The organism is Oceanobacillus sp. E9 (assembly GCF_001741975.1).
Taxonomy (GTDB): domain Bacteria; phylum Bacillota; class Bacilli; order Bacillales; family Amphibacillaceae; genus Oceanobacillus; species Oceanobacillus kimchii.
Window position 1 is genome coordinate 461,372 of sequence record NZ_LSNA01000001.1, and the last position, 57,671, is coordinate 519,042.

The 57,671-nt window shown below is 37.2% G+C and carries 58 protein-coding genes, 3 pseudogenes and 2 riboswitches (1 of these 63 cut by a window edge); of the genes and pseudogenes, 17 read left to right on the plus strand and 44 right to left on the minus strand.

Annotated elements, in window-relative coordinates:
- Positions 1-106 precede the first annotated feature (106 nt).
- From AQ616_RS02105 to AQ616_RS02120, 4 genes are all read right to left on the minus strand, one after another.
- Positions 107-553 (minus strand): SgcJ/EcaC family oxidoreductase, encoded by a 447-nt coding sequence (locus AQ616_RS02105; RefSeq protein WP_069684923.1) that lies wholly within the window; start codon positions 551-553, stop codon positions 107-109.
- A 55-nt stretch (positions 554-608) separates the two neighbouring features.
- A complete protein-coding gene (locus AQ616_RS02110; RefSeq protein WP_069684924.1) occupies positions 609-1,292 on the minus strand; it encodes a YjjG family noncanonical pyrimidine nucleotidase in 684 nt (227 codons plus the stop codon).
- A gap of 257 nt (positions 1,293-1,549) precedes the next feature.
- Positions 1,550-4,171: a DEAD/DEAH box helicase family protein gene (locus tag AQ616_RS02115; RefSeq protein WP_069684925.1), complete on the minus strand. Its 2,622-nt coding sequence runs from the start codon at positions 4,169-4,171 to the stop codon at positions 1,550-1,552.
- 136 nt (positions 4,172-4,307) lie between these two features.
- Positions 4,308-5,099, minus strand: a complete 792-nt coding sequence (locus AQ616_RS02120; protein ID WP_069684926.1) for a cytochrome c oxidase assembly protein — start codon at positions 5,097-5,099, stop codon at positions 4,308-4,310.
- Positions 5,100-5,292: 193 nt separating this feature from the next.
- On the opposite strand from AQ616_RS02120, the gene AQ616_RS02125 reads away from it, so the two are divergent.
- Positions 5,293-5,577 carry a 2TM domain-containing protein gene (locus AQ616_RS02125; protein WP_481855779.1) on the plus strand — a complete coding sequence of 95 codons (285 nt, stop codon included), beginning with the start codon at positions 5,293-5,295 and terminating at the stop codon, positions 5,575-5,577.
- 150 nt (positions 5,578-5,727) lie between these two features.
- Here the strand turns inward: AQ616_RS02125 and AQ616_RS02130 are convergent, their stop codons facing one another.
- Positions 5,728-6,465, minus strand: a complete 738-nt coding sequence (locus AQ616_RS02130) for an SDR family NAD(P)-dependent oxidoreductase (protein ID WP_069684927.1) — start codon at positions 6,463-6,465, stop codon at positions 5,728-5,730.
- A gap of 184 nt (positions 6,466-6,649) precedes the next feature.
- On the opposite strand from AQ616_RS02130, the gene AQ616_RS02135 reads away from it, so the two are divergent.
- Complete coding sequence (locus AQ616_RS02135) at positions 6,650-7,249, plus strand: TetR/AcrR family transcriptional regulator (protein WP_069684928.1); 600 nt, start codon at positions 6,650-6,652, stop codon at positions 7,247-7,249.
- 53 nt (positions 7,250-7,302) lie between these two features.
- On the opposite strand, the gene AQ616_RS02140 is transcribed toward AQ616_RS02135, so the two are convergent.
- On the minus strand, positions 7,303-8,670 hold the full coding sequence (locus tag AQ616_RS02140) for an FAD-dependent oxidoreductase (protein ID WP_069684929.1): 1,368 nt from the start codon (positions 8,668-8,670) through the stop codon (positions 7,303-7,305).
- A 258-nt stretch (positions 8,671-8,928) separates the two neighbouring features.
- Here AQ616_RS02140 and AQ616_RS02145 point away from each other — a divergent pair, with 258 nt between their 5' ends.
- On the plus strand, positions 8,929-10,116 hold the full coding sequence (locus tag AQ616_RS02145) for a DUF4317 domain-containing protein (RefSeq protein ID WP_069684930.1): 1,188 nt from the start codon (positions 8,929-8,931) through the stop codon (positions 10,114-10,116).
- 546 nt (positions 10,117-10,662) lie between these two features.
- Here AQ616_RS02145 and AQ616_RS02150 read toward each other — a convergent pair.
- The gene (locus tag AQ616_RS02150) at positions 10,663-11,409 is read right to left on the minus strand and encodes an SDR family NAD(P)-dependent oxidoreductase (RefSeq protein ID WP_069684931.1); all 747 of its coding nucleotides are present in this window, start codon (positions 11,407-11,409) and stop codon (positions 10,663-10,665) included.
- A 170-nt stretch (positions 11,410-11,579) separates the two neighbouring features.
- Between AQ616_RS02150 and AQ616_RS02155 the strand changes: the two genes are divergently transcribed.
- Positions 11,580-12,701, plus strand: coding sequence for an NADH-dependent flavin oxidoreductase (locus AQ616_RS02155; protein WP_069684932.1), 1,122 nt, complete (start codon positions 11,580-11,582; stop codon positions 12,699-12,701).
- A gap of 103 nt (positions 12,702-12,804) precedes the next feature.
- Here the strand turns inward: AQ616_RS02155 and AQ616_RS02160 are convergent, their stop codons facing one another.
- Together AQ616_RS02160 and codB are read right to left on the minus strand one after the other, a co-directional pair.
- On the minus strand, positions 12,805-14,079 hold the full coding sequence (locus tag AQ616_RS02160; RefSeq protein ID WP_069684933.1) for a cytosine deaminase: 1,275 nt from the start codon (positions 14,077-14,079) through the stop codon (positions 12,805-12,807).
- Entirely contained in the window at positions 14,070-15,329 is a 1,260-nt protein-coding gene (gene codB / locus AQ616_RS02165; RefSeq protein WP_069684934.1) for a cytosine permease, read from the minus strand. Before codB ends, AQ616_RS02160 begins: the two co-directional genes overlap by 10 nt.
- A gap of 411 nt (positions 15,330-15,740) precedes the next feature.
- Here codB and AQ616_RS02170 point away from each other — a divergent pair, with 411 nt between their 5' ends.
- From AQ616_RS02170 to AQ616_RS02180, 3 genes are read left to right on the plus strand one after another with little or no spacing between them, the layout of a single operon-like run.
- Positions 15,741-16,067 (plus strand): PadR family transcriptional regulator, encoded by a 327-nt coding sequence (locus tag AQ616_RS02170; protein ID WP_017798582.1) that lies wholly within the window; start codon positions 15,741-15,743, stop codon positions 16,065-16,067.
- Positions 16,064-16,411 carry a DUF1048 domain-containing protein gene (locus AQ616_RS02175; protein ID WP_017798583.1) on the plus strand — a complete coding sequence of 116 codons (348 nt, stop codon included), beginning with the start codon at positions 16,064-16,066 and terminating at the stop codon, positions 16,409-16,411. Before AQ616_RS02170 ends, AQ616_RS02175 begins: the two co-directional genes overlap by 4 nt.
- Before the next feature lie 14 nt (positions 16,412-16,425).
- Positions 16,426-16,761: a DUF1048 domain-containing protein gene (locus tag AQ616_RS02180; protein ID WP_069684935.1), complete on the plus strand. Its 336-nt coding sequence runs from the start codon at positions 16,426-16,428 to the stop codon at positions 16,759-16,761.
- A 144-nt stretch (positions 16,762-16,905) separates the two neighbouring features.
- Here AQ616_RS02180 and AQ616_RS02185 read toward each other — a convergent pair whose 3' ends face one another.
- Positions 16,906-17,610, minus strand: a complete 705-nt coding sequence (locus AQ616_RS02185) for a CPBP family intramembrane glutamic endopeptidase (protein WP_069684936.1) — start codon at positions 17,608-17,610, stop codon at positions 16,906-16,908.
- A gap of 85 nt (positions 17,611-17,695) precedes the next feature.
- Here AQ616_RS02185 and AQ616_RS02190 point away from each other — a divergent pair, with 85 nt between their 5' ends.
- Positions 17,696-18,451, plus strand: coding sequence for a MerR family transcriptional regulator (locus AQ616_RS02190; RefSeq protein WP_069684937.1), 756 nt, complete (start codon positions 17,696-17,698; stop codon positions 18,449-18,451).
- A gap of 187 nt (positions 18,452-18,638) precedes the next feature.
- On the plus strand, positions 18,639-19,091 hold the full coding sequence (locus AQ616_RS02195) for a DinB family protein (RefSeq protein WP_017798587.1): 453 nt from the start codon (positions 18,639-18,641) through the stop codon (positions 19,089-19,091).
- A gap of 511 nt (positions 19,092-19,602) precedes the next feature.
- On the opposite strand, the gene AQ616_RS02200 is transcribed toward AQ616_RS02195, so the two are convergent.
- The 7 genes from AQ616_RS02200 to AQ616_RS02230 all read right to left on the minus strand — a co-directional run bounded on the left by AQ616_RS02200 (position 19,603) and on the right by AQ616_RS02230 (position 25,216).
- Positions 19,603-19,965: a YybH family protein gene (locus tag AQ616_RS02200; RefSeq protein WP_017798588.1), complete on the minus strand. Its 363-nt coding sequence runs from the start codon at positions 19,963-19,965 to the stop codon at positions 19,603-19,605.
- A gap of 174 nt (positions 19,966-20,139) precedes the next feature.
- A complete protein-coding gene (locus AQ616_RS02205; protein WP_017798589.1) occupies positions 20,140-20,451 on the minus strand; it encodes a hypothetical protein in 312 nt (103 codons plus the stop codon).
- Positions 20,452-20,673: 222 nt separating this feature from the next.
- Positions 20,674-21,345: a methionine ABC transporter permease gene (locus AQ616_RS02210; protein ID WP_069684938.1), complete on the minus strand. Its 672-nt coding sequence runs from the start codon at positions 21,343-21,345 to the stop codon at positions 20,674-20,676.
- A complete protein-coding gene (locus AQ616_RS02215; protein ID WP_069684939.1) occupies positions 21,320-22,357 on the minus strand; it encodes a methionine ABC transporter ATP-binding protein in 1,038 nt (345 codons plus the stop codon). The genes AQ616_RS02210 and AQ616_RS02215 overlap by 26 nt, the downstream gene beginning before the upstream one ends.
- Before the next feature lie 40 nt (positions 22,358-22,397).
- Complete coding sequence (locus tag AQ616_RS02220) at positions 22,398-23,219, minus strand: MetQ/NlpA family ABC transporter substrate-binding protein (RefSeq protein ID WP_069684940.1); 822 nt, start codon at positions 23,217-23,219, stop codon at positions 22,398-22,400.
- Positions 23,216-24,349: an iron-containing alcohol dehydrogenase family protein gene (locus AQ616_RS02225; RefSeq protein WP_069684941.1), complete on the minus strand. Its 1,134-nt coding sequence runs from the start codon at positions 24,347-24,349 to the stop codon at positions 23,216-23,218. Before AQ616_RS02225 ends, AQ616_RS02220 begins: the two co-directional genes overlap by 4 nt.
- A gap of 108 nt (positions 24,350-24,457) precedes the next feature.
- A riboswitch (SAM riboswitch) is annotated at positions 24,458-24,577 on the minus strand.
- A 207-nt stretch (positions 24,578-24,784) separates the two neighbouring features.
- Positions 24,785-25,216, minus strand: coding sequence for an SRPBCC family protein (locus tag AQ616_RS02230; protein ID WP_069684942.1), 432 nt, complete (start codon positions 25,214-25,216; stop codon positions 24,785-24,787).
- Between the two features lie 694 nt (positions 25,217-25,910).
- Here AQ616_RS02230 and AQ616_RS02235 point away from each other — a divergent pair.
- The 3 genes from AQ616_RS02235 to AQ616_RS02245 all read left to right on the plus strand — a co-directional run bounded on the left by AQ616_RS02235 (position 25,911) and on the right by AQ616_RS02245 (position 27,057).
- Positions 25,911-26,189, plus strand: coding sequence for a helix-turn-helix domain-containing protein (locus AQ616_RS02235; RefSeq protein WP_084822418.1), 279 nt, complete (start codon positions 25,911-25,913; stop codon positions 26,187-26,189).
- A 29-nt stretch (positions 26,190-26,218) separates the two neighbouring features.
- On the plus strand, positions 26,219-26,647 hold the full coding sequence (locus AQ616_RS02240; protein WP_069684943.1) for a competence protein ComK: 429 nt from the start codon (positions 26,219-26,221) through the stop codon (positions 26,645-26,647).
- A gap of 80 nt (positions 26,648-26,727) precedes the next feature.
- The gene (locus AQ616_RS02245) at positions 26,728-27,057 is read left to right on the plus strand and encodes a hypothetical protein (protein WP_017798600.1); all 330 of its coding nucleotides are present in this window, start codon (positions 26,728-26,730) and stop codon (positions 27,055-27,057) included.
- A 129-nt stretch (positions 27,058-27,186) separates the two neighbouring features.
- Here the strand turns inward: AQ616_RS02245 and AQ616_RS02250 are convergent, their stop codons facing one another.
- Complete coding sequence (locus tag AQ616_RS02250; protein WP_069684944.1) at positions 27,187-28,095, minus strand: restriction endonuclease; 909 nt, start codon at positions 28,093-28,095, stop codon at positions 27,187-27,189.
- Positions 28,096-28,383: 288 nt separating this feature from the next.
- A riboswitch (purine riboswitch) is annotated at positions 28,384-28,483 on the plus strand.
- 70 nt (positions 28,484-28,553) lie between these two features.
- On the opposite strand from AQ616_RS02250, the gene AQ616_RS02255 reads away from it, so the two are divergent.
- Positions 28,554-29,753 carry an MFS transporter gene (locus AQ616_RS02255; RefSeq protein WP_069684945.1) on the plus strand — a complete coding sequence of 400 codons (1,200 nt, stop codon included), beginning with the start codon at positions 28,554-28,556 and terminating at the stop codon, positions 29,751-29,753.
- Positions 29,754-29,820: 67 nt separating this feature from the next.
- Here the strand turns inward: AQ616_RS02255 and AQ616_RS02260 are convergent, their stop codons facing one another.
- Entirely contained in the window at positions 29,821-30,786 is a 966-nt protein-coding gene (locus AQ616_RS02260; RefSeq protein ID WP_069684946.1) for an alpha/beta fold hydrolase, read from the minus strand.
- 343 nt (positions 30,787-31,129) lie between these two features.
- Between AQ616_RS02260 and AQ616_RS02265 the strand changes: the two genes are divergently transcribed.
- Complete coding sequence (locus AQ616_RS02265; protein ID WP_069684947.1) at positions 31,130-32,668, plus strand: MFS transporter; 1,539 nt, start codon at positions 31,130-31,132, stop codon at positions 32,666-32,668.
- Between the two features lie 87 nt (positions 32,669-32,755).
- On the opposite strand, the gene AQ616_RS02270 is transcribed toward AQ616_RS02265, so the two are convergent.
- The 7 genes from AQ616_RS02270 to AQ616_RS02300 all read right to left on the minus strand — a co-directional run bounded on the left by AQ616_RS02270 (position 32,756) and on the right by AQ616_RS02300 (position 38,771).
- The gene (locus AQ616_RS02270; protein ID WP_069684948.1) at positions 32,756-33,445 is read right to left on the minus strand and encodes a poly-gamma-glutamate hydrolase family protein; all 690 of its coding nucleotides are present in this window, start codon (positions 33,443-33,445) and stop codon (positions 32,756-32,758) included.
- A 192-nt stretch (positions 33,446-33,637) separates the two neighbouring features.
- Entirely contained in the window at positions 33,638-34,402 is a 765-nt protein-coding gene (locus tag AQ616_RS02275) for a MerR family transcriptional regulator (protein ID WP_069684949.1), read from the minus strand.
- Between the two features lie 13 nt (positions 34,403-34,415).
- The gene (locus tag AQ616_RS02280) at positions 34,416-35,351 is read right to left on the minus strand and encodes an alpha/beta fold hydrolase (protein WP_205634380.1); all 936 of its coding nucleotides are present in this window, start codon (positions 35,349-35,351) and stop codon (positions 34,416-34,418) included.
- Between the two features lie 357 nt (positions 35,352-35,708).
- Positions 35,709-36,482 (minus strand): ABC transporter permease, encoded by a 774-nt coding sequence (locus AQ616_RS02285; protein ID WP_069684951.1) that lies wholly within the window; start codon positions 36,480-36,482, stop codon positions 35,709-35,711.
- Positions 36,479-37,417 (minus strand): ATP-binding cassette domain-containing protein, encoded by a 939-nt coding sequence (locus AQ616_RS02290; protein WP_069684952.1) that lies wholly within the window; start codon positions 37,415-37,417, stop codon positions 36,479-36,481. The genes AQ616_RS02285 and AQ616_RS02290 overlap by 4 nt, the downstream gene beginning before the upstream one ends.
- Before the next feature lie 268 nt (positions 37,418-37,685).
- Positions 37,686-38,288 carry a TetR/AcrR family transcriptional regulator gene (locus AQ616_RS02295; RefSeq protein ID WP_069684953.1) on the minus strand — a complete coding sequence of 201 codons (603 nt, stop codon included), beginning with the start codon at positions 38,286-38,288 and terminating at the stop codon, positions 37,686-37,688.
- 129 nt (positions 38,289-38,417) lie between these two features.
- Positions 38,418-38,771 carry a MerR family transcriptional regulator gene (locus AQ616_RS02300; RefSeq protein ID WP_069684954.1) on the minus strand — a complete coding sequence of 118 codons (354 nt, stop codon included), beginning with the start codon at positions 38,769-38,771 and terminating at the stop codon, positions 38,418-38,420.
- Between the two features lie 71 nt (positions 38,772-38,842).
- Between AQ616_RS02300 and AQ616_RS02305 the strand changes: the two genes are divergently transcribed.
- Entirely contained in the window at positions 38,843-39,529 is a 687-nt protein-coding gene (locus tag AQ616_RS02305; protein WP_069684955.1) for a type 1 glutamine amidotransferase domain-containing protein, read from the plus strand.
- A gap of 59 nt (positions 39,530-39,588) precedes the next feature.
- Here AQ616_RS02305 and AQ616_RS02310 read toward each other — a convergent pair.
- From AQ616_RS02310 to AQ616_RS02315, 3 genes and pseudogenes are all read right to left on the minus strand, one after another.
- Positions 39,589-40,712: pseudogene (locus AQ616_RS02310) on the minus strand (5-methyltetrahydropteroyltriglutamate--homocysteine S-methyltransferase).
- Between the two features lie 110 nt (positions 40,713-40,822).
- Positions 40,823-40,990: pseudogene (locus AQ616_RS19830) on the minus strand (LysR family transcriptional regulator); the annotation flags it as partial.
- A 121-nt stretch (positions 40,991-41,111) separates the two neighbouring features.
- Entirely contained in the window at positions 41,112-41,471 is a 360-nt protein-coding gene (locus tag AQ616_RS02315; protein WP_069684956.1) for a MerR family transcriptional regulator, read from the minus strand.
- A 117-nt stretch (positions 41,472-41,588) separates the two neighbouring features.
- Here AQ616_RS02315 and AQ616_RS02320 point away from each other — a divergent pair, with 117 nt between their 5' ends.
- Positions 41,589-42,227, plus strand: a complete 639-nt coding sequence (locus tag AQ616_RS02320; RefSeq protein WP_069684957.1) for a nitroreductase family protein — start codon at positions 41,589-41,591, stop codon at positions 42,225-42,227.
- A gap of 270 nt (positions 42,228-42,497) precedes the next feature.
- Here AQ616_RS02320 and AQ616_RS02325 read toward each other — a convergent pair whose 3' ends face one another.
- The 9 genes and pseudogenes from AQ616_RS02325 to AQ616_RS02370 form a co-directional block, all read right to left on the minus strand.
- Complete coding sequence (locus AQ616_RS02325) at positions 42,498-43,859, minus strand: serine hydrolase domain-containing protein (protein ID WP_069684958.1); 1,362 nt, start codon at positions 43,857-43,859, stop codon at positions 42,498-42,500.
- Positions 43,860-45,071: 1,212 nt separating this feature from the next.
- Positions 45,072-45,534: pseudogene (locus AQ616_RS02340) on the minus strand (DUF600 domain-containing protein).
- 248 nt (positions 45,535-45,782) lie between these two features.
- Positions 45,783-46,391 carry a hypothetical protein gene (locus AQ616_RS02345; RefSeq protein ID WP_017798620.1) on the minus strand — a complete coding sequence of 203 codons (609 nt, stop codon included), beginning with the start codon at positions 46,389-46,391 and terminating at the stop codon, positions 45,783-45,785.
- A gap of 121 nt (positions 46,392-46,512) precedes the next feature.
- Positions 46,513-47,043 (minus strand): SMI1/KNR4 family protein, encoded by a 531-nt coding sequence (locus tag AQ616_RS02350; RefSeq protein ID WP_017798621.1) that lies wholly within the window; start codon positions 47,041-47,043, stop codon positions 46,513-46,515.
- A gap of 29 nt (positions 47,044-47,072) precedes the next feature.
- Positions 47,073-47,174, minus strand: coding sequence for an HNH endonuclease (locus AQ616_RS19110; RefSeq protein WP_083900540.1), 102 nt, complete (start codon positions 47,172-47,174; stop codon positions 47,073-47,075).
- A gap of 6 nt (positions 47,175-47,180) precedes the next feature.
- Positions 47,181-47,843, minus strand: a complete 663-nt coding sequence (locus AQ616_RS02355; protein ID WP_139136307.1) for a hypothetical protein — start codon at positions 47,841-47,843, stop codon at positions 47,181-47,183.
- A gap of 106 nt (positions 47,844-47,949) precedes the next feature.
- A complete protein-coding gene (locus AQ616_RS02360) occupies positions 47,950-48,390 on the minus strand; it encodes an SMI1/KNR4 family protein (protein ID WP_069684962.1) in 441 nt (146 codons plus the stop codon).
- Complete coding sequence (locus tag AQ616_RS20175) at positions 48,390-50,282, minus strand: ribonuclease YeeF family protein (RefSeq protein WP_069684963.1); 1,893 nt, start codon at positions 50,280-50,282, stop codon at positions 48,390-48,392. Before AQ616_RS20175 ends, AQ616_RS02360 begins: the two co-directional genes overlap by 1 nt.
- A gap of 30 nt (positions 50,283-50,312) precedes the next feature.
- The gene (locus AQ616_RS02370) at positions 50,313-50,594 is read right to left on the minus strand and encodes a YwqI/YxiC family protein (RefSeq protein WP_069684964.1); all 282 of its coding nucleotides are present in this window, start codon (positions 50,592-50,594) and stop codon (positions 50,313-50,315) included.
- A gap of 450 nt (positions 50,595-51,044) precedes the next feature.
- Here AQ616_RS02370 and AQ616_RS02375 point away from each other — a divergent pair, with 450 nt between their 5' ends.
- The gene (locus AQ616_RS02375; protein WP_069684965.1) at positions 51,045-52,214 is read left to right on the plus strand and encodes a DUF418 domain-containing protein; all 1,170 of its coding nucleotides are present in this window, start codon (positions 51,045-51,047) and stop codon (positions 52,212-52,214) included.
- Between the two features lie 126 nt (positions 52,215-52,340).
- Here AQ616_RS02375 and AQ616_RS02380 read toward each other — a convergent pair whose 3' ends face one another.
- From AQ616_RS02380 to AQ616_RS02405, 6 genes are all read right to left on the minus strand, one after another.
- A complete protein-coding gene (locus AQ616_RS02380) occupies positions 52,341-53,357 on the minus strand; it encodes an oxidoreductase (protein ID WP_017798632.1) in 1,017 nt (338 codons plus the stop codon).
- Positions 53,358-53,496: 139 nt separating this feature from the next.
- Complete coding sequence (locus AQ616_RS02385; protein ID WP_017798633.1) at positions 53,497-54,408, minus strand: PTS system mannose/fructose/sorbose family transporter subunit IID; 912 nt, start codon at positions 54,406-54,408, stop codon at positions 53,497-53,499.
- Between the two features lie 16 nt (positions 54,409-54,424).
- Positions 54,425-55,231 carry a PTS mannose/fructose/sorbose transporter subunit IIC gene (locus AQ616_RS02390; RefSeq protein WP_017798634.1) on the minus strand — a complete coding sequence of 269 codons (807 nt, stop codon included), beginning with the start codon at positions 55,229-55,231 and terminating at the stop codon, positions 54,425-54,427.
- Between the two features lie 36 nt (positions 55,232-55,267).
- Positions 55,268-56,236 (minus strand): mannose/fructose/sorbose PTS transporter subunit IIA, encoded by a 969-nt coding sequence (locus AQ616_RS02395; RefSeq protein ID WP_069684966.1) that lies wholly within the window; start codon positions 56,234-56,236, stop codon positions 55,268-55,270.
- A 479-nt stretch (positions 56,237-56,715) separates the two neighbouring features.
- Positions 56,716-57,084: a DUF956 family protein gene (locus tag AQ616_RS02400; RefSeq protein ID WP_017798636.1), complete on the minus strand. Its 369-nt coding sequence runs from the start codon at positions 57,082-57,084 to the stop codon at positions 56,716-56,718.
- 152 nt (positions 57,085-57,236) lie between these two features.
- Positions 57,237-57,671: the 3' portion of an alpha/beta hydrolase gene (locus AQ616_RS02405; protein ID WP_069684967.1), read on the minus strand. It continues 402 nt past the right edge of the window; only the last 435 of its 837 coding nucleotides appear in the window; the start codon falls outside the window, past its right edge; the stop codon is at positions 57,237-57,239.

Sequence of the window (57,671 nt, forward strand, 5' to 3'; positions counted from 1 at the left end):
TGATAATAAAAGAATCCGTCATACAAATTAGCCGTGTGTGGGGAATTCTTTTTTATCTATGTTCGGTATTCCAGTCTTGGTTACCTGTGTCTTTTAAATTAAATTACTAAACTATTTCCATTAACTCTTTGGTCATTTCCTCTACTAGCTCTGGTCTACCATGAAACTGAGCTGGCGTATTTTGAAAGAGCTCAATCTGCCATTCATCATCCTTCTTCACTGCAACTAGCGTTTGGTGCGCATTTACCGATGGATCAATCTCTTTTTTTCCAGGAGGAATCATCCCTGCAATAGCGTGTAAAATTGCAGTATCGTTCCCTAGAATCCGTATATTTTTTACTTTAGTAACAAAAGGAGGGGTAGGATGGTTTTCAAAAATTGGTACAAGGTGCGATAATATCTCTTTCTTCCCTACTAGCTTACTTCCATCAAATCCAATTTGGACTCCTTGTTCTGCAAAGCGACTAGCCATTCCTTCAGCATCGCGTTTGTTCCACGCGTCTATTAGTGTTTGATAAAGTTTTTGGACTTCTTGATTGAATGAAGCATTCATATTCATTCCTCCTCTATCAGGATCCTTGAAACACTATCTTAAATACGTAACCTATCTATTTCAAAATACCATAAAGTTCCTCGAGTGTTTGAATTTCATAGGTTGGAACGATGTCTGTGTTATTGGGTTTCTTATCCGGATTTAACCAACATGTATCGAGTCCGGCTAGTTGTCCACCTTTAATATCCGCAGTTAAAGCTCCGATAATCAATGCTTGGTTCACATCAAAATTAGGAATTTGCGTAAATACGTAATCAAAATACTCTTTCATTGGCTTTTGAAAGCCCGTGTCCTCTGAAACAAAAATATCTCTAAATAATGGATGCAGTCCCGAAGCGCTCAAGCGTTTATATTGCGTCTTTGAAACACCGTTCGTCACGATATATAACTCATATTGAGGCTGTAAGTCTGTTATCAGTTCAAGGGCTCCATCAACAAGCTGTTTTCCTTCCTCTAAGTAGCTGCGATAGCTCTTTTCCAGTAACACCCCATCCACTTCTCGATCATACTCTTTAAACAAAAGTGAAAAACGCGTATTTACAACTTCATCACGATCTAATTCCCCTTCTTCAAAAGAGCTCCAGAGGCCTTGATTTATTTCTTTATATTGTGTTTTGATTTCAGCGGTTAAAGGTATATTTTGCTCTTCGAAAAGCAAGCGTAACGCTTCCCTTTCTGCTGCTCCAAAATCCAATAATGTATCATCTACGTCGAATAATAATGTCTTGTACTTTTGCAAAATTACCTCTCCATTTCTTGACTATACATTATAATAACCATAGAAATAATCCCTCATGCACTATAGTGGTATGTGAGTAATTAATTTCCTAGGATTCCTAACCGTCTTGCCAGAATATAGTTTGATGCGACTTTTCCAATAACCACATGTGTGCTCTTTATTATTTCACTTTATAGCACGGATGATATGTACCTATAATCAAATCTGCTTCTAAGTACTTTCATATCCTATAATTTAGCAATAATATCTAGTCATGACTACTCCCACACGGATAATTGTTGTGACTTCGAAACAAATTCGGATGACATCGCATCTGTTCTTGCTTCTAGGAGTACTCTTCTGCCTTCTGGTGTTCTCATATATATCAACTCTGCTTTTCCTAAACGTTTTACCCAATGCTTTAAGAATATCTCGGCAGTTTCTTTATTCTTTGCTAATTCATAAGGAACAGCGTGATAATCTACCTTTGTACGAAATAGCGCTTTTGCTTCTCTTCGAATGATGTATCGCGGATTCTGAATAGGATCACACACTTCTAACAATGAATGTAGATATATATTCTGGTCATATATTGTACAATCCTCTACCCAACAAAATACGTTTGCACTAAATTCATCTGTCTTTATCGTAACACCTTTTGGATTAGTATCAGCCAAACCAGCTTCATATAAGGAGTGATAGATGACTTCTCCTATCTGTCCCAAGCTTTTCTCTACACTTATATTTTTATAAGTAATCTTTAATAATTTCCAAATATTACGTGATGCAAGCATAATGCCAATAATAATAAAAATGGTCACAAATATGAATATTGTTTTCGTACTACCGGTGACTACTTCATTACCATCTGATAATATCAGCATGAATAATACAAAAAATGAAATTGTAGCTGCAATAGAGGCAATTAAAGCTTTCACGGTATTTCCAAATATAAACATACTCGGTACGTTTACTTGGCTCTTATCTGTACGTAGCTTTTCTTTCAACTTGCCGTCTACTTCTACCGCTTCCTTCCACCTCTTAAATAATCTACTTCGTTCACTTGAACGACTTAACATTTTCTTATTTTCCGTATCGATATCCAGCTTCCTGAAAGGTGGTTCTGCTATGTCTAATCGATTTATTCCTGATTGGATAACACCTTTAGTATGACCTAAACCAATCAGTGCCTCGAATCTTCTTGTTAATGATAAGTAATCTTCGCCACCATCGAAACGTGTAGGGTCGAGGCAAACGAGATGCCAAATATTTGCAGTCTTTGTTGGGTTTCCTTTTTCAACACGAATTGCCCTTCCTCGCATTTGATTGGATAGCATAAATGACCCTACATATGACGCCAGTATCAACGAATTGATACTGGGAGCATCCCACCCCTCACCTAATAATGCCGTTGTACCAATCAGCACTTTTATATGCCCTTGCTCAAACAATATAGTCATCAATTGAACCATTCGATGGTTCGCTGTAGAATTCAGGCTGATTTCCACAAACCGTGGATCATGAGGAAGTTCCTTTTTAGTTACATCTATATTCCACTTATTTGCTAGCTTATTTACCTCAATAAGTGCTTTTTTTGGAATAATCGAAAGTGAACCAGTTACTACTCCGACGGGAAACTCTAAACCTTCCCTGCGCAGTTTCTCAAAAATAGGAACGGCTCCTAACCTGCGCAACTCCTTCTCATCACCGACCTGTGTGGGTAAATCTTCTTTTCTAATATAATCGGTTAAAATAACCATCCGTAATTGTTCCTTCAACGCACTAGCTTCCAACCGAGCAATTTCTTCAATACTATTTAATTTAGACGGACTTTGAACGAGTATTCGATTTAATCGTTTATTGGAAGTAAGAAAAACTTTTTGTCGCTCAATAGCCCCTAACCGTTTCAAATGCTTACGTTGTTCATCTAATACAGGTTGTTTCATGTCAACCAGTGTTTCTTTATATAACAGTCGACTAAGCAGTATCTCTAGCCACTCTAGATTTAATTCCGGTAATTTATTTGTCTTTACTCCCGTTATCTTAACTGGCTCTAGCCACGCACCACTTCCTGCTTCCTTTAAAAAAATGAGCATACTTACAAAATAGGTCGGGTCAGATAAAATCTCTTCCGTATGTAGGGAGGATTCATTGATATATGGATGTGACTCGATGATTTCAATAAATGAACTATTCAACCGTATTTGTTCCTGATATTCATTAACATGTCGGCGAAATCGATTGATTTTTTCCTTTTCTGTATTCATCGGATTAGACATCCACACATAATCTTGAAAAGGAGCTAACTCTGATTCTCGAACAAGTTCTGCAATACTAATCTCGGCATCAATTTCACCGCAAAGCTCTATATACCGATCCCATTCTTGCACCGTTACATCGTAAGGCGGTGTAGCGGTAAGTGCTACAATGGCCGGATCGGACAATTGATTTTCAAAACGCATGGCAGATTTCCACCAGGCGGTGCGAAGGTGATGGGCTTCGTCGAGTACAAGCGTCTTTATTTGTTTAGCCAATAATACCTTGGATACATCCTTTTCCTTTGTCATCCATTGATGAAATCCTTGATATGTGGATACCGTCACGAGCCCTGGATTCTCTAGATCTGTCGTAATCCAATCCGGCTTTTCCTTTTTTTGATAAAATAATTCTATAAATCTATGTATCCACTGATTACGTATAGCAATCGTTGGCGCTAGTATAAGCGTTGCTTGATTAAAACGCAGCATCATCTCAAGACCAATTACTGTTTTACCCGAACCGGGTGGTGCTACTAGATGCAAATGTCGTTTTTCCAGAAAGGTCTCCATATCATCGATCACCTTCTGTTGATACGATCTCCATGGATATTTAAATTGAATATCTGATGGAAACTTTTCCATACAACTGTCTCCTTACATACCTTAAAAAGTACAATTCTTTAATCATTAAAATAGTTGATATATGATTATTTTAATTATATATGAAACAGTAGTAACTTTGATATCAATCGACCCGTTCTATGTCAAAGAGCTCAAACTATTGCCTCATTAAAACCATTAACACTAACTTATGAATCCCCAACATAAAAACACCTGCCATCCCTTGATCATATCTTGTATGAAACGGTGGAGGAAGTATGTCTACGGATAGCGATTGAGAAGGTATACAGAGATGAGCAGTTAATTGTGTTAGGAAGGGGTTATTTATTCCATCTATGATCGCGCTGAATATAAATAATAGACAAGCAGGCATTAAGAGGATTCCGCTTAAAGATGCATATTTCCTCTTTTGTTCCCCATAAAGCAGATGTCTCGAATCGGGTGAAACCAATGGCCACCACATTAGAAAAGCCAATAGTAAAAGTAAATATATCATTGCTTGATGAGCAACGGGATTGTTTGAAAGAAACGTTAACACAGCCGGCAAGTGATACATAAAAAATAACACAGAAAACAGAATTAATGAGGCCTTGGGAGTGGACAACCATCTGCTTCCTTTAACTACCTTTGACAACTTCCATACCCTTTGCCATAAAGCCGTTGGAATCCCTGATATAAGTAATGGAGGAACTATAAAATATAAAATGCTCATTTGAATCATATGTAAGCTAAAGGAAAGGTGACTAATCGTTGTAAACGGACTACCCACAGTTACGTAGAACAAGCTTAAACTAAGCAAGAAAAAAATAGGTTGTCGATGATACACCTTTATGTCGGTTAGATAAGTGATGGATAAGGCATAGAGGAAAGCAATCAGAATAATGATAATCAATAATGGAACATTCCACGATAGTAGCTCTCCAACGAATATATCATAAAATATAAACATCCCTCTCTTCTGTTTTTCATCAGATAAGTTTACCTTTTTTATAATTATGATGTAACATGTGATTTATAACAACGAATTCTATGTTTATAACGGAGAAAAAGGTAGATTGGCAAGAATAGTTATCCAAAAAATTTATACTTAAAAATTCTTTGGTGCCAATCAAATGCATATGTTAAAGAAGACTGGAGGTGAAATAGTGGAAGATAATAAGTATTTAAGAGCGAAAAAGAAAGTGGAAGAGCTTAAAGCATTTTATATTCATTTAATCGTTTTTATCCTGGTAAATATCATGTTTGTTATCATTAATGTATTGACTTTTGAAGAATCCGGTCATTGGTGGTTTGTATATCCACTAATGGGCTGGGGAATCGGTTTAGCAGCCCACGGCCTTTCCGTATCCTCGTTCGGGATATTTGGATCAAACTGGGAAGATAGAAAAATTAAAGAATATATGGATAAGGACACCAGCGATGATTAGTATAATATTTTAGAGCGTCTGTGATGCTCTCTTTTTTATGCCTAGAAAGTATGAAATCAAACCTACTTTTGTATTCATTTACTAATAGCAGTAAAAAACCCATTCTGAGCATGCGTTAAAATGGGTTCCTTACTATATATACATATACTATTACTGCGCTGTATATCCACCATCGATTACTAAGCTGTTTCCAGTCATAAAGGAAGAATCATCGCTAGCCATGAATAATACGGCTTTTGCCATTTCTTCTGGTTTACCTAGACGATTCATCGGAGTAGAAGTTGTTAAAGCTTCTCTATCCGAATCTCCGAGTATTGCTGTATCAATAAATCCTGGGCACAGTGCGTTTACACGGATATTACGTGCTGCATATTCCAAACCAAGAGAACGTGTTAAGTTAACCACGCCTGCTTTTGCAGCGTTATATGCCGCACTTCCTGGTGATCCAACCCAACCATACATAGAAGCTGTATTTACAATAACCCCACTTCCTGCTTTCAAGAATTCTTTGATAGCAGCTTGTGCAACTAAGAATACTCCATCTAAGTCCACTTCTACTGTTTTTCTCCATTCCGCGTATGTTAGCTCTTCTGTTGGTTTTACCGCACCAATTCCAGCGTTATTGAACAAGATATCTACTTTTCCAAAAGTATCTAATGCTGTTGTAAAAATGTTTTTTACTTCTTCTTCACTTGTCACATCTGCTTTAACGAAAATAGCTTCTGATCCTTGTGAATTTAATTCTGCTTCAATACTAGCACCTTTTTCTTCATTCATATCAACAAGTACTAGTTTCGCACCTTCTGAAGCAAATAGTTTAGCTGTTGCAGCACCGATTCCAGATACTCCACCAGTAATAACGGCTACTTTATCTTGTAATTTACTCATGTTACTTCCCCCTATTATAATAAATGTGTCAATCCACTAGATTGAAAGTGTTTACAAATTTATTATAATACGATGAAAAGCAGGTTCAACCATCAATAAAATTGTAATTGTGTATTTATTAGACATATTAGGTATAATTGTCTAGTAACCCGTAAAATTTTTGTTATATAAGGAGATGGAGTGAATGCAACACAATAGTTCAACCCCAAGAAAAGACCGGACAAAAATGCACTTTCAACAGGCTCTAATTGCTTTAACGAAAGAAAAGGGGTTTCACTCTGTTTCTGTAAAAGATATTGTGGAATATGCAAAATATAATCGCAGTACGTTCTATATTCATTATCAAGATAAATTTGAATTAGCTGATGATCTCTTGTACACCAATTTCAATTTATTAGAGGAATCTTTTGAGAAACCCTATAGATTTAAGCGAGAGGTAAGTACAGATTTATTGGATCATAGCTTTTTTCATATCATTTCATCGATTTATAATAATCGGGAATTTTATGATCTAATCAACTATGTAGACACTATTCCAAAACTGCATACCAGATTCCCGCAAATAATACTAAAAATGTATCAGGAGAAATTTGAATTTAAAACGATTAACGACCTTCCAGTTAACATGGATTATTTTAAACGGTACACAGCGTATGGATTTTATGGGCTATTAGCCAAATGGATTAATACCGGTTTCCAGACACCACAAGAAGAATTGATCAAAGAAATAATCATGTTAACTAAGACACATATGGCTTCAGTAAAATATATAGGAAAGCATTAGAAGCGTGCAAAAAGAATCTCTCTCTATTGCACGCTTGTTCTGGCTGGAACTCATTACGTAAGTGCTGCTGCTTGTTTTGTTTTACGTGTTTCCTTCGCCATTGCTTTTAGTGCAACTTCATTCAGGTAGTTTACTGGATTATTGTAATGTGGCTGGAAAAAGAAATCGGTCAATGCCAATTGCTCAATCGTCATATTATTAGCTATACCAACACTGATTGTGTTAATTGCCTGCGTGAAGTCAGCATCTGAAATCACTTGAGCTCCAACAATCCGATGTGTATTTAGTTCATAGACGAGTTTTAATTGAATCTCTGCGTTTTCCGGCATAAATTCTGGTCGATAATTCTCTTTTAAAACAACACTTTCCACCGCCACACCTGCAAGACTTGCAACACTTTCCGTCAAACCAGTTGAAGCAATATTATGATGATAGAGTTTCAATCCGGATGTGCCTTGTGTGCCAGGATGAGCCATTACAGGACATACCAGATTATGCGCAGCTATTGTCCCCATTCTGACTGCGTTGGTTGATAAAGGAATATAGGCAGATTGTTTGGTCGCATTATTATAAATAGCACAGCAATCCCCAGCCGCATAGACATCCTTCACACTCGTTTGCATATATTCATCCACCACAATCGCACCATTACTTAACATGTCTAATTGGTTGTTAAACAGGCTTGTATTTGGTCTAAATCCAATACACATCACCACTAAGTCCGCTTGATACTCCTCTTTATCGGTAATCACTTTTTCTACTGTCCCTTCTCCTTCAAATTCGGAGACTGTCTGACCGAGAGCCAATTGTACACCGCGCTGTTCAAAGCTTATTTCCACAGGAGATGTGAATATATCATCTAAATAACGATTTAAAATTCGTTCTTCACTATCAATTAATCTTACGTTTTTACCGTTTTCTTCAAAAGCTTCCACCAATTCCACACCAATGTAACCTGCGCCAACAACGACAACATTTCGGGACGTTGCGGAACGTTTAATAATCTCTTTTGCATGATCATAGTTCTTACATAACAACACATTTTCTAAATCAGCGCCTGGAATTGGCGGCATTATTGGCCAAGAACCTGATGCGATAATCAATTTATCAAAGTGATAGTTTTTGAGTTTATCTGTTTTCAAATCTTTCACCTGAAGTTGCTTATTAGTTACGTCACAAGCAATCACGTCATGATTCATATGCATGCGTACGCCTAGACTTTCAAATTGTTGGACAGAAGCATAAAAGAGTTCCTCTGGATTGTCTACCACACCGCCTACAGAAAGCGCGATTCCACAAGATAGAAAGGAAACATTATCATTTCTCTCAAATACATCAATCTCTGCGTCAGGGTATAGGTCTACTATATTTTTAATCGCTGTTGTTCCAGCGTGTGTACATCCAATCACCGCTACTTTCATTACAAAACACCCTCCAATTTTATTTTGTTCAATATTTCACAAAGTTAAGTGAACCCCTTATCTAAAGAATTCATAAACGTAGTATAACATATTGTTCAGTTTTTCACAATCTAATGCTTTTCATCTCATATTAGATTAAAGACAATTAGTTCCACAAAGATGAATTATCCATTAACCTCTCTTATTATGTTAAAATAAAAGGATGTGAGTTAACTAATTAATCCGTGCTTTGGATAATGATCTAAGGGAGAATCCATTTTGAATAAAAAAGATATTGCAGACATCAAGAAACAATTTAAGATCAATAATGATCTATTAAAGATTAAAGATATTTTTAATGTTTATATAATGAAAGAAACTAGTGAAATTTATCACCATCAAAGCACTCCGTTTGAAATGCTTGAACAGGAACAAAAGGAACTTTTCTTAACAAACTTCAAAAAAGTACTGACGGGTCAGTTGGATCAGAAGTTATTTGAACTGAAATTTCAGCGGGATGTAGAGAATAGTAGCCAGCTTATCCTTCATCAAGGAATGCTAACGAATGATACGGATGAATGGAAAGCCCATATGCTCCAGCTCGTAGAAAAAATGCTGAAAGATAAACAATACGAAATGGATATTGTCGTTACATTTATACATGGTGAATATTTAAAGCCCTCCAAGCGAAGCAATGCGGAAACCGAAGAAAGTAGCCGGGATATGGTCTATTCCAACCCATTTATTTTATGCAGCATCAACAAGACGGTCGATCCTAAAAAAGAGCTTCTGTTTGACTATGTGGAGAAGGAATTCAAATATCACTTTGTCGTAGACCCGGTCATAAATTTAAAATCACCAGTCGGCGGATTTCTATTTCCAAGCTTTACGGATAGTGCCGCAAACGTAAATCGTGTCCTATACTCTGCAAGCAAGCCATACGAGCTCGATTATCATTTCATCGAAGAAGTATTGAATGCCGAAGAAGCCATGACAGCCGAAGACGACAAGATTGTATTTGAGGAAATTGTGAAGGATGTTGCCGGCGACCAGATAAATACATCCACACTTGCGAATGTATACGATGAAATCCACCGAGTTGTGGAAGAGAATGAAGAGCCCGATGCACCGAAACTGGACTATCGAGATGTGGAAAAAGTTCTAACAAGTAGCGGTGTCCAGGATGTGGATCCGGAAAAGGTGGAATCTGCGTTCAAAAAGGTGATTGACGATGAAAAGTATGAGCTGAAAGCAACAAGCATTGTTCCAAAGTATACTTCTAAGTCGATTAAAATCAAAACAAAAGTAGCGGATATTTCTGTGTGTCCTCAGGATTTGCGCTATGTTCGTCAGATGCATCTGGACGGCAAACTTTGTTTGATGATCGAAGTAGAAGAAAACACCATGATCGAAGGCTTTGAAATGATTCCGGAAATCATATTTAACAAAGCAGAAGATGAAGAATAGTTGACAGGTTTTATATCGAAATTCCGCTTGGTTTTGGTTTAGAGACGGGCTCTATTTACTAAAATTTTTGCGTTTCGCTTGTATTTTGGTTTAGAGAGGTACTCTATTTACTATAAATCTTGCATTTCGCTTGTATTTTGGTTTAGAGAGGCAGTCTATTTACTAAAAATCTTGCATTTCGCTAGTGTTTTGGTTTAGAGAGGCAGTCTATTTACTAAAAATCTTGCATTTCGCTAGTGTTTTGGTTTAGAGAGGTACTCTATTTACTAAAAATCTTGCGTTTCGCTAGTGTTTTGGTTTAGAGTCACACTCTGTACACTAATAATAATGTTGGTCGCATTCATTATGTCTGATAAAAGGCCATAAACTAACCCCTCGCATGCGTTGTTATATCTTCGAGGGGTCATTTTTCTTCAGCTACTTAACCCTCTTGATGGGTTTTAATCTATTGACCGTTCCATGTTTTATGGGCGGTCTTTATTAATTTACAGAAGCCCAAACTATATGTAACCTACACTACACTTTTCTTCTACTAGATAATTTTATTCACTCATCCGCAGTCCCAAGTGTCATTCCACCATCAACAACAATCTCTGTACCCGTACAATAAGAGCTTTCATCAGACGCCAGAAATGCTATAACCTTAGCAATTTCGACTGGTTGTCCAATACGCTTGAGCGGTACTGAATCATAATAAGCGGGAACAGTTTCACTTTCGGTGACCATATCGGTTTTGACTCCACCTGGATGGACCATATTCACTCGAATCCCTGCTGGCCCTAATTCAATTGCTGCAGCTTTTGACATTGCCACCACAGAGGATTTTGTCGCAGCATAAGCAGAGGATTTACTGATTGGAGCAAATGCAGAAATAGATACGTTGTTGATAATAGAGCCTTTTTGCTGTTTCTCCATTTGCGGAATAACGGCTTGCATACCCATAAAAACGCCGAGCTGATTGACATTAATCAACTGTTGATAATCATCCAGTGTTGTTTCTTTAAATGGTTTACGTTTAAGAGCCCCAGCATTATTGACTAACACATCAAGCTTACCGAATTTATTTAATATCTTATCTACTGCAGATTTCCACTCTACCTCTTTTGTAACATCTAACTGAATTGGAAAAGCATGTTCTTCTCCAATCTTACCAGCCACTTCTTGAGCATCCTCATAGTTTCGAGCAAAAACTCCTACTATCGCTCCCAAGGAAGCAAGGTGCTGAGCAATTGCCTTCCCCTGTCCTCGATTAGCCCCAGTTACAAGAATGACATGGTTGTTTAAATTTGGCATATGCACACTCCTTCTTTTATCGTTACAAACATTTCTAATTTAAACTTTAATACCATAAAACATTTTCATTGTACTTTCTTTAGATTTAGCACCTATTCTTTATGTTCAAGCAAAATCCTATACAAATCCCCCTCCATTTACTACTATATCTTAACAAGGAGGAGTACAGCATGAACACAAATAATCACGATATGTTTTCCCCATTAACATTTAAAAATGGCGTTGAATTAAAGAACCGTTTGGTAATGGCGCCGATGACACATTACTCATCTAACCCAGATGGAACGGTAAGTGATGAAGAGATAAGCTATTATGCTCGCCGTTCTAAAGACGTAGGCATGGTCATTACTGCAACAACTTATGTAACACCTAATGGAAAGGGATTTCCCAATCAATTTTCGGCAGTTGAAGATAACATGGTCCCGAGTTTAAGTAAACTGGCAAAAGGAATTCAAGACGAGGGCGCCAAGGCCATATTACAAATTTTCCATGGAGGAAAAATGTGTCCACCCTCTCTTGTTCCAGATGGAGACGTTGTAAGTGCTAGTGACATCCCAGCAAATAGCGAAGCTGTAAAACCGCGTCCCTTAAAAGAAGCAGAAATAGAAGAAATTATTGAAGCTTTCGGTGAAACGACACGTAGAGCCATTGAAGCAGGCTATGATGGCGTTGAAATTCACGGAGCTAATGGCTACTTAATTCAGCAATTCTTTTCTCCGTATTCTAACCGACGTGAAGACCGGTTTGGAGGAAGTTTGGAAAAGCGGATGACTTTCCCACTCGCTGTTATTGATAAAGTACAAAGCGTTGTGGCAGAACATGCGGATGAATCATTTATTGTAGGTTACCGTTTTTCACCGGAAGAGCCAGAAACACCAGGAATTACGATGGGTGAAACACTAAAATTCGTCGATGTTTTAGCAGAGAAAAAATTAGATTATCTACATGTTTCCTTAATGAGCTTTTTCTCCAATGCCAGAAGAGGTGTAGAAGATTTAAATAAAATGCGAATTAGCTATCTTCTAGAAACGATCGATAATCGTGTACCATTAATTGGTGTTGGTTCTATCTATACAGCAGAAGATGCCAAGAAAGCATTTGAGACTGGTATCCCGCTTCTCGCATTAGGAAGAGAGCTTATCATCGATCCTGATTGGGTAGAAAAAGTCGCTGAAGGAAGAGATGATGAAATTATTACCGAAATTCATAAAGAGAAACAGGAAGAATTAGTAGTTCCAGATCCACTTTGGAAAGTTATTATCCATACACCTGGATGGTTTCCTGGAGTATAGAAGAGCGAAGTCCTTTCTCTACATTGTTGTAGGGAATGGCTTTTTTAATTTGGTCCAATAGTACAAGAAAAAGACACATCTCTACCAAGATGTGCCTTCCTCTCTAATTCCGATCAAATGTGACTCTCTCTGTAGCATTTCCCAGAGTAATTGCTGTTTCGCTTGGCTTCGTCTGGGAAATTAATTTTCCATTTCTGAAGGAATATCTTACTGTCGCCTGCTTGCGTATGACTTCATACTCATTCTCGGCTGTCATGACGATAAAGTTCGCTGGCTTGCCTTCTTCAATTCCGTATTTGTCTTCAATGTGTAATGTCTTCGCACTATTTTTGGTAATCATATCAACCGAGTTTACAATTTGTTCATACCCCATTAATTGCGATGCGTGAATCCCCATTTGCAAGACCTGAAGCATGTTCCCTGTCCCTAGCGGATACCATGGATCAAAGATATCATCATGGCCAAAGCAAATGTTTAAGCCAGCTTCCTGTAATTCTTTTACGCGCGTTAGACCTCGGCGCTTTGGATAAGAATCAAATCTTCCCTGCAAATGAATGTTTACAAGTGGATTGGACACAAAGTTAATATTTGAGAGCTTCAACAAACGGAATAACTTTGCTGTATAGGCATCATTGTAAGAGCCCATTGCTGTCGTATGACTTGCTGTCGTCCGTGCACCCATGCCACGTTCATATGCCTCTTTGGCTACCACTTCTACAAACCGAGACTGCTCGTCATCAATTTCATCACAGTGAATATCGACTAAACGATCATATTTCTCTGCCAAGTCAAACGCCATCTTCATCGACTCAACGCCATATTCTCTCGTGAATTCAAAATGAGGAATACCCCCGACCACATCTGCTCCCATTTTCAATGCTTCTTCTAGCAATTTCGCTCCATTAGGATAAGAAGGAATTCCTTCTTGCGGAAAGGCAACAAGCTGAATATCAATAAAATCTGCCATCTCTTTTTTCACTTCCAGCATGGCTTTAAGCGCGGTTAGGCTAGGGTCCGTCACATCAACATGCGTCCGCACATGTTGAATTCCTTGGGCAATTTGCCATTTTAAAGCTGTTTTCGCCCTTGTTTTTACATCCTCTTGTGTTAGCGACTCTTTGCGCTGTGACCAACGCTGAATCCCCTCAAACAACGTACCGCTCTGATTCCATTCCGGCTCCCCAGCAGTTAAAGTTGTATCTAAATGTATATGCGGTTCAATAAAAGGAGGTAAAACGAGCGCCCCTTTTGCATCAATTACTTCTTTTGTTTCCGGCACTTCCTCTTGTTTTTGGGTAATTGCAGCAAACTTGCCATCTTGAATGGTTATATGCCATTTTCCTTCTTTTCCACGTAATGTTGCATTTTTTATAAGCATTTCAGATCTCCCTTATCTTCTTCATTTTTATTAGTAGGTATCAGATACATAAATCCGATATACACGACAGCTGTTCCAATCAACGCATTAAGTGGCGTAATCCCTGGGGCTATCTGAGCAATTACTACTCCAATCGCCCATGCAGCAATTGAAATCCAATTTACTTTTTTAAATACCATTTTTTCAAACGTACCATACTTTCTGCGTCTGACAAAGAAATAATCAGCGATAATAATTGCCCCGATGGATGGAACCGCAGCACCTAGGACGTTTAAAAATCCGACAAAGTTGTTGTACATCCACATCGCAAGCACTGTACCGACAAGACCATTTATCACTACAAACGTTTTGCGAGAAAATCTTGTAATATTGGCAAACCCTAACCCTGAAGCATAAAGCGCATTATCATTGGTCGTCCAAATGTTCAATCCCAACACGATGATCGCCGGGATCATTAATCCTTGTAAAAACATCACTTCTGAAATATCCGGTAATCCATAAGACATCGCGCCAACTGCACCAAACAAGAACATCAGGGAGTTCCCTAAGAAGAATGCAATTACTGTCGCCACAACAGCAAAGCGTGATGACTTCGCAAACCGTGCAAAATCAGGTGTTAGTGTCCCTCCACTAATAAAGGATCCGACACAAATCGTTAAAGCTGCTGCTACTGTCAATGTCTCCGTTGGTTCATAGTTCCATAATGCCTCCATACCACCTAGTGCTTGTGTGGCTTCAAATGCAGAATAACTTCCTAGAATGGCAATAGCTGGGACGGCAATAAACCCTAAAACAACTAATGCTTTCATTCCGTATATTGCCGATATGGTTATAGCAATCCCAAAGATAAAAATTAAGGCATAGACATTCCACCCCATCGCATTTGCAACAGGAACCGCAAACATTGCAACCCCTACACCAAACCAACCAACCTGGGTAAAACCTAATAGAAAGGATGGTAGGTACGACCCTTTATCGCCAAACGCATACTTGGCCAACAAATGTGTGGACAAACCTGTCTTTGCTGCGATATAAGCAAGCGCTCCTGTATACATACCAAGCGCTATATTTCCTGCTAACACGATAATAATAAACTGTGAAAATGATAAACCAACACCTAACTCCCCTCCAGCTAGCATACTCGCAGAGAAAAAGGTGAATCCAAGCATGACGGATAATGTCTTCCAAAAATTATTTCGCTCTGTTTTTGGTACTGCCTGTGATGAATACTCTAAATCTATTTTTTCCATCTTAATTCCCCCAACTATGATTTCCTGGTACCCAAAACCACAGCACATAAAAAAGAGGCTAATCATCAGTTCAACCTGACAATTAGCCTCTTTTTCGTTACAATACACTACACCATCATAGGATAAAACACACCTACTCCGCTGTATATTGTAAAAAAATCCGCTGTCCTTGTCAGCCTCTCTGGACTGAATTAAAGGTACCTTATGCAATTAGAATAGATTATGACAGGAAAATTGAGTTGTGTCAATGGGTGCATTATGGGAATATGTTCCAATTAGCAGAATTTGAGCAAGAGACAGTTTTATGTTTTTCTAGTTTTGTCTTGCCAAACACCACTACTATGTTATACTATATACCAGTAGTAAGTAACACTTATTACAAGTCATACAAATTAGAGAGGAGTGGCTATATTGGAAAATCTAACAGCAATGCTAAAAGGCGTGCTTGAAGGCTGCGTTCTTGAAATTATCAGCCACAAACAAACCTATGGTTACGAAATTACCCGGCAATTGAATGCACTTGGCTTTACAGATGTTGTAGACGGAACGGTGTACACGATTCTGGTTCGGCTTGAGAAAAATAAACTTGTCGACATCGAAAAAAAACCATCCGACATGGGACCACCGCGAAAATTTTTTATGCTTAACGACGAGGGTCGCGAGGAACTACGGAAGTTCTGGGATAAATGGGAGTTTGTATCAACAAAAATGAATGCATTAAAGGAGGGAAAACAATGAACTTTTGGGAAAAAATTACGGGTAGCGACATGACGAAAGAAATGAAAAACTTTGAATCACGAGCTAAAAATCTGCCATCTGATTATCAAGCTGCATGGGAAGAAATTAAAACCAATCTTTGGCCGCACACAGATTTCACCGGGCGTAACCTCATGCCAATACTTGACGGTGTGCTCGGCCTGCTCGAAGAAACAGCTTCGGAAGGGCAGAGTGTACAGGAGGCTCTGGGTGAGGATATCAATGCCTTCTGTTCAGCGCTAATCGGTGAAGAAGGGGCAAAGTCTTATCGCGACAAGTGGCGCAATCAACTCAACAATAATATCGCCAAAAAATTAGGCAAATAGGAGGGTGAATGAAGATGAGAATACAAGATATCATCGAAGGCAAAAAAGAGTGGCGAGCACACATGGCGCGTGTAAAAGCACTCCCGAAAGATTATCAAATTGTCTATAAAGAGATTCAAAAGTATCTCTATAAAGTCGGCCCTGTTGAGCTAACCAATGGAATTGGTTTACTCTCGGGAATTATCGATCTTTTTGAAGAAGGCGCTAGCTTAGGAAGAAATGTGCTTGAAGTAACAGGAGAGGATGTAGCAGCTTTCTGCGACGATCTAATCAAAGATTCAAAAACTTATGCTGATATCTATCAGGAATCTGTTAACCAAAAAGTTAACGAAGCCATGAAAGAAGATTAGTATATAAATCATCCTGATATTCCACAAAAAAGCACATTACTGGAATTAAGTAATGCGCTTTTATGCATGAAGCGGACGTACTGTGCAAATTAGGCGCAACCCCAAATTATGGTGTGCGCCTCTCCTATTTTTCTAAAATTATTACTATGCAGTCGCTGTCAAAAGAATTGCCAATCCGTTAAATAATGCATGAATTATCATTGCAGGATAAATAGACTGTGTTTTTTCATATGTCCAGGCAAAAATCAGACCAGACAAAAAAGTGTATGGCAAGGAATTAAATGTTGGAATATGAACGAGCATGAAAATGAATGAGCTAATCAACATCCCCGCTAACAGTCCATACTTCGTTCTAATCCAGCGATATAGAAAACCACGATAAAAAATTTCCTCATAAATGGGCGAAATAATTGCAGCTGACACAAAAGCAATCACGATATTCATCGTTGTTAATCGAGTTTGTAAACTATCTGTCTTGCTATTGTCCGTTCCGGTATCGAATACCCATTCGATAATATAAGATAGCAAAATGCTACCGATAATTAGAACAATTGTCCATCCGATTATCGGACCCCAATAAGATTTTGAAAATCGCTGGAAACCTACTTCCTTCCAAGAAAGGTTTTTTGGTCTAATTGCAATAAAATAAACACCAAGGGTAAAGATAATCGACATAATCAAGCCGATTAACGTTCCCGAATATAACTCATTTTGAAAAATTTCGGTTAAATATTGCATTAACAAATATTCAATAAAAAATGGGATGAGTACCAAAACCAGCGTCAATAGCAATATTAATTCCTTCCACGACCATGCACTTTGATTAAAATAAGATTTTTCAATTTTCATGAATTACCACTTCCTTTTTTATGCTATATTAAGTGTAATTGGTGACGTTGCGTAACCTGCAACAGTTATTTTTGGAGGGATTAAGGTGAATTTTTATTCAACAGGAGAAGTTGCGAAAATGTTGGGTGTTTCGGTCCGGTCATTACGGTATTACGACCAAATCGGATTAATGAGTCCAAATAAGAAGGATGATTATGGTAAACGATTTTATAGTGATGAGGATTTATTAGTACTAAAGAAGATAACGATACTTAAAATGTCGAACTTGTCACTAGACAATATTAAGAAAATACTTTCCGATATTACGATAGAGCAGTTACTTTATGTCCATAAAGATTACTTACAGCAAAAAATTGAGGAACTTCACGCATCCGTTAATCATACGAACTCACTTCTCAATAGTATTAAGTTGGAAGGGGATTTAAAGTGGGAGCAATTAATCCCTTTGATACAAGAAGCACAAACAAAGAATCGTACCGATGACGACTGGAATCAATTTTTTGATGATCAAGAACAGAAAGCCCTTAAGGAAAAACTTCCAAAATTAGAACAAGATAGTCCACAAGTTAAACAATGGATTAATCTGATTAGAAGAATTGAACTTTGTTTGAAACGAGGAGATAACCCAGCGTCTGAAGAAGGTCAGATTATTGCGGAAGATACGTTGATATTATCGAATGAATTATTTGCCGACAATGAAGAGCTAGGTGAAAAATTTTTTGAAATACGTAAGTCACCTGAAAAGTCACAAGCCATGAACCTCTATCCGGTAAAAGAAGAGGTATTGGATTTTTTGGAGAAGGCAATACAAGTCTTTGAAGAAAAAGTGTTGGTGGACTGAGTAGGCTTTGGATAAAAATCTTCTAGAGTTTAACTATCAGTTTCGTTTGTATTGTGATGGACTAAAAGGTTACCTGGAGCCATGTGAAATAAGGAGAAACCTGTTAATGCTTTTATTCAAAAGTATTGCTTAATAAAGCGATTTCAAAAATGTAGCTGAGAAAGCTATTTATAGGAGGCGTAAAAATATGCAAAAGGTAGTTAAAGGAATAAATTATTGGATAGAAAAATTACCAGAAGAGTACGACTCCATGTCTGAAAAAGATATTACTAATCGACCACTACCACATAAATGGTCTAAAAAAGAAATTTTAGGACATTTATGTGACTCTGCGATAAATAATATTGAAAGGTTTATAAAAATTCAATATGAAGAACAAGTATATGTTATTCAATCGTATAATCAAGACCAATGGGTAATGGTTCAGAATTATCAAGATAGACCATTTAATGAAATAGTAAACCTTTTTCAGACATTAAATAAGCAAATTGTTAATATTGTTAAAAATATTCCCGATGAAAAACTATCCAACCTTTGTGATATAGGAAATAATCAACATAAGACACTAGAGTGGCTTATTCAAGATTATCTTGAGCATATGGAACACCATATTCATAATCAAATTTTGATTAAAAATTAAAACTTATAAACTTTACTCTTAACTATGAATAAGAATCGGCTCTGGAATAAGCCACAGCCCGTAGTTCAATATGGGGTAAATGCAAACAGTGGCAAAGCCATTGACTTAAATGATTTATAGATTAGCGACTAAATCATAACATGGAGGTTATGATTTAGATCACAAAATTTGAAAAAGCGGCTTACAAAATACGTTGGCTGCTATTCTTTTTCTTTTCTTTACCCTTTGTTGTTCAATTGAAAAGAAACATAAAGCCACAACAACTAGTAAACTTAAAAAGAATAGTAAGATACCATTCCAACTACCGTTAAATAAGTTAATATTTATGAGGTTGATATGAACATTAGCAAAATAATAAACATTAAAATTTGGTTAGTTTTCAATTAATCATCTTGTCCTTTCTTACAATACAATGCTAATAGAAATGTATACTCATTTTCAATAGATGAATCCATATTTTCCTGTATCTGTTGTCCTATCATGGCACTAGATAATGTAATAAACAATATCCTTATAAACTACTTAAATGTTCATGTATTAATCTCCACTCACCATCATGCAATGTAAAAACATTAGTCGCCCTCCCACTACCAGATACAAACTCTTCAAGATAATATCCTTCGTAATGATAAGTATAAATACAAGTAGCGACTTGATCACTTGCAGCAATCCATTGGACATCTGTAGCAGAGTAAACTTCTTCTTTAATAGTATCCCAAGATTTCATAAAGTAGCTCCCGATTTGCTCATTGGAAATACAATTTTGATCAGTAAACCAGTATACTGCTTGAGGGTGTAGTACTGCTTTTACATTATTAAAATCATGTGAGTTAGTTGCTTCAATATATTTATCTAATGCTTTACGATATCCCATTTCTCATCACCTTCCTAAAACCATTTAATTTTGACTCATAATATATTCACACGTCTTCTTATCCCCTCTGTCGTTACTATGTTCAAACGAGGTAAAGGGCCAAATAGTTTCAATCTTTACTATAAATTTTTTTAATCAACAATTATTCAATCCTCTTCACTTAAACAAATCCCATTAAGCTAATAATTCTTCTTTTGAAACAATACTCCATTCATTTGCCATAAGTTTGTCTATATAGTCGTTGATACTAATATCCTCTAATTCTATCGCTAGTGGATGTAGAGAGACATAGCACTCATTTGTCGTATAATTTATAGTAACTTTTACAACCTCATAGCCATTATGAAATCTTGAGTCAAATCCGGGATCGTCAATAATATCTCCTTTAACAGGGCGAATCATTGATTCAAATGTTTTCATTACTATTTGACCACAATTATTTTTTTCTTTTGAAGATGTTAGAAAAATGATCATTTTGATTTTCATTCGCTCGCCTCTCTTTAACTATGAATTTGTTACTTACAGTATAACATTTCTACGAACACCTTCACCCGCACCCCCAAACTTATCGAGATAAATCTCAAGATACGAAGCTATTTCCTTTATCACCATCGGTTTTCTTCCCAAAAAACACCTCCTTTTGGTTCTTTCATTCTTATAATCGAAATGATGAAAGTCCAAAAAAGAGGTGTTTGGGGTTAAATTATATTAATCTTTTTTCAATCTTGCAGCAAAGTAATTGCCGAGTGATTGTAATCCTTGTACTAAGATAATCAGCAGAATAACGGTTACGTACATCACATCTACTTCATATCGTAAGTGACCATATCGATATGCGAGGTCGCCAAGGCCTCCACCGCCAACTAAGCCAGCCATAGCAGATGCTCCGATTAGTCCGATGATCGCAATTGTTAACCCGAGAACAATAGAGGAGCGAGATTCCCGTACAAGTACATGCCACACGATATGTCTCGTTTTAATCCCCATCGCTTCATATGCTTCAATGACACCACGGTTAACTTCCAGTAATGCAGACTCCATTAACCGAGCGATATAAGGCGCCGTATAAACGACCAATGGAACGATAACGCCTTTGACGCCGATCGATGTTCCGACAATAAATTTTGTAAAAGGCAGAATGAAGAATAATAGAATGATAAACGGAACCGAACGAATAATATTGATGACGATATTCAACACATTATAAACGAGTTTATTACTGAGTGCTTTCACTGGTCTGGTTAAAACGAGTAGAATGCCGAGAGGTAACCCAATCAAGACTGAAATAGCAAGAGAGATACCGACCATCTGAAACGTTTGAATCGTCGACGTCCATAAATCCGAACCCCATGCATCAAGAAACGCGTTGATTTTCTCCATCGAACGTCACTCCTTCCACATGTACTTGTTGATCTTGTAAAAATTGAAACGCATCGTTTATCTCTGCTTGTTCCCCTTTGAAGTGCACGAGTAGCTGACCAAATGCTTCTTCCTTAATTCGTGTAATACTACCGGACAAAATATTCGGATAGATATTGTATTTTTTCGTTACGAGCGCAAGCGCCGGATCTCCCGATGATTCTCCGAAGAAAGATAATTTAGCTACTTGGCCATTCTCACTCAATCGATCTACTAAGTCATCCGGAATGTCATGCGAGAATAAACTGTTCACAAACCGCTTCGTTGTCCGTTGCTGTGGTGAAATGAAAATATCTTTAGTATTGCCTTCCTCAATCACTTCGCCATTTTCCATGACAGCGACCCGATCGCAAATTCGCTGGATGACATTCATCTCATGCGTAATCAGCAAGATCGTAATTCCGAGTTCTTTATTTATTCGTAATAATAGATCTAGGATCGCCTCTGTTGTATCTGGATCGAGTGCACTTGTCGCTTCATCACTTAACAGAACTTCTGGCTCATGAGACAATGCTCGGGCAATCGCCACTCGTTGTTTTTGCCCACCGGAGAGCTCTGACGGGTATGCATCATGCTTGTCGGCTAAGCCAACGATATCCAAGTATTTCTGCACCCTTTCCTTTACTGCCTGTTTATCGAGGCCAGTTAATTTCAGCGGAATAGCGATATTATCGTAGACAGTTGCTGTCTTTAATAGATTAAACCCTTGAAAAATCATCCCGATATGACTTCTGGTCTCTCGGAGTTTTCCTGCCTTTAACGTGGTTAATTCTACATCATTTACTTTTACCGATCCTTGATCCGGCTGTTCCAGTAAATTCACACAACGAATCAATGTACTCTTCCCGGCGCCACTATAGCCGATTACGCCATAGATTTCGCCTTTTCCAACGGATAAAGAAACATCTTTTAATGCATGAATATCTCCTTGTTTTCCTGAAAAAGTCTTTGTGATGTTCGTTAATTCAATCATATGTTTATGCTCCTTCCGTTACGCTCATTTCCTTACTCCCTTACCATGAAGGAATGAGCGATCCGCCAAATTCCTCTTCGATGAATGTTTTGACTTCTTGACTACGATAAATATCTGCTAGTTTCTGGATGATTTCATCGTCTTCGTTTTCTGCCCTCACCGCAGCATGGTTAATGTAAGGAGAATCTTTCGGCTCAATATAAATAGAATCTTCCGTAGGGGTAAATCCGGCTTCGATAGCAAAATTTGTATTAATCGCAGCTGCATCCAATTCCTCTAACTGACGTGCAATCTGCGCAGAATCTAGTTCCACAAATTCATAATTGCCGTTATTCTTATCAATGTCACGAACCGTAGAATTAATTCCTGTCTCCGAATCCAACTCAATTAAACCAGCTTGTTCAAATAGTAAAAGTGCACGACCACTATTTGTAGGGTCACTAGGCAGTCCGATGGTGGATCCCTCAGGTAATTCAGACACATCATCGACATCTAATGAATAAATCCCCATCGGGAAAGTAACGGTATCAAATGATTTCACTAAATCTAAGTTTCTATCTTCTTTAAACGCATTAAAATACGGTTCTGTTTGGAAGATATTTAAATCAATCTCCCCTTCAGCTAAAGCAACGTTTGGCATAACATAATCCGTGAACACCTTTGACTCGATTTCGATGCCTTCCTCTTCTGCTAGTTCCGTTACTTTTTCAAGAATTTCTTCATGTGGCCCTGCCGTTACACCGATGACTAATTTTTCATCATCGTACAATCCTTGACCCGACCCGCTAGATTCCTCACTGCCACACGCAGCCAATAATGATATTGCTAAAAATACGATCGCTATTAATAATCCTTTTTTCATGATGTTTTCTCTCCTCTTTTTTCCGTGTAATAGGCTTGATTATATTTCTCTACTTGCTGTAACGCACCAGCTAATGATTCCGCCGTAACTTCCTTATTCATAAAATGAATCGACTCTTGCGGCAGAATTGCTTTCTGAATGATTTTCTCCACGAGCTCCGTATTGGTTACATCAATGCCGATTCCTTGTAAACTAGACGGCAATTGCCATTGATCGTAAAAATCGAGTAGACGCAAAAGCTCATCCTCTTTGTTTTCGAATGCCAATTGGCCAAGAATTCCGTATGCGACGAGCTCTCCGTGTAAGAAGTTTTTTGCCTCGATTGCTTCCGTTAATCCATTATGTAGCGAATGCGCACCGGCAATTCTCCCTGCTTTATCGCCAAATCCGCCTACCATTCCACCCGTGATGATGATCGCCTCGATAACTCGAATAAATGCAGGCGTAACTTGTTTAGTGCGTGCGGCATCCAGTGCAGCCTTTCCATCCTTCAGTAGTACATCCCGGCAAATCCCCGCAGAAAATTGTGAAACTTTCACTGGTACAGGCGCTTCTTCATTCGGGTAAAAACTCTCGATCAATGCATCTGCTTCATAAAATTTTGCCAGTGTATCACCTATCCCCGCCCTTAAATATTCTATTGGGGCATGTGCAATGATAGCTGGTTCTACTAAGACAAGCGTCGTCGCCAACGGAAAATCCGTATAATGTGTAAATGCCCCATCGCTGTCATAGAAAACACTAAGCGGTGTCCACGCAGCACAAGTCGCAGAAATCGTCGGAATTAAAATCGATTTAACATCTGCTTTCACAGCTGCGGCCTTCGTAATATCGAGCGCAGTCCCGCCGCCAATACCAATCACAGCTTCCACAGAATGTTGATGAAGCTGTTTCGCTATGGTCTCTGCTTTTTCTAGCGTGGTATGACCTTCGATAAAGATGATATTCGGTTCTACTTGCTCCACTAATACATAAGGTAAATACGGCTTTGCCGCCTGCCATGATTTCTTCCCTGCGATAACTTGTATACAGTCAACTGATAATTCTTCAAGGAGTACAGGAATTTCCTCTAAGACATCAGAGCCAATCCGATAATGACCAGGAGCTCCTTTAACAATAGATGTGGACATAAACCCTTCCTCTTTTCTCATGGTGTAAATTTTTTTGGGAAACTAAAAATGCCTCCCGATTTGAACTCGAGAGGCATAACATAACAATATGTAAGTCATTCATCACCTCTCTTATTTCTCAAAATACTATCCGTATTTTGCAGGATTTAGCACCTATTCATCATTGGAATTAAGATGAACGGTTGCCGGGCGTCACAGGGCCAGTCCCTCAGCCACTCTCAATAAGAGATATTAGCGTATTTAATTTTAATTATCATACTATTACGGTTTTTACTAATTGTCAATAAGGGATTTTATTTATAACGTCAGATTAATCATTAGTGTCCTTAAATTGAATTGAGGAATCCTTTTCTTGCAAGTTATTATCCTTGCTTTTGTACTCTTTGGTAGAATGCTTGAACCTTAGAATTACTATCCTCTGCCTTTCAATGATAACTAGAACTTTCGTTTTTGATAAGGCATACCTACTTCTTCTTCGCAATACTGTTTAAGACTATACAGAAAAATAGCCCAATTATAATTACAAATGCGATAACATGTGGTAACATCCTTCCAATTCATCTGCCGAAATGTGATTGATGTCTTCCCATTATTTTCCTCGATATCAAAAGAAATAGTCGTACCTATCCATTCTGCATCTCCCGAATCAACACATTGCCACACAATTTTTTTATCGGGAACAAGCTCATCAATTCTCATCTTTGTTAAGTCATTTTCACCAAATCGGAACTCATTTATAAAACCTATGTGATTATTAACTTTTAATTCATTTGTCCATATTTCCGAAAGGCCTTTCTCAGTAGTCAATGTTTCGTACACTAGCTCCGCTGGAACATTCACACTTTGTAGATGCTCAATATTCGCCATATCTCATCTCTCCTTCATTAAAGAATTTCAAATCCACTTTTATTTTACCTCATTACAAATAATGTGGTTTCTTATCGATTGCTATTTTTTGGATACTTCCCTGTAGTTATTGCCTTCCTTTTTTACATTACGTCAGCGTCAGTATTTTACAAATATCCACACTTCATCCCAAATAATCGAACTTTATTTAAAATGATCAATCTTATTTTAAAGCCACAGCAAAACCAACTAAATGACTTTGAGTAGAGTGTAACATCAAAAAATTCGGATTTCTCACGCTAAGAAGGTTTGCTTCTTCGACGTTTAAAATACTACTAACCGTTAGACCGGGAAGCCTTTAGGACGTTAACCACTGACAAATCGCTTAATCCATAATACGATCGGGCGTGATAAGAAAAGAATAGAAGTCTAATTCTCAATGTTGTAAGTGAGAAATTAAGCTTTTAACAATTTGGTTGTCTTATTATCGATAACCGTATATTTTACAGGTATCTTGAAGTAACCCCCTTTTTCACCATAAAATCCGAATACCCAATTTTATATGATTCCTATTTGTTGATATTTTTATTTTAACTTTAATTAGACAATGATTATACCGTTGTTTTATCATTTCCACACACAAAAAGGGTCTTGCAGGACGTGTTCTTCCCCTTTGCTGAACAGGATAATTTTTCTTAAAAAAGGAAGATTATACTTGCGATTTAATGAAGAATTACGTAAAACAATGGGAATACGAATGCGAAACGCTAGAGAAGAAAAAGGATTAACACAAGAACAAGTAGCGGAAATTAGTGATTCCGATGACAAACACATCGGAAAAGTAGAAAGAGGAGAGAAAACTCCTTTAATATCAACCATGTATGGATTTTGGAAAGCAACCGATATAGATATGAACCAGCTCTTTCGTGAATTACAAGAACTCGAGAACCAATTAGAGAAACAACAATCACTAGAGGAAGAAAATCTAGAATAACTCCATCTACTTTTAATGGTATCTCCTCTATGACTATGGCTATTTACCCTACATATAGACCTGATGTTTCTTCTATTATTCTCGAGCAACAGAAATCAATAGAGCATAAGAAAACCCCTCTTCAACTCATTAAAGAAGGATGCTTATATCATTATTCCACTTATGAAGGCAGAAAAACTGCTACATCCTATCACACTGGTTTCAAACGAAAAGTGCCTATAGTAATCAGCGTCTCCCAACAAATTATTGCTTTCCCCACCTATGCTACGACTAATAATGAGTGTAGCTGGATTTTCTATCACCATGTTCAATCCATTCAACCGCAAACTACTAATGACCAAGGAAAATCGATCATCACATTCCGTAATGGAATCCAACTCCCTATCAGCATCCCTGCAACGTTCTTAAAACAACAAATGATAAGGAGTTTAGCTTGTTACTATAGTTTAAACAAATAAATTAATAAGAAATTTCTTATTATTTGTTGCACAATTTCACACTAAGCGAGACAATAGTACTAGAAAAGAGGAGTGAAATGATGAATAATGAAAATAATATCGCCATTCCAACAGAACTACTTCAGGATAGAAAAGTAGAGATTACTTTTTTCTCAGAGATAAAAAAGAATCTAGGAATCCTTGGTTTGTCTGAACAGACCGATGCTTATATATTACACCTGTATCGCTTGTTCTATAACGATTCAAAGGGTAAGTTTGAACCAATTCAGCAGTTAGAAGCCTTTCAATTCCAAACAGAGTCAGAGATGCATCAATTTATCGATAACCTACCTAATATCAGCGCCTTAGATATGATCCTCCTCATGAATCCGACTACACCACCGAGAAAGCCGTTTTCGTTTTTGATGTAACTATATAATTAAATAGATAAATCTCATACTTATCAAATAAATTGTAAAGCCGGAAATATTTTACTACGTGTAAAATTCACCGGCTTTTAGTTTTGAGAGTCTCGTCTCTGGATAAAATAGTTTTAACAGTTATTCTTCAAAAAAATCAATATCAAGTCTTTTGGTAACAAATACTTCTTCATTTGTCGTTCCAACATCGTATTTAAACATCAAATCTGTTAATTGCTGACCATCAATCAATATAACTCGTTTATCGATTGAATCGGCATAATCATAAGCATTCTTAGAAAATTTCGCTGTAGTAATGAATATTCCTTTTGAAGCCTGCTTTCCTACTAGACTACCTACAAAACTTTGAATATCCGGCCTTCCAACTGTAGATTCTTTTTTCCATCTTTTCGCTTGTAAATAGATCATTTCTAATCCTAGGAAATCTTCTTTTATAATCCCATCTATACCTTCATCACCTGATTTCCCAATCGCCGCTCCTGCATCTTTTACAGAACCTCCATACCCCATTGCTACTATTAAATGAACAATTAATCGTTCAAAGAATGCTGGTGAACATTCTAAAATTTTTTCTAAAAGGCCATCCTGAAGTTCCTTTTTTAGAATGTTGTAGTTTTCATCTATTAGCTCTAAAGGTGTCTTTTGTTCGGTATTATTTATATCATCATTGGTGTCTTGATTAGCCTTATTAATAAACTCATTAAAACTTGAATAGCGAGTTAAAAACTTCCTATCAATACGATCAACACCTGGATCACTTAATACCTTCATCCCCTCATCTGTAATAGTAAAGACGGCTCTTCTTACTACTTTAATAAGTCCAGCTTTACTCAAATACGTTCTTGCCCAACCCACTCTATTGTTCAATAGGGTCTGCTTTCCACTTGGCAGCGTTTCAGCTATATCATCTTCATTTAAGTTAAAATAGCCTGCCAGATCCCTATACAAATCTTGTAGTTTATGTTCCTTACCATCTTTCAATATTTGAAGGAAAGGATACATAAAATCTTGATATCCAGGGACAGTCATCTAATCACCTCATCTAACTTATAACTTTCAATCGATACTATCTTAATTCATCATCCAAACTACGCCTACTATTTTAACAGTATCACCATAAACAAATCTATGTATTTATAGCATAATACTTGTATAGTAAAGTATAAATTCTATATTTCTTGTGGCCATCACACGTTGAACAAGCAAATTAAACTACCTATATTTACTTAATTTTCATATCTTCATACTTATTAAATTTTATTAGAAAAATCTCCCACTTGAAACCTCCAGAAATTCCTAGTAAACTATTCAAGTGTTCATTAAAATCTAATAGTATACTGTATAACCTCAAGAATATGGCTTGGGGGTCTCTACCAGGAACCATAAAATCCTGATTACAGAAAATGAGTCGATCATTTTTTGTAATCAGGATTTTTTGTTTTCTAGTAGAATTTATGATGTTTATCAGAAAGGAAGAAAAACAGAATATGAATATAAAAGTATTTATATTAGCGTTATCCACTGTTGCCGTTGGACTTGTGGAACTGATTGTTGGTGGAATACTTCCTACGATTGCAGAAGATTTAAATACCTCGATTAGCTCTGCAGGACAACTGATTACCGTTTTTGCACTTATTTATGCCGTTTCCGGTCCAGTATTACTTGTTCTAACGAGCAAATTCGAACGTAAGAAAGTATATCTTATTTCCTTAGGTGTATTCTTCATCAGTAATATCATGACGTATTTCAGCCCTGATTTTACATTTATGATGTTCGCAAGGGTATTAAGCGCAATGAGTACCGCTCTGATTGTTGTACTATCGTTAACGATTGCTGCGAAGATTGTTGCATCAGAACACCGCGCAAAGGCGCTTGGGCTTATCTATATGGGGATTAGTTCATCTCTTGTCATGGGTGTACCACTAGGAATTCTTATTTCCGATAACTTCGGATGGCGCGTGATTTTCCTTGGCATTGCGATTTTATCAGTGATTTCTTTTGTGCTTATTTTCATCTTTTTGGAGAAAATTCCAGGAGGGAAGACAGTCCCGCTTAAACAACAGTTAAAAGCGGTAGCTAGCTTGAAAATTGGAAGTGCCCATCTGGCAACCGTATTTATGCTGGCAGGACACTACACGCTATATGCGTACTTTACACCATTTTTAGAGACAGAACTTAATATGAATGCGTTTTGGGTAAGTATTTGTTACCTATTATTTGGAATTGCAGCAGTAAGCGGTGGAGCATTCGGAGGATTCCTATCTGATTCCATCGGTCCGAAGAAAAGTATCCTATTCGTTATCACGACCTTTGCTGCGATGTTATTCTTATTACCATTCACGACCTTCTCTCTTGTATTATTCATCCCCGTGATGATGGTTTGGGGAGCACTAAGCTGGAGTCTATCTCCACCGCAACAAAGCTATTTAATTGATACCGATCCAGAAACATCCGATATTCAGCAGAGCTTCAATAACTCCGCATTGCAAATTGGTATTTCCATTGGATCAGCAACTGGCGGTCTCGTATTAAACCAGACAGGATCCGTTACTAATGCAGCCTACTTCGGTGGCGCGCTTGTGATTATCTCCTTGTTATTTGCTGTCTTTTCTTTAACTCGGAAGAAGAAGGGTGAAGAGGAAGTAGTTATGAGTGATGCGATGAGTGATCAGGTAGAATTAAACTAAATTTATAATTATAAAGAAACAGTTCCATTTCAGTTTCAATACGAATGGTGCTGTTTCTTTACCTAACCTACTTCACTACCCCAACCACATCCCCCACCAACACTTCCATAAACCTCTCCTGCTCCTCTACAAATGGAGAGTGCGCCGAGTGCTCAAATGTGTACATCTGTTTCGATGTCGCGTCGATACTTTCATAGAATCGCTTCGCTTCCTTATAAGAGGTTTGATAATCATACACGCCATGCACAATAAATACAGGAATCTCGAATCTTGGTGCCATGACAGTGGCATCTGTATTAGCCAATGATTCGCCTAACGCTTGATAACTGGAGAAAATGCCCTTTAGAATGTTCAGACGTTCCTTCCACGTATAGTGCTTACATTCGATAATATCCTTCATACCCTCCCAGCTCGAATAACCCTCACGCTTCGTACCGCCGCCATATTTATTGAGGTACCTGCCTAGCAGCTTGCGATACTCCTGACTCTTATAAAACCCTTTATTGAATTTGACCGAGCGTATATGTTTTTCTGCCTTTTCATCTCCTCGTTCGATCGCTGTCTCCAGTAAGAAATCATACGTATCCCTATTCGATTCATAATGTCTTCCCAGTTGCCCGATACCGATGTACGCAAGGAAATGTTCAGGTTGTCGACTTGCCATGATACTGCTGACTAACGAACCCCACGAATGTCCGCACAAGTAGATTTTCTCCTGGTTATATTTCTGTTTAAGATGGTTTACGACTTCTAAACCATCAGCAACGATTCTTTCTAATGTTATCTCACCCTGAGTAGATGCATTATACGACATACCGGTACCTCTTTGTTCCCAGTAACACACGGTAAAATGATTCGCCCATGATAGCCCAGATGCTTTCACATGTGCATATTGTGGGAATCCAGGACCGCCATGCACAAAGAGTAAAACAGGATTATTAAGATTCGTGGACTCGATAAACATTCCACTTTTATGCCCAGCTGTATCTATATACTCTTTCGTTACGTTCATGTTCTGATTTGTAGTGTTCAAATTATCCCCCCTTGGACCGATTCGATACTTACAATTATTATGTCTGAATATAAGTAAAAGAACAAATTTTTGAAACATCATACAACCTAATTTGTATACAAAACTCCATCGATAGTTTGATTTCTTCTCAAAACAGACGTGTCATTATATAAACAACAACTGATGGTGTTTTTTATGTAACCATCAACTATACCTACTCCAATGAATACTCTTTTGACTCACTAATCCGTTCAGGAATAATACCTTGTAAATAAATCAAAAAACCCGTTGCGAAGTATTAGAAACTATTAAGTAAAGGATTATTTGAATGAAGGAAACCTAGTAGACGAAAGGAGAAAAAAAGATGAGTAATGTTAATCATGAACAGCTCCCAAAAGCAACATGGCGGGAATGGATAGGATTAGGGGCTTTGACATTGGCTGTTTTCATGCTCGCTACAGATATGACGGTCCTTTTTCTTGCGATGCCATCCATTGCTGCGGATTTAGCCCCGAGCGCAACCCAGATGCTTTGGATTATTCATATTGGTGAAATGTTGGCGGTTGGATTTGTGCTTACAATGGGTCGGCTAGGAGATAAGGTGGGTAGAAAGCGCTTGCTGATTATCGGGGCATCCATTTATGGATGCGCCTCGCTTTTTGCAGCATTTGCGACGGAAGCTTGGATGTTAATTGCTACTCGAGCATTGATTGGTATCACGGCTGCAACAGTGATGCCTTCTACAATGTCGTTATTACGGAGTATGTTTACAGACTCGAAACAATTTTCCGTAGCTATCGCTATTAATCTTAGTGCATTCTCTGCAGGTATGGCATTAGGACCCCCGATAGGAGGTTTACTTTTGGATACTTTTTGGTGGGGGGCAGTGTTTCTTATCAATGTCCCTATAGTTATTGCATTGTTACTAACATCGCCACTTTTACCTGAGTATCGCAATAAAACATCTAATCGGATTGATTTTGTCAGTGTGCTACTATCTTTGTTAACTTTAGCAACTTTAATTTTCGGTTTACAGGAGATGGCTAACCATGGCTTTCATTTTGTTTATGGAGGATCGATACTGGTTGGAATCGTAACTGGAATGTTATTTATTCGGCGTCAGAAGAAAATGGAGGATCCATTGTTGGATTTACGGATGTTTCATATATCATCGTTTAGCTTTTCATTGATTGCAGTAATGGCTGTATTACTAGTAACTACGGGGGCAGATATGCTTTTCGCACAACATTTACAAGCAATTATAGGACTCACTCCAACACAGGCAGGACTTCTATTGATTATACCCGCATTCTTATCGATGGTAGGTACTTTAGTATCTCCCGCACTTACAAAGTGGATGCGCCCGGCTTACGTCATGGCAATAGGTCTGCTTACTGCAACTGCAGGAGCTTTACTCATCATGATAACGGTACATGACGGGGGAGCGCTTATCTTAATTATTGGTGCTTCACTAGCCGGATTTGGTATCGGCCCTACCATGACAATCGCAAGTGAACAAATTGTTTCCAGCGTACCGCAAGAGCGGGCAGGTTCTGCTTCGGCAATGAGTGATGTAAGCAGTGGGCTAGGTTCAGTACTAAGCATTGCATTTATTGGAAGTATCGGCATGATTGTATATCGTGCTACTCTAATGGACTCAATTCCTTCTGGAGTTCCTCAAGAAATAGTTGCGTTTTCCTCAGAAAACGTAGGGAGTGCCATTATAGCATCCGAAGGGTATCCAGACTTCCTTCTGGCCATACAATCTTCATTTAGCTTTGCGCTTCAAACCGTATATGGCATTGTTGCTGTAGGGTTATTTACCTTAATGCTAATTATCTTATGGAAGTTTAGACATGTAAGGCAGGATGACTCTACAAATGAAGAAGAGCAAGCCTTATAAACGATGGAAAGAGTACACATCAGCGATGGTGCTCCTTTTCTGCACCAGCGGACTGTATCTTACTTTTTGTGGAATACCACATATCATTTATACCGTCTCCAAATAATGATTGGTTCCTTCCTCTAGACTTTCCATCAATTCATCATATACAGCCGTTGTATCTGACCGATCACCATTTACAAATAGAGAATCACGTAACCCTGCAGTCAGCTCTAGCTGTACACCTTCTCCTAATTGTGTATCGTTGACAATATTATCTTCACTCATCCCTGATATGTGACTAGGTGCATCTGCAACGGCGAAACCATGGTGCTGAAGGGCATCACGTATCGCTTCCCTATATGCTTCATTTCTACCGCCAAGGAATATCATCGATTCTTCCCCTTGGTATCCATGAATAGATAAGGCACTTACAGATTCTTGAACCATATTTCGTCCGATCGGTTCATCAAAAAGTGTAGATTCTATATGCAAAATCATGTTGCCTGCTGTCTTTATTCCTTCAAAGAGATAATAAGAAAGGTCCATCCTGTCTGCCAGCCCTTTTGCTACCTCTGAAGTTCCCGGTTCAATACCTCCACCATGGACTGCAATCACAGTAATGTCGCTATTCCGCTCCACATAATTGATTTCGTAGTCTTCATTCAGTTCTTCATGTTCCTTTAATTCTTCATAGGAATTATATTTTAAACTTATGTAATGGGTACCGCCGTAAAGTAGTAAACATAAGAAGGCAGGAAGGAAAATTATATACGTATATCTATTATTTTTTCTCATCTTAACCTCCTAATCATTTACTAATATTTTCCATTATATCAAATAAAGCTATAATGTTAAGAAAAATGGTACACTGTCATATTAGGAGTTCAAAGGTATCAAGTGCCACCAACCACGCCTAGATGGAATGAAGCTCTACTTTAATTTAATTTTTTACTAATTTTTCAATTTCTCCATCCATATAACGTAGTGTCAATCCTTTCTTCCCTCATAATATGATTTAAGAATATCTTCTAAATAAGGTTCTGCTTCATCAAGTAAGTCTTTTTCACCTTTATTCCATTTTTCCCGATGCTTATCTACTTGGAGAAAAGCATTCGTAACCTCTGATTTTCCTTTAGTTACTTTTTCAACCATATCAACCCACTCTTCAGCTAGTTCAAATGCAAGGCTAGAGTCTACAGGTACGCCAGCACCTTTATATGAAACTGCCTTTATGGATAATTTTCGAAAAGTATTATAAAAATTGAAAACAAGTTGTTGAGAATCAAATACATCCTTAAATATGGTTAACTGAGCCTCTGAGAAAGGGTAGTTACTCCAAATGGAAATATCCACTTTATTTATACCCATCATAATTTTAGATAATAAATCCCAAGGAGGGGAATATCCCATTTCAATCAATCGTTTTGAAGTGGCTACTGCATCTATTTTCCCTTGAGTCTCTTCTAATTGTGAATATAAATAAATTTCTTGTTTAGATAATACATCTAGTAATGATTCTTTTTGGTCATTATAATTGATTTCTTCTTTTATCTGTTTAAGAGAAAATCCTAAATTACGGTAAAAAGTAATTTGTTCTAAGATACGTAATTCCTTAACTGTATAAAAACGTCGATTGTTTTCATCCCGACCTGCAGGTTTTAATACCCCTTCATTATCATAGTATTGAATAGTTCGCCTTGTTAACCCTGATATGTTTGAAATATCATTTACGTAATAGCGTTCCTTTTTCACAACTTTAGCTCCTTTATTTATTCATATTTATATCTACTTCATGTAAAAAATCTACTATGTTTTTAGCTAACTTTTCTGGGTATTCACCATTAATTGCATGAGAGGCATTTGAGAACATGACCATATGACTTAATGGATGTTTCAAGTTTTCTAATCCTACATCCATCGATTCTTGTGAATGATGCATCGTTGAGTCTTCAGCTAAAATACCCAGTACAGGCATTTTTAATTCCTTCAATTGTTCTTCTGTTATTTTCTCCGGTAAAGGAAGTTTACTTTTATAAGTTCGCATACTTGTTTCTATAAGCTTACTTATTGGTTCACTTCCATCTGTTTCTGCTCCACCTGCGATATAACTTAACATTTTTTCTCGGATTGATTGTGGAACTGCTGGAATGGAAGCCGGAATGGAGGCTAAGATCATCTTTAAAGGGATGGGTCCAAAAACGTATACTGGATCAATTAATGATAAAGATGCAATTTTTGTAGACTCATATAATGTGACATTTACTGCATTCCAACCACCAAATGATAATCCTGCAAGATGAATCGTTTCTTCAGGCAAATGTTCAATAACGTTGTTTAACCAAACAGCTTGATCGTTAGCAGTTACTATACTTTTTGTTTGAACACTTAATCCTGGTTCTCCTAAAAGATCGATTGTGTATATGGGCCTATCTTCCATGAGATCTTTCAAATTTGGTTCCCACATGGGAGTAGGTGCTGATTTCCCTGGTAACAGTAATAATGGTATTTTTGATTCTGTTCCTTCTTCTGAAAATTTATAAACCTTCACCTTTCCAAATTCAGTTTCTACCCAAAATTCTTTCGTCGGGTTGGGCAAATCTTTCATGGCAGTATCGTATGCTTGAGTAAACTCTCTTTCCCCTTCATCAGTTATAAAACCTCCCAACTTATCATCATCTCGAAATAATAATCCAATTATCATTAGCACAACAAATGATATTCCAACAATTATGATTACTGATTTTATCCACTTCCTTTTCATAAACTCAACTCCATCATATATTTTCCTCCTATCATAATCTATTACGTAACGTTATATGCAAGTAGTGAGAAATCTATTTTCTGCCCTAAAGGAAAAATAATGGGGGAAGTAAAAAACAAAATAATACTTTTTAGTTTAGTAATGAAATATCTTATAACACTCTAAAGTCAGCAAAATTCTTTATAAAAACTAATAGACGTTAATTACATAAATTCAGCACCTTTCAAATAACTGAAAGGTGCTGTTTATCGTTGCGTTGAAACAGTTTCTAAGATTAACTAACAAATCCGTATTTTGCTACTCACTTTTCTGCCTTTGAAATAAAATCGACGCTGCTATAAACGAAACAATAAGCAACCCACCAAACCAAGCAATCGTCAACCAGTGATTATTATCAATTGGAGTAGCGATTAAAAGGCCACGCAATGTTTCAATCAGTGGCGTCATCGGTTGATGTTCGGCAAAGGCATGGAGCCAAGCAGGCATCGTCTCTGTCGGCACAAAGGCACTACTAAGATAGGGTAAAAATAACATTGGAAATGCGAAGGAATTTGCTACTTCGACATTCTTGGTCATCAATCCAAAGACAACAAATAACCAGTTAATCGAGACCATATAAAGCGTTAAAACACCAATCACACCAAGCCATTCTGGCCATCCGGCCTCGGGACGAAAACCAATTAACATGGCCACACCAAAAACAACTGCGGTGGCAATAACATTCCGGATATACCCCCCGATCACATGACCAACCAATAAAGAGGAGGGGTGTAGAGGCATGCTTCGGAATCGTTCAAATAATCCTCCACTCATATCTTTTGTCACACTAACAGTGATTAGTGAACTCCCAAATCCAGCACAAGTGATAATGACACCTGGAACAACATAGTTCACATAGTCCGTACCTGTTTGAATAGCTCCACCAAATATATAAACAAATAAAAGCATAATCGCAACGGGTAGAGCTATTGCCATTAACAACGATTCCCCTTCTCGGAAAATATGTTTTAAACTGCGCTTTGACATCGTCCACCCATCTCGTATCGCCCATATCCATTTTGCCTCACTCATGTACTAACAACTCCGCTCTTTTTTTGATTTGTCATTGTCATAAAAACATCCTCCAATGTTGGTTGACGAATATGAATAGTATCCGGTTCTATTCCATTTTCAAATAATGTATTTAAAAGTTCGCGCAACTCGTGAGATGAACGGATCGGTACGGATATAAGTAGTTCTTCCTGATTCGTTTGACCAGAAATATATTTCTCAGCATGATAAAAAGTATCGAGATCCAAAAATGTTAATTCTAATTTTTCTTCTCCAATCACACTCTTTAACTCTTCAGCAGTTCCTTCTTTGACGATTTTTCCATTATCAATAATAGCGACTTTATCGGCAAGCTGATCCGCTTCTTCCAAATATTGTGTCGTTAAAAAGATGGTCACACCTTGGTTTGCCAGAGATTTTATAAAATTCCACATATTGTTACGACTACGAGGATCTAAACCGGTTGTTGGTTCATCTAAAAAAATTACTTCAGGCGATGCAAGTAAACCAATCGCAATATCTAATCGACGACGCATCCCACCAGAATACGTCTTTACTTTCCTTTTCGATGCATCCTGTAAATCAAAATAGTCAAGAAGCTCTGCTGTTCGCTTTTGTACGAGTCTATTATCTAGATGATTCAGCCTTCCCATCATCAATAGGTTTTCTTCTCCCGTTAACAAATCATCCACAGTTACATATTGTCCCGTTAGACTAATCAATTTTTTAACAGAATTGGAATCACGTTTTGTATCATAACCAGCTATTGTCGCTGTACCTTCATCCCCATGAATTAATGTTGATAAAATCCGAACGGTTGTCGTTTTTCCAGCCCCGTTTTCACCAAGTAACGCAAATATTGACCCACGTTGTACATCAAAACTCAAACCATCTAGCACCATTTGTTTACCGTACATTTTCTTTAAATTTCGAACCGAAATAACATTATCTTTCATCACCTAACCTCCTTATGATTGATTTATTCAGTCAATATAAATGCAAAAAATAAATCGAGTAATTAATTATATTGATTGACTTTATCAGTCAATATAATAACCACTATCTACCTCTTTGTCAATAACCTGCTCGTCCGTTTTTTCCTTTTGCTCCATAGGAGGTCTCGTAAAGTTTCTAACTCCGTGGTCACGATCAAATCATTCGTCCCTACTTCCAAATAAAAAAATCCTGAAGCTCAGGATTTCCGTTCTTTCATATATAAGTTTTTTATCGTAAAGTAATCATTCGAGATAAGAGAGTCACCTTTTGTTCAATATTATCGTTCCACCAGTCCGGATCGTCCGCCATAATACCGGAAATAACACTTAAAAAAAGCTCCACTAATTCCTCTGTATTGCCTTCAATAATTTCTCCTACTTGTTGCCCCTCTTTAAAAATCGGGATAAAAAATTCTATATAAACTTCTCCCACACTTGTATATAGTTCATGAATATGACTTGGAACACCTTTACTATTTTCTAGATGTTGAATGACACGAAACACCTGATTACTACCCGATGTTAGAGCAAATTTGGTAAACGTATGTATTTTTTCTATAGGAGAAAGACTATTATCATCTTTAAGTTTCTCTAGGAAATCTTGTGTCTCTCCTAAAGCAACAGCCCATTCAAGGCTTTCGTACAATACATCTTCCTTCGATTGAAAATAATGATAAACAAGCCCGTGACTAATACCGGCCTCTTTGGCAATCATACTAATCTTCGTCAGCTTGACCCCGTTCTCGGCAAACACCTTTATCGCAGCTTTCATAATTTGTATTTTACGTTCTTCACGAATCGTCTCTAACTTGGTCTCACTAAAACGAGGCATTATCTCCAATCTCCTTCACCATAATCATTTTCAATGACTATCATAACAGATATTGCTGCGTATAAGAAAGTTTGATTTACGTTATTAAAATGGTCTCAAATGTATTTAAGCAAGCTTTCAACGTTTTATTTAATTCGACGTTAATTGCCTCTCCAATTTATCATCAATCTCATTTATATAATCTGTATACTCGTCAACCTTTTCTCTAAGCACACGTTTATGTTCTTGTAAAATACCTTCCAAGCTCTCCTCATTAAAGTTATTTACATCGATATTTTGTTTGATTTTACTAATCGGTACATTCAATCTTCGCAAGCATGCAATCAGCTTAATTAACTCGATGTTTTTCTCATTATAGATACGATTATTTTGATCATCTCGTTCAATATTCTTTATCAGACCGTGCTTCTCATAATATCTTAGTTTACTTTTTGATATATTAACTTCTTTCGATACAAATTCAATATCATATTGTTCCGACATGCATTTCACTTCCTTTAAACCATAGTTTAAGGGGTACAATGCAAATATACAAATTGAAGGAGGTTCATACCATGAAAAAAGTGCTAATCGCAGTGACAAGTGTCGCGAAATATCCAAATCTGGAGCGCCCTACCGGATTGTGGCTAGGCGAAGCCGTCCATTTCGCGGATGAAATGTACAACAAAGGATACGAAATTGACTATGTAAGCCCTGAAGGTGGTTATACACCAATTGATCCGGAAAGCTTAAAAGCTGATTTCATGACTGATTTAGATTGGAAATATTATCAGGATAAATCATTTATGAACAAATTAGGCAACACGTTAAAACCATCGGACATCAATGCTGCAGATTACGAAGTGATTTACTATGCTGGAGGACACGGTGTTATTTGGGACTTCAAAGACAATGAAGCACTTCAAACCATTTCCAGTGAAATATATCATTCCAATGGCATCGTATCCTCTGTATGCCACGGTGCGATTGGCTTACTAAATATTCCAGATAACGATAACCGCTACTTGATCGACGGTAAAAATGTCACTGGCTTCACCAACAGTGAAGAGGAAGCAGTAGGTTTAGCTGACCATGTACCTTATCTAACCGAGGAAGCATTGAAAGAACGAGGTGCAATTTTCAAAGGAGAAGCAGACTGGTCTTCCTTTGCAGTTGTTGACGAACGATTAGTGACCGGACAAAACCCGCAATCTGGGAAAGCTGTTGCTGAGCAGGTATTACGTATATTAAATAAGGTATAATTGTATGAAAAAAACATGAGTGGTATGCGATATCACTCATGTTTTTTGATTTCGGGATTTTATCGTTTCCACACATCGTTTGCGATGGAAATGACATGCTTCATCTTGTTCCATTGTTCTTCCTCTGTAAGAATGTTGCCTTCCTCCGTACTGGAGAATCCACACTGTGGACTGAGGGATAAATTTTCTAACGGAATCGACTTGCTCGCTTCGGCGATTTTTGCTTTAATCGTATCTGGATTTTCTAATTCTGGGAATTTAGAAGTGACTAAGCCTAAAACGACGGTTTGTTCCCGCTGCGTAAAGCTCTTCAATGGCTCAAAATTACCCGAACGATTATCGTCATATTCTAAGAAAAGCCCGTCTACCTCCAAGTTCGCAAATATCCATCGGAAATATGATCATACCCGCCGCTAGTAATATACGTTGATTTAAAGTTTCCACGGCAAATATGCATGGTTATCACCATATCCGCCGGCTTTTCTGAAATCACATCATTAATACAACGTACTCTTTCATCGATAATGTCCTGCAATTCCTGCCCGGTTTTTTCCATAACCGCCTGGATACGCTCTTCCGAAACAAAATCAATCCACGACGTATCATCTAATTGCAAGTAGCGACATCCTGCATCATAGAAGGTTTTAATCGCCTTTCTATATGCCTCTACGGTGTCTGCAAACAATTGATTCGTGTCACCATTGTAATACTCATCCCCTTGCATTCTCGTGAACAACATATTGGGACTAGGAATAGAAAACTTCGCCACCTGGCTGCCGTCCCCATACTGGTCAACCGCTTCTTTTAAAAATGTAAAATGTTTGACCATCGGATGTTGGCGAAACCCAACTTTACCAACTACTTTAACCGCATTATTCTTCGTTTGGGCACCTTTAAAATGGCTAATATACTCCGATTCAAAAAGTTCCACACCTTCTAAATCAGCCAAGAAATCCAAATGCCACCATCCGCGCCTAAATTCGCCATCGGTGATGGAATGAAGACCAATATCAATTTGCTTTTTTACCAGTTTTTCAATCTCTTGATCTTCTATTGCTTTTAAAGCATCTTTCTCCAATTTCCCGTCCAAAAAAGCTTGTCTCGCCTCTTTAATTGGTTCCGTTCTTAAAAAACTACCTACATGATCTGCTTTAAATGGAGCTTTCACCACTGTTTGAGTCATCGTGCATCTCTCTCCCCCGTGTCATTGATTAGGAGGTAGTGTACCATAAAAACAGCCATATAACAAAACAATCTAAAACTATCGGTTGTTATAGTATTAAACTATTCATGACTAATAACCCCAGTGGAAATCGAATGGCCATGCAACCCGATAAGTAAATTAAATAACGTCGCTCAATCACTCATTTAAATATTCTTCGTTCTGGTGAGCGTGCTCAAAATTTCCTCCGAAAAATAAAACGTATTATAATTGTCCTGTTCGAACGAGAGATAAGGATAACCACATCTTCTAGCAATAGAACGACTTCTCGCCACTTCAACCACACATCTTAAATACAGTAGTGTCATATTGGACCTTCCTTTTTGTGAGTAATTAAGCTTTTGAGCGGACAACAATACCTTAACACTCTGTTTGGAATTCTGCTTTTCCCTCCAAAATTTCATTCAAAAACTTTTTTGACCTAGTCAGTTGTTCTCTAATAGCATCAATTTCTTTGATCTTTTGTTCAAGCATTACTTTCTTTTCATCGTACGATAAGTTAATTTTTTGATTTACCATTAAACTTAACTCTTCTATAGAAAAATCTGCAGATAAAATTGCCTTCACATCTTCTAAATACTCAACGATTTCCTCCGAATAAACACGATAATTATTTACATCTCTTTTAACATATTTGTTAGGAATTAGGTTTTTACGTTCATAAAATCTTAATGTGGAAATGGCTAAACCTGTTAATTTCGAAACCTCATTTATTTTCATCACAGGACCTCTTTTACTGTTGCTATGAACCTAAGTTCATAGTTCATAATGTGATTATGATAACCAAAGACATATAAAATGTCAAAATAATCTAACGTTATCAAAAGGAGAGATTTTATGTTCAACCATATTCTTAATAACGATTTCGTCGATATAGTCAAAGGGCGGCGTTCTGTTCGTCATTATGATGAGAACTTTAAAATATCGAGAGAAGAATTAAGCGAGATTATATCAGAAGCCAGTTTGGCTCCGTCCTCTGCAAATATGCAATCTTGGCGTGTAGTTGTGGTGGATACTCCCGAAGGAAAAGAAAAACTGAAACCTCTTGTACGTTTTAATACATTACAAAATGATACTTCTTCAGCCATGTTATTAATTTTTGGTGATACTGACAGCTATTTATATTCAGAAGAAATATATAATACAGCTGTGGAACAAGGAAAAATGCCAGCCGAAGTGCGAGATAACCAACTCGAAACTATTCTTTCCTTCTTTCCGACTCTATCAAAAGAAATGAAAGTGGAAATTGCAAAAATCGATAGCAGTCTTTTCGCAATGCAGTTAATGTTAGTAGCCCGTGCCCACGGATATGATACGAACCCAATGGCAGGATTTGAAGCAGATCAGTTAGCAAAAACATTTGATTTAGACGAAGAACGCTATGCTCCAGTAATGATGATTTCAATTGGAAAAGCCAAAGTTGAGGGATATGAATCTGTTAGATTAAGTGCTGATAAGATTTCGTTTTGGAGGTAGGGGGAAAGAGGGCTAAGGAGATAGTTCAACAGACAGCTATGATTTGGTTTCAGTAAGGTCTAGAGGAACAGTGGTGGGGCTTGTTTGTAGTTTATAACAATCGTAGCACTAACTCTATGAAACTATAGATGCGGCTTCTAAAATCTTTCTCGTTATTATGGACAAAAAAATGGGGATACATATTGGACTAGTCCTCCTATGTATCCCCATTACATATGTTCTACTAGATTTACTTACTCATCGAACACGATGAAGGTTTAATGAATAACTCTATTCACCATCAATCTTTAAAAGTTGTCTAAACCCAAAATGAAGACGGTCGTTTTTAAACTGCAACAAGTGCTCAGTACCATGCATCGCTATGGTAACAACCCCTCTACCAACGGGGCGGGTTGGAATTTCCGTTCCTAAATAATCTATAAAAATAGCTTCATCCTTTTCATAGACTTTGATCGTTTGCCCCTCGTTAGAATGATACGTACCGGTGATCGCTTGGCGATCTGCTTCAGAGAGCGCATAATCTTCATACTCGATAGCTTTTTTATCAGGCTCAATACCTATCTCACTCTGTATTGCCCCTTTTAACAGCGCATCAGCAGGAGCACCGGCAATATTCGTCAAACACACACCCGCAATATCCTTCTCAGGCAATACGGAAAACTGCGCTGATACGCCTTTAATTCCTCCACCATGTTCAATTAACGTTGTGCCAAAAAAGTCAGGGATAATGATGACCCCGTAACCATAATGTAAGCCTGGCTCGACTTCAATATGCTGGGATGTTAAGTCATGTAGGCTTTTAGAAGTTAAAATACCATTGCCATCATTTAAAAAGACATCTCCGAAGCGAAGCATATCATCCGCAGTTGATTTTACATAACCAGCTGCCCACATTGCAGGCGCATCCCACCATCCAGGTGAGTGTTCCACTGCTGGTGTCTCGGCAAGTGGGTTAACGCTGTACAAACTTGTCGCTCGATTATCCAATCGTTCCGGTTCAAAAAAACTACTTTTCATACCAAGTGGCTGGAAGAGATTAGTCTCTATATAGTGTGCATACGACTGTCCACTAACACGTTCAATAATGATGCCAAGGAGAGCATAGCCATCATTTGAATAGCTGAATGAACGACCAGGACGATCAAGTGGGTTAAATTGAATCGTATTTAAATAGTTTAAAAGATCTTCATAAGTATCAATGCTATCTTGCTCAGGATCGAGGGGTACACCTAGCTTAATCTGTAAATCGAAAGAACCATCTTCTTCCATTGACTGCTTGTTCGCGTAAAAAAGTGTGTTTAACGGTGGGATTCCGGATGTATGGGTCATCAGATGATGAAGTGTTATATCTTCACTCCCTCTAAACGTAATCTCGGGAAGATATGTTTTAATCGTGTCGTGGACAGATAATTTGCCCTCTTCTTGCAGCTGAAGTATGGCGATGCAAGTCATTGACTTCGTAATACTTCCAATACCAAAAATAGTGTCCGCTGTAACAGGTAATTCCTTTTCTCGATCTCGGTATCCGAATCCTTGTTCATAATGTTGATGGTTTAATGCGACCATTGCCCCTGGGGTTTGATGGGCGTTTATAAGCGATTTAGCAAATTCTTCATACTTTATTTTATCCAAGGTTAGATCCCTCCCTATTAGGTTAACTAATTATACGTTTTAACACGGCCATAGTTTCAAGAAAATTATGAAGATAAATCCTATAGTTGTTAGGCTCTAATTACTGCCTAATTTGTTGAAATCAGAAAACGTCTAGCACTTAATCTAAATAATGTGACAGAACAATACTCAATCCACATTTTAGGTGTTGCACTTAATATTACAATTCGTCATGATTAAATGATAGATTCGCCACATGTTGAAGATTGAAAAGTAGAATGCAATTCAGTCAAAACCTTTAATTCACCTTCTTTAAAACAACTCCTGTTATCATTTCTCTACCTTAAACAAAACAACGTTACTGCTTGATAGAATTTTCCATCCAAACCCTTAAATGAATAAAAGGGGGAGCAAATTAAAGAGCTGATATTCTTTTTTTATTTTGACTCAATTGAGATAATTAGTTATCCTCAATTGAAAAAGGAGATAGTATTATATGAATTTGACCCTTTTAGCAATAACATTATTTCTTGTCTTAGTTTCCAATTTTAGTATTATCCTTATCTTAAAAAATAAAATAGAGAAAACTATTCTCAATTTCCTTAGCAGTATCGTGATATTGCCTGGAATTCCGCTATTTTGGTTAATGATCTATACTAATTTACCTTCTAATGATTTTTTATACTTTTATTTTCCTTTGCTTATTACAGTGTACTTGATTTTAATGTTTACAATTAGGTTAATGAAGCTGATAAAGAGGGATAAGTTGATTTCTTAAAAGGAAAGGAATGATTTTATGAACTCAATGACGGAAACATCAAAAAATAAGTTATTTCTAACTGGGACAATTATGCAATTAATAGTCCTTTTGATTATTTCACCATTGGTTACAAATTGGTATAGTGATAATGTTCCATTATACTTTATATTTATAGGGATAATTACAATAAGCAATGTTGTTATTGAAAAATTCTCTATAAGCAAAAAAGGTAATAACACACAAAATTATATGTTACTTTTTCTAATGATTACAATACCAATAAACTTAATTCTAATAATAGTTATACAATCTATTTCATAATGTTAATTTTATTTTAATGAGGTTACAGACTTCATACAGTAATTCTATCAATAGCCTCTTTTTCTGTTCAAATAAATAGCATAATAAGCACTTGTTGCCTAATACGCAACCAAGCGCTTAATGGTTTAGAAACCTTGATAGGATTAAGACTATCAAGGTCTATTTTCCTTCACTTCTTCAAACCATAAATCATAGATATCATCCGGTAGTAGTTCGTCATCAATCGAATAAACTAAATCATATCTATTTCCCTTTTAAGCTATTTTTCTTTACATTATAATATAATTTCATTTCTGTTGGCATTTCTTTATTGAACTCTTTACATTTATTATGAATAAGTTTTAAATTTTGATTACCTATTCTTAATGCGTCCTTCTGTCTTTCCCTCGAAATATCGTAAACTTGATTGTGTTGACTATCTCCTTTTGCAACCTCGCTTAGTTGATGTTTATGAACAATCTTCCCATTAATTTTATAGAAAAAATCAAAAACATACATTTCGGGTTCATATGAACAATAAATAAAGATCTCATCTGCTTTATTATCGACATATTCTAAACAAGTAGCCACCATATCTGTTTGTAATTCTGAAAAATAGTCCTCAAATACCTTCATCATAATCCCCCTAATTTTCTAAACTTGCAAATCTCATACGACCATCTATTTCATATTCTATATCAAAGCTTTTCGGTCTTAAACTGTTTCCTTCGAATTAACTTTAACATTAACTGAAACATCTTTTCCTTTTTCTATTGCTTTAGCCCAAACGTTAAGTAACTTAGATTTTAGAACTTAAAAAGAGCATTCTTAAATAAGAATACTCTCTTAAGCAATGACCATACACCAATTAATATTGGTTCCTATTAACCAATAAGATATAATTCTTTAAGGGTTTCTATAAAATCAGTATCTCCCTTAACATCTACCTTATTAATAAGATAATGAAATTGACGTAGTTTAATAGAAAAATTATATAAAACAGCCGCTGCGCTATTCATGTTTCTAGATTTATCTATATAAACCTTAGAATCTTTTTTTCCTAAAAACAAAACGTTATATTTATCATTTTTGCTTTTTTCTAAAATTATTTTATCTTGTTTAAGTACCAAAATAGAATAATACTGTTCATCTATAGAAGTTTTAAATATTTGTTCAATATCCGTTAATGAGGTCGCAACTTTAATTTTGTTTTTAACATTTGCATCATAATTTCTTACTTCTAACTTACTTTTCACAAAAATATATAAAGCCAATACTGACTTATATTCATCTATAAATGTATCTACTTTATATTCTTTACCTCGAACTACTTCAAAAAGTTCATACTGATTTTGTACTTCATTTAAAGTTAATTTAACTATTTTTTCTGGATAAGCTTCACCACCTAATGGGGCTACACAAATAAAACCTTTTTCCTTTTTGGTCACTTTAAATTCTGTATCGATTAAATTATAAATACGACTTACGTCCATAAATATTTATTTTTCCTCCCTTTCTCTTGTTTTCCCACCAGTCTCACTTCATATCCATAATAAACATACATTATTTATGTCGTCTTAGGGTAGAAAATTTGACATCTACAGGAAAACTGTATTAATCCTTATCATCATTTATTTCTTTTAAAAAATCAGGATCAATCCAAACACCTTCAACTTTATAATCACCTAAATCTTCGTCATGGTCATAGGGTTTAATAACATTTAAGAAATCTGTAAAACTACTAGCTACTTTTATAAGAGGATTAGCTGAATAAATATTTTCGTCTATGAGTTCTGTATCATGGTCCCAGAAATTTATACTCTCGTTATGAATATTTAAACAAACTATACTTCCTCCCTCTACTCTACAAATAGGTAAATTTCCATTTGGTACCCGTTCTTTATATATTTCAAATTGATATTTTAAATCAAAGATTTTAGCATTACCAATACCAAAAAAGTCAGTTATCGAAAATGACCTTATTTCTTCACTTTGAAGTTTAACAATGTTTAATTTAGGAGTTCCACCATTATTCATTTCTAAGAAATTCTTATAATCTTTTGGTAAACTAACGCCTAACTCTTTTTGAAAGTTATCAAATTCTTTCTCATTAAACTCTACATTACTTGGTTTTATTTCAAGCATTATTTACACCTCTTTCAGGATAATTTAAATCACGGCGCTAATCCTTTTCTGATTAATGCCGCACCACCGGTATGTCTAACAGCCTGATGTAAATCTGTCGGTACCAACATTAATGTTCTACCATCTTCCACATGATGCTATGTAAAACCTCTAGGAGTTTTCTTTAATCCTAGAGTTTTATTTGCAACAGTAAAATCACTGGTTGTATTTCCTTTTAATCCATCTACTTTTACATTAACTTTAGAATAAGGACTAAAATCTGGGAAACGATCTTTTGTGAATTTAACTCCATTTGGATACTTTTTAGCTAACTCACCACTTAGCCTGTACGTCTGTCCTGCATATTTCTTATTTATAATTCTAACACCTTCATATTTAAACCCTTTATCCACATCCCCACTAAATTCACTCTTCTTCGCAGGAACCTCATCCTTACTATTCACTTTAAAGCCATCATATTCCTTCACTAGCTTGCCAGCTTTTCCAAATTTCCCGATTGGTAATAAGAAAAACCCAGCCATCGCGTTCTCGCCAACTGTTGCTTCATTATCTACTAGTGTTTTCATTTCGTCGAGGAACAGAAGAAAGTCTACTGCGGCTTTTCCACCGCCATACATCTTTTCTCCTGCCCACGCTGCCACATTAAAGGACGCTTTTCCGAAATTAACGGTACCATCCCACATGGTTTTTCCTGTATTGACCGTCGTTTCTACCACCGACTGGCCTATCTCAACCGTTCCATCCGCCACTTTTTTCGATAGAGCTACGGTATGATCCCATAAATTCTTATCCTCTTCCACCGGCTTCAAGCGTTCTTCTGGAATATCTCCTACAACAATTAAAGATTTACATGAAATATTAAAAAGTGCGAATCAATATCCTTGATCCGCACTTAGTTTTGTTTTTTTAATCTGATAGTAATTCCAAGTAGTACTTATCATTCTTTTCTATTCTAGTTAAAAATTCTTCAAGGGAATTTGCTATTTGGATATCATAATAATAAACTGGACTTCTTCTATCATCATTTAATTCAATTGATATTAAAGCAGTTTCACTACCTTCGAAAAAAATTAGTTTATTATTCTCAAATTCTTCATAAATTTCAATATCAGGATAATACTCAAAATCATTTATTCTCAAACGAAAATCTCTTATAGAATAAGGATCCATAATACGATTAATATTAAACTCTGAACCCTTAATAAAACCATATCCAATTTCCAAATAAAAATTAACTAACTCCTTAGGAAATTTCAAATTAAGCTCAGTCTCGACATCTTCTATTTCATATTCACTTACTGGATAAAAGCTATTTTCTTGGTCCTCTTTTATGAAATCCAAGCTCATTACTTTTTACCTCCTTTAAATAATGAATTTGCCGGTGAACCTGTACCATGTATACCAGCTTGGTGCTCATTTGGAAATTTTGCTGGGTGCATATTCCACCATTCATGTTCTCCTCCAAAAGTATTCTCAATTATATGATGAGCATCATACCTATCCCCTTGTTTTCTTATAACTTTACCGGTTTTTTCTGAAATAACATCTTCCTTATACATTGGCCATTTTTCACCTGTGTTTTCTTCCCACTCTTTGATTACTTTATTTTTGGTTTTATCAAATGCAGCTCTATGTTTAGCTGTATCTAGTGGCGACATCTTCTTATATTCTTTATTCCTTAATGCCGTTTTCAACTTTTCAATTTGATTTTTAGGTAATTCCCTACCAGTTCGCATTTCTATATCTCTAACATATTTTTTTATTGTATCAGAATCTATTTTATTACTCGAACCTTTAGTACTTTTACTCTTCTTCGCAGGAATCTCGCCCTTACCAGTCACTTTAAAGCCATCATATTCCTTCACTAGCTTGCCAGCTTTTCCAAATTTCCCAATCGGTAGTAAGAAAAATCCCGCCATTGCCTTCTCGCCAACTGTTGCTTCATTATCTACTAGTGTTTTCATGTCGTCGAGGAACAGAAAGTCTACTGCGGCTTTTCCACCGCCATACAGCTTTTCTCCTGCCCACGCTGCCACATCAAAGGACGCTTTTCCGAAATTAACGGCACCATCCCACATGGTTTTTCCTGTATTGACCGTCGTTTCTACCACCGACTGGCCTATCTCAACCGTTCCATCCGCCACTTTTTTCGATAGGGCTACGGTATGATCCCATAAATTCTTATCCTCTTCCACCGGCTCCAATCGTTCTTCAGGAATATCTCCTACAAAATGATACTTCATGACACCATCGTGATCCACAAAAGAGCGAACCACTCTTCCGTCTTGCAATGTAAGATAGTTTCCGTAGTATTCACCTTTATAATCACGTACCGATTGGCTGCTTACAACCTTAGCATCTAAGCTCTTGTACTCATCTTCTAGCATGACTGGAGATGTCGTATCGACGATAGTTGCTAAGGCGCGCATGCGATAACTCATCGTCATACTCATTGTATCATTTAATTGTGCTCGTACAATCGATGCAGCTGTATTTCCCATTGCAAGATAACTAGAGTTGGTTATCGATCTAAATATGTCTAAGACAAAATCTTTCGGTATGGTTTTTTGTACAATTCCAGCAATCATTTGCTGGTGGACATCGAGTTGTGTAATCGAGTTTGTTTGGTAACTCGTCATAATCAATTGGCGATCTTTTGTTAACGATTGAATGTCAGAGAGGTAATTTTCTAGGAGGTCCACATCGTTTTCCGTAGTTGTTAATTTATGGGTTGCTTCTTGGTCAAATTGATAAAGCTTTTCAATGGTTTTATTTACTTTGCTTTCTGTCTTCTCGACACTATGTATGAATTGATCATCGGATAGGTCTGACAGATGAATGATATCACGTACCGACCGTAAGATATCATTCGTTTCATCGGTGAGTTGTGCCGTTTGTTCTTTCGCTTTATTTAATTGACGCTTCATCTCTGTTTTTAGAAAATCCTCATCAATAAATGCTTGTTCGGAGCTGTCTAGCTCATACAATAACTGTTGAATTTGCCTTAGAATATCATGATAGTCTCGAACAATTCCTTCCAAATAGACTGCTAGTGGTGCATGGATATCTTTATAAAATGCCCTGATAGACGATGCTGCTTGACCACTAAAATCAGATTCAGTATTCAATATACCAGTAATTTTTCCGTGTACTTCTGCCACTTGTTCCGCTAATTCGGATAATAGCTTTGTCGTCTGTTCAATACCTTCATGAATCGTTGAAGCTTCTATTGTCTTCATTCCCCTTAATCCTTCCCTCCTACTCCCCCACTAGGATTCAATCATTTCAATCCCTTTTGCAGCCATTCTTTCCTCTTCTTCTAAACTATCTAACGCACGATAAGCAGTAGAAAGATGTTTTGTGGAGATTTCTCGATATCGTTCGGTCAGCTCTTGCAAACGTTGATTTAGCTGGTTTATTTTCTCAACTACTTCTACGTTGTTGTTGCCGCGAATATCCGAGATCCCTTCCAACTTCACTTGGTTGACTGCCTTTTCATAGTCTTGAAGTTTATGTTCAACCGGACTTCGATTCAATTTTATTTCACCCATGTCTTCACTCCCTCATCACTTCAGAATGCGCATCTTATTTCATGGTAAAATTTAACTTATTTTTCATCTCTTTCTAGTATAAACATCCTTACTCATGATTCGAAGGGGAAATTTTGACTATTTTTTAAGGATTACGTATATAAAACAGACTTTTGAACTAGTTATTAAGAATGGTTACAGTCAGAAGCTTCTTTCTCGGCTTATCATCTGTGTATCCAGTTGATTCCGTTTTTCTAATGAAGTTATTGTTCTAATCATGCTCAAATAAAAAGAAAACTGAAACTACCAAATAATTGAATAAAAGTAAAAAAATGTATATAATCCAACTACATCGTTCCATACCATCCTAATCGTTTGCTAGAATTGAACAAGTTTATTTTTAATAACAATCTGAAATAAGTAATTTATAAAAAGGAAGCAAGAGGAATAAAAGAGAGGATTAATCAGCACATGTTCGTTACACCACAAAATAGAAAACCTGAGATAAAAAAGCGCGCCATTTCATTAGATTTAGCAAGAGGCACTATCTTATTACTAATTGTACTTGCTCATGCACCACTTTATTTATACAACTCTGAACCAGGGCTTATGCAAAGAGTTGCCAGTACGAACTTCTTTGATGAAATTGTAAACCTTTTTGGTATATTTTTTATTGATCATCGGGCGAGGGCAATGTTTGCCTTATTGTTAGGGTATGGTTTAGTCTTGTTATTTAATAGCCAACTTTCTAAAGGAAAAAGTAAGAAGAATGCTGCAAAATTAATACGAAGACGTTCTTGGTATTTGATCTTATTTGGTTTCATATTAGCAGTCATCATAGGCGGGCAAGATATCCTTATGGCTTATGGTTTTGCTGGGCTTATTGTTAGCACACTATTAAGTCGTAATCTTAAATTTATAGTACGATCATTTATCATTATTACAATAATTTACTGTCTTGCTACTCCAATATTTTGGGGATTCGGTATGCTAGAATTCAAGAGTTACGGTTTTCCACTAGATCTATCAGCAACGGACACCTATCTAAATCGTACATTATCTCTTTTAGCTACTTTTCCAATCATTCCAATTATAATTCATCTAATGATTCCCATACTCCCATCAGTTTTGATAGGGATGTGGTTAGCTAAAAAACAGTTATTGACAAAGCCAGAATTACATTTAAGATCACTTAAACTCATAAGTGTTATAGGCTTAACGATTTCGATATTAGGTGCACTACCACTATCCTTAATAGGGAGCGTGTGGCATCCAAGTTTCTTTGTATCAGGTTTAATATTTGGGCTCCATATATTAACTGGAATTGCAGGTGGGTTAGCCTATGCAGCAATTTTCGGATTAATTGGGGCTAAATTAAAAGAACCCGGTCCTATTAGTAATTCTTTAAAAGCTTTAGGAAAACGTTCATTAACATTTTATATATGGAATGAGGCTATGCTTGTTCTATTTTTATCACCGGTAGCACTTGATTTAGCAGGAACAGTCAATAACGGGATAGCTGCTCTTATTGCTGTGGGCATTTGGATGTTTTCCATTTTGATGGCGACTTTATTAGAAAAAAACAATATGAATGGTCCATTGGAAATTGTAATGAGGCGAATGATGTATAAAAATGCATAAACTTAACAACAACCGAGATAATTGAGATTACCTCGGTTGTCTTTCGTTTTGAGAGCATTCCTTCAAGGGTGAATACGAATCTTAAAAATCTAGTATCTGTACTTACTGCATTGTACTCTCATCCTATCACTTCAAGTCCTTCACACCTGTTTCCAATACTTCCATCTGAAGCAGGGTCTGTTCGTCTGTGATTGTTTTGTCTTTCCCATGGATGACCGCTTGATATAAATCATCATATACACGTCCGTAATCGCCATTAACGGACTTCACTTTTTCCTCATGGATAGTACCTTCTTCATCGACATAGGTCAGTAGGCCATAATGATCGAGTGTATCAATACCAAAATCGTTGTTATCCGGCATGTAAAATAACTTCAAATGCTCTTCCTGACGATCTTTGGTTTGTTTCACAAAGCTGCCGTTCTTTCCGTGAATAACGAAGCTTGGTCTTTCTTTCAATCTAAAGTAACTGGATTTCACCGATACTTTTAACCCGTCGTAATACAAATCGAGATCAAAGTAATCATTCATTCTTCCTTGTCCTAATAACTGTCTGACATCATAGTGGATATGATCGGGCTTGCCAAAATAGCTAAAGACCTGATCGAGTGTATGACAGCCATGTCCGTATAAAAAGGACGAAGCCGGATCAAAAGTATCCGCAGATTCAGGTACTTCAGGACGATAGTAGTCATAATGCATTTCTACTTCTAAAAGCTCTCCTAGTTTCCCTTCTTCGATCACTTTTTGCACGGTTAAGAAATCACTATCAAATCGTCTATTTTGATAGGCTTGAACAACTAATCCTTTCTCTTTCGCCAGTGCAAATATTTCTTCTGCCTGTTCGGAAGTCTCCATAAACGGCTTTTCTACTAAACAATGTTTATTATGTTCGAGTACGTTTTTGGCGTATTCATAATGGCTGTCATGTTTTGTGCAGACAACAATCAGTTGAATGTCCTCATCCTGTAATAATTCATCTATATCCGAAGTATAATGTACTCCAGGAATTTTGCCCCAGCTATCACGATCAGGGTTTCTGCGATAAATGGTTTTAACCTTGATATTGTCTCTTTGCAGTACAAACGGCAGATGGTATCGATTGGTGCTTTTCCCATTGCCAATATAACCGATAGTAAGCATAGCCAGCCTCCTAAAATTTCGTGTGAAGTTTGTAAGAAAAAATACCTCCTTGATAATAGTTCTATCATACAGGAGGTACTTTTTCTATTTGAGCCAATCTCATAATTATGAGATTGATTCATTTATTTGAAAATGATTCTTACATTAAACCGATAACATGGAAGACGATACCAACCACGAACAATCCTAGAATCATAATGATTGGAGAAACTTTCTTCCTTAGTAGCCACATACAGAGAAGTGTCAGCAAGAGCCCTGCTAAACCAGGAATTAAGCTATCTAAGTTATCCTGTAAGGTCGTGACATTCGTCTGGGTCAGTGATCTACCCTGTTCTTGCTGAATCAGTGCGGTTTGAATTCCTTCCGATCCTGCAGGCAAGCTATCCCAATCAATATAAGCACCATCGTCCAATTGAACCTCGGATACCGTCGGAGCAAATGAGACAGCTACCCACCTATTTACCAATGCACCGAGGATAAACATACCGAGTATCGAGGCGCCTTTGGTAATATCCTGAAGTAATCCGCCAGATAAATCGTCGGTAATTTTGGAACCGGCTTTGTAACCAAGTTCTTGTGAATACCACTTGAATCCCATACGAATAAGATTCCATAATACAAAGTAAAGAATTGGTCCGAGTATATTACCGCTAAGTGCAAGCGAAGCCGCTAAAGCACCAAGGATTGGTTTCACTGTGAACCAAAACATCGGATCTCCGATACCTGCAAGAGGTCCCATCATACCGACTTTTACCCCTTGAATTGCCTTGTCATCCACCGGAGCGCCGTTTGCCCGTTCTTCCTCAAGTGCTAATGTTACACCAATAATCGGAGAAGCTACATATGGATGTGTATTAAAGAATTCTAAATGACGTTGTAGTGCTGCAGCACGATCTTCTTTTGTTTTATACAATCTCTTGATGGCAGGAATCATGGAAAATGCCCAACCACCGTTTTGCATACGTTCATAGTTCCAAGAACCTTGAATGAAAGTGGATCGCCACCAAATCGCAATCCGATCTCTTTTTGTTAATTTCATCTCTTGAGCCATTTTATGTCCCTCCTTTTTAGTAGTTATCTATAATTTCACCTAGCGGATCCCCAGTGTTTCCGTTGCCACCATTACCTGAACCGCCTTGTTTTGTAAGTGCTAAGTAAATTAATGCAAGAGCTACACCGATACCACCAAGACCCATTAGAGTGATGGATGGGATAGTTGCTAATACGAAACCGATCGCAAAGAACGGCCATACTTCTTTTGTCGCCATCATGTTAATAACCATTGCATAACCAACAGCTACTACCATTCCACCGCCGACTGCTAGACCATCTGTTAACCAAGAAGGCATAGATTGAAGTAGCTCTCTAACTGGACCTGCACCAATTGCCAAAATTAATGCAGCTGGGATTGCGATACGTAACCCTTGTAAACAAATAGCGACAATATGCCAAAAATCAATTCTTCTAATGTTTCCTTCTCTGGCTGCCGCATCCATTAAGTGCACCAAACCAGTCGCAATCGTTCGAACGATAATAGTTAATAATAGACCTGCAACTGCAAGTGGTACTGCAATCGCGATTGCTGAAGATACACCTGCTTCTCCCTGGCCACCTAATACAAGAATAATTGCCGATGCAATGGATGCCAGTGCAGCATCTGGTGCTACAGCAGCTCCAATGTTTGCCCAACCTAACGCGATTAATTGTAGGGTACCACCTAAGATAAGACATGGTACTACTTCTCCTGTAACTAATCCGATTAACGTACAGGCAATAATAGGCTGATGGAAGTGGAATTCATCCAAGATTCCTTCTACACCAGCTAAAAATGCTACTATAATAATTAATATTATTTGAATAATAGTCAATTCCATAATCATTAATCCTCCTTTTTTTACTGATGATTAGGATTATCTTTGTTTGTCCAGCTCTGCCTGAGCCCTTCTCATAATCTCATCCATGTTTCCTCTGGAATCGTTCGGTACTTTACGCACGTCGAATGTCAATCCAGCTTCTTTTAGTTTTTTAAATGCATCGAGATCCGCTTGGCTAAAGGCCAAAACTTTATTCGGCTGCACTTTACCAGGTGAGTGTGCCATCGAACCAACATTGATAGTTTCTAATGGAACACCGCCTTCTACCGCTCGAAGTACATCATGCGGGTTTTCGAATAGGAGTAACGCTCGCTGACCTCCAAAATGTTTATCATCTTTGGCAAGCTCAATCATTTTATTAATCGGAACAACGTGTGCCTTTACCCCTGACGGAGCAGCTTGCTGGATTAATTTCTTACGTAGCTCATCCTTCGCTACTTCATCTGATACAACGATGATACGTGTAGGCAACGTATTCTTTGTCCAAGCAGTTGCCACTTGCCCGTGCAACAAACGAGAATCGATACGTGCTAATACATAATCAAATGTACCAGGAGCACCTGTATTCACTTGCTGCGCAGTATCTGCAGTAGCTTCTGCTGGTTCTAATTCTTCTGGTTTTACCTTAACCGCTTCTTTTGCTGTTCCTAAAATATGTACAGCAATTTCTTGGGCTGATTCCTTGGAAAAGCGTGTTGCAAAAGCTTCAATCAACATTGCTAAGTTTAATCCAGCAACGATTGCCCATTTATCTTGGTGCGCTTCCATCAAGCCACTTGCTTGGTTGAAAGGAGTTCCACCCCAAAGATCGACTAAGAATAATACTTCGTCTTGATTTTCGAAAGAGGCGATTGCTTTTTCCATTTTTGCCCTTACATCATCAGGTCCCTCGCTCGGCATCAATGTAACTGCTTTTACATTTTCTTGTTTTCCGAAGATCATTTCTCCAGATTGCAAGATACCCTCTGCGAATTCACCATGAGTAGCAATGATAATTCCTACCATCTTTTTACCTCCTATTCTTATTGTGAAAGCTTACATAAATATGGCATCCCTAAAGTATGTTTTATTCGCTTATCTAGAGCGGTTACACTTCTGATTGGAATAAAAAAGGCATGAGTAAAAAGACGATTAAATAAAGGTAGGAGAAATAAAAAGAACCTGACCTTCGTGTTAATCTATACTTTTTACTCATGCCTGATCGAATCAGTAACACGTAAAATAATAAAGATAGCTATTTAATTTTTATTTGAAACCGTTTTAATTTTACCGCTAAAAATAATCATTTAAAAACTTTAAAGATTTCCTTAGGTGAATTATATCATAGCCATTTTCCCACTACAAGAAAATATTTCACGAGAATCGACCTATACATTACAAGGGTCTAATTCTATTTTCTCAAACAGAAGCAACTTTATAAGGATTCTATCATACTTTACCAATCTACTTTTTAAGCCAAATGAGCTGTTTATAGATATTCAATTCTATTTCTTTTTACGCTTAAAATTGCGTTTGATCACATCAAAGAATCCTAAAGACTGAACCATACGATTCGGTTCAACATATTCACGAGTAGCCCGTAATACTTTTTTTGGATCTTTTGAAGAAAATGTATAGGTTCCATTTCGCTTCGTTTGGATAGCGTAACGCGGGATCCATTTCCCTTTGAATAGAACGGAAGCAATCACATAATCTACTTCTTCCCAAGGAATTTGAATAAATTTACGCGCATCACGTTTATTGTAGAACTCAAATCCTTTATCTCCAATCATGATCTTTCCATAGTCTGTCAAATTTATATGTGAGGTCGCATCAATAACTAAGTCGACCTTTGTATTAATGGATTGAACCATTTGATATACCCCATTTCTTTCCCTATTCACTTACTCATTATTATACACATTGTAGCACTATTAGCAAAAATACTTTGGGAAATTTGATGCAGTTTTCGCAGGAGAATGGAGTAGACAGCTTCTCGCTGACAGTCATAATTTAAATCACTCTATCATGGTTGCATCAGCCATCGATGTGCTTCTGAAAACAGCGGACCCCACGTAGATTCATGGTGTGTTCCATCTGGAATGACGTCAAATCGAATTCTGCTTTGCGCTACACCTGCTGTAATCAGCGTCTGACGAGCAAACGTGACATGCTCACAAACAATTCGGTTAAATTCTGGATTATCCGTCTCCTGTTCTCCGATGCTCAAGTAGATTCGCAGTGTAGGAGAAACCTCCGACTGTTCAATCAAATGGATAATTGCACAGCTATCCTGCCACATCACGAAAGAAAAGCCACCCACTCGGTTGAACTGCTCAGGATAACAGATGGCAGTGTAAAGCGATATGTATGCACCAAAAGAGCTGCCACCAATCATTGTATGTTCCGGTGTGGAAAGAGTGCGATAGTGACGATCGATATAGGGCTTGAGAGTTTCCGC

What these genes read in the sequence shown, in the direction of transcription:
- AQ616_RS02215 (WP_069684939.1), bottom strand. Translation starts at nt 22,357, where the DNA reads ATGATTGAATTAACGAACATCACAAAGACTTTTTCAGGAAAACAAGGA.
- AQ616_RS02120 (WP_069684926.1), bottom strand. Translation starts at nt 5,099, where the DNA reads ATGTTTATATTTTATGATATATTCGTTGGAGAGCTACTATCGTGGAAT.
- AQ616_RS02290 (WP_069684952.1), bottom strand. Translation starts at nt 37,417, where the DNA reads ATGAAAGATAATGTTATTTCGGTTCGAAATTTAAAGAAAATGTACGGT.
- AQ616_RS02160 (WP_069684933.1), bottom strand. Translation starts at nt 14,079, where the DNA reads ATGCTTATAAAAAATGCAACATTACGTGGAAAAGAAGGAAAATGGCAT.
- AQ616_RS02380 (WP_017798632.1), bottom strand. Translation starts at nt 53,357, where the DNA reads ATGCTTACTATCGGTTATATTGGCAATGGGAAAAGCACCAATCGATAC.
- AQ616_RS02320 (WP_069684957.1), top strand. Translation starts at nt 41,589, where the DNA reads ATGTTCAACCATATTCTTAATAACGATTTCGTCGATATAGTCAAAGGG.
- AQ616_RS02180 (WP_069684935.1), top strand. Translation starts at nt 16,426, where the DNA reads ATGAGAATACAAGATATCATCGAAGGCAAAAAAGAGTGGCGAGCACAC.
- AQ616_RS02115 (WP_069684925.1), bottom strand. Translation starts at nt 4,171, where the DNA reads ATGGAAAAGTTTCCATCAGATATTCAATTTAAATATCCATGGAGATCG.
- AQ616_RS02245 (WP_017798600.1), top strand. Translation starts at nt 26,728, where the DNA reads ATGAATAATGAAAATAATATCGCCATTCCAACAGAACTACTTCAGGAT.
- AQ616_RS02370 (WP_069684964.1), bottom strand. Translation starts at nt 50,594, where the DNA reads ATGGGTGAAATAAAATTGAATCGAAGTCCGGTTGAACATAAACTTCAA.
- AQ616_RS02150 (WP_069684931.1), bottom strand. Translation starts at nt 11,409, where the DNA reads ATGCCAAATTTAAACAACCATGTCATTCTTGTAACTGGGGCTAATCGA.
- AQ616_RS02220 (WP_069684940.1), bottom strand. Translation starts at nt 23,219, where the DNA reads ATGAAAAAAGGATTATTAATAGCGATCGTATTTTTAGCAATATCATTA.
- AQ616_RS02345 (WP_017798620.1), bottom strand. Translation starts at nt 46,391, where the DNA reads ATGGACGTAAGTCGTATTTATAATTTAATCGATACAGAATTTAAAGTG.
- AQ616_RS02155 (WP_069684932.1), top strand. Translation starts at nt 11,580, where the DNA reads ATGAACACAAATAATCACGATATGTTTTCCCCATTAACATTTAAAAAT.
- AQ616_RS02360 (WP_069684962.1), bottom strand. Translation starts at nt 48,390, where the DNA reads ATGAGCTTGGATTTCATAAAAGAGGACCAAGAAAATAGCTTTTATCCA.
- AQ616_RS02255 (WP_069684945.1), top strand. Translation starts at nt 28,554, where the DNA reads ATGAATATAAAAGTATTTATATTAGCGTTATCCACTGTTGCCGTTGGA.
- codB (WP_069684934.1), bottom strand. Translation starts at nt 15,329, where the DNA reads ATGGAAAAAATAGATTTAGAGTATTCATCACAGGCAGTACCAAAAACA.
- AQ616_RS02375 (WP_069684965.1), top strand. Translation starts at nt 51,045, where the DNA reads ATGTTCGTTACACCACAAAATAGAAAACCTGAGATAAAAAAGCGCGCC.
- AQ616_RS02200 (WP_017798588.1), bottom strand. Translation starts at nt 19,965, where the DNA reads ATGGGATATCGTAAAGCATTAGATAAATATATTGAAGCAACTAACTCA.
- AQ616_RS02175 (WP_017798583.1), top strand. Translation starts at nt 16,064, where the DNA reads ATGAACTTTTGGGAAAAAATTACGGGTAGCGACATGACGAAAGAAATG.
- AQ616_RS02385 (WP_017798633.1), bottom strand. Translation starts at nt 54,408, where the DNA reads ATGGCTCAAGAGATGAAATTAACAAAAAGAGATCGGATTGCGATTTGG.
- AQ616_RS02280 (WP_205634380.1), bottom strand. Translation starts at nt 35,351, where the DNA reads ATGATAATTGGATTATTATTTCGAGATGATGATAAGTTGGGAGGTTTT.
- AQ616_RS02350 (WP_017798621.1), bottom strand. Translation starts at nt 47,043, where the DNA reads ATGCTTGAAATAAAACCAAGTAATGTAGAGTTTAATGAGAAAGAATTT.
- AQ616_RS02105 (WP_069684923.1), bottom strand. Translation starts at nt 553, where the DNA reads ATGAATGCTTCATTCAATCAAGAAGTCCAAAAACTTTATCAAACACTA.
- AQ616_RS02230 (WP_069684942.1), bottom strand. Translation starts at nt 25,216, where the DNA reads ATGGCGAATATTGAGCATCTACAAAGTGTGAATGTTCCAGCGGAGCTA.
- AQ616_RS02195 (WP_017798587.1), top strand. Translation starts at nt 18,639, where the DNA reads ATGCAAAAGGTAGTTAAAGGAATAAATTATTGGATAGAAAAATTACCA.
- AQ616_RS02210 (WP_069684938.1), bottom strand. Translation starts at nt 21,345, where the DNA reads ATGGAGAAAATCAACGCGTTTCTTGATGCATGGGGTTCGGATTTATGG.
- AQ616_RS02300 (WP_069684954.1), bottom strand. Translation starts at nt 38,771, where the DNA reads ATGTCGGAACAATATGATATTGAATTTGTATCGAAAGAAGTTAATATA.
- AQ616_RS02140 (WP_069684929.1), bottom strand. Translation starts at nt 8,670, where the DNA reads ATGAAAGTAGCGGTGATTGGATGTACACACGCTGGAACAACAGCGATT.
- AQ616_RS20175 (WP_069684963.1), bottom strand. Translation starts at nt 50,282, where the DNA reads ATGAAGACAATAGAAGCTTCAACGATTCATGAAGGTATTGAACAGACG.
- AQ616_RS02185 (WP_069684936.1), bottom strand. Translation starts at nt 17,610, where the DNA reads ATGAAAATTGAAAAATCTTATTTTAATCAAAGTGCATGGTCGTGGAAG.
- AQ616_RS02390 (WP_017798634.1), bottom strand. Translation starts at nt 55,231, where the DNA reads ATGGAATTGACTATTATTCAAATAATATTAATTATTATAGTAGCATTT.
- AQ616_RS02295 (WP_069684953.1), bottom strand. Translation starts at nt 38,288, where the DNA reads ATGCCTCGTTTTAGTGAGACCAAGTTAGAGACGATTCGTGAAGAACGT.
- AQ616_RS02225 (WP_069684941.1), bottom strand. Translation starts at nt 24,349, where the DNA reads ATGTCCACATCTATTGTTAAAGGAGCTCCTGGTCATTATCGGATTGGC.
- AQ616_RS02135 (WP_069684928.1), top strand. Translation starts at nt 6,650, where the DNA reads ATGCAACACAATAGTTCAACCCCAAGAAAAGACCGGACAAAAATGCAC.
- AQ616_RS02265 (WP_069684947.1), top strand. Translation starts at nt 31,130, where the DNA reads ATGAGTAATGTTAATCATGAACAGCTCCCAAAAGCAACATGGCGGGAA.
- AQ616_RS02270 (WP_069684948.1), bottom strand. Translation starts at nt 33,445, where the DNA reads ATGAGAAAAAATAATAGATATACGTATATAATTTTCCTTCCTGCCTTC.
- AQ616_RS02250 (WP_069684944.1), bottom strand. Translation starts at nt 28,095, where the DNA reads ATGACTGTCCCTGGATATCAAGATTTTATGTATCCTTTCCTTCAAATA.
- AQ616_RS02240 (WP_069684943.1), top strand. Translation starts at nt 26,219, where the DNA reads ATGACTATGGCTATTTACCCTACATATAGACCTGATGTTTCTTCTATT.
- AQ616_RS02315 (WP_069684956.1), bottom strand. Translation starts at nt 41,471, where the DNA reads ATGAAAATAAATGAGGTTTCGAAATTAACAGGTTTAGCCATTTCCACA.
- AQ616_RS02285 (WP_069684951.1), bottom strand. Translation starts at nt 36,482, where the DNA reads ATGAGTGAGGCAAAATGGATATGGGCGATACGAGATGGGTGGACGATG.
- AQ616_RS02205 (WP_017798589.1), bottom strand. Translation starts at nt 20,451, where the DNA reads ATGAAAATCAAAATGATCATTTTTCTAACATCTTCAAAAGAAAAAAAT.
- AQ616_RS02395 (WP_069684966.1), bottom strand. Translation starts at nt 56,236, where the DNA reads ATGGTAGGAATTATCATTGCTACTCATGGTGAATTCGCAGAGGGTATC.
- AQ616_RS02130 (WP_069684927.1), bottom strand. Translation starts at nt 6,465, where the DNA reads ATGAGTAAATTACAAGATAAAGTAGCCGTTATTACTGGTGGAGTATCT.
- AQ616_RS02400 (WP_017798636.1), bottom strand. Translation starts at nt 57,084, where the DNA reads ATGGTTCAATCCATTAATACAAAGGTCGACTTAGTTATTGATGCGACC.
- AQ616_RS02305 (WP_069684955.1), top strand. Translation starts at nt 38,843, where the DNA reads ATGAAAAAAGTGCTAATCGCAGTGACAAGTGTCGCGAAATATCCAAAT.